The following is a 56,477-nucleotide window of genomic DNA, read 5'->3' on the forward strand; positions in this document are numbered from 1 at the left end:
ATCACCCGCTCGTAGGCCATGCGCGTCGGACCGATCACGCCCAGCGTGCCGACGATCTTGCCGTTGGCCGTGTACGGCGCCGTCACCACGCTCATCTCGTCCATCGGCACCAGGCTCGATTCGCCGCCGATGTAGATCTGCACGCCGCTGGCCTTGCTCGACACGTCGAGCAGCTGCATCAATCCCGTCTTCTGCTCGAACATGTCGAACATCTGCCGCAGCGACGTCATGTTCGACGACAGGTCGCTGACCGACAGCAGGTTGCGCTCGCCCGCGATGACCATGTCGTCCGAGTTGTCCGCCATCGCCTCGCTGCCGGCCTCCACCGCCGCCTGCATCAGCCGGCCCATGTCGTCGCGCAGCTGGCGCACTTCGTTCTGCAGGCGCATATGCACTTCGTCGAACGCCAAGCCGCCGTAGTTCTGGTTGATGTAGTTGGCCGACTGCACCAGCTGCGCCGGGCTGTAGTCCACGTCCGTCAGCAGCAGGCGGTTCTGCACGTCGCCGGTCGGGCCGACGATGACCAGCAGGATGCGCTTCTCGCCCAGCCGCAAAAACTCGATCTGCTGGAACACCGATTCGCGCCGCGGGCTCAGCACCACGCCGGCGAACTGCGACAGCGACGACAGCATCTGCGCCGCGTTGGAAATCATTTTCTGCGGCTGCGGCGCCTGCAGCCGCATGCGCCCTTCGACCGACTGTTCGTCCAGGTGCTGCACGGTCAGCAGCGTGTCGACGAAGATGCGGTAGCCGCGCGGCGTCGGCACCCGGCCGGCCGAGGTGTGGGGACTGGCGACGTAGCCCAGCTCCTCCAGGTCGGCCATGATGTTGCGGATGGTCGCCGGCGACAGGTCCAGGCCGGATATCTTGGACAGGGCGCGCGAGCCCACCGGCTGGCCGTCCGCGATATAGCGTTCGACTAGGGCCTTGAGCAAGGTTTGTGCGCGGGTATCGAGTTGCATGGTCATTTACTAATGGTAGTTGCGCTTATTATGCACGCTCTGCGGGCGCCGGGGGCCGCCGCGTGGCGTCAATGCTGCATTTGGCCGCGTACCCAGGCCAGAAGTTCATCAAATCCGGCACAGATGGCGTCCGGCGCGATGCCCGCCTCCAGGTGCGCGGTGCTGCCGACCCGGTTCATCCACACCGCCCGCAGGCCGGCGTTCTGCGCGCCCTGCACGTCCAGCCGCAGGTCGTCGCCGACGTAGACGGCGTCCGCCGGCGCCACGCCCATCGCTTCGCAGGCGGCCAGGAAGATGGACGGGTCGGGCTTGGCGCGGCCGAAGCGCGACGAGGCCAGCACGGTATCGAAATGGTGGTGCAGGCCGATGACTTCAAGGTCGGCGTTGCCGTTGGTGATTACGCCCAGCCGCAGCATGCCCTGCAGCGCGACCAGCCCGGCCGCCACGTCGTCGAACGGCGTGACGGCGTTGCGGCGCTGGTGGAAGTGCTGCATGGCGCCGTCGATGTGGGCGGCGTCGGCGCCGGCCTCGGCGAAGGCTTGTTCCAGCGCCACGCGGCGCAGCTGGTACAGGTCGACCACCAGTTCCGGCCGCTGCTCCAGCAGCGCCATGCGGCGCGCCCGCAGCTCGGCCACGCTGTAGCGCTGCGTCACCTCGGGCGCGCGCTCGGCCAGCCAGGCGTGCCAGCTGGTTTCCGCCGCCGCGATCACCGGGCCGATCGGCCACAGGGTGTCATCGAGGTCGAACAGCAGGGCTAGCGGGCGGCGTGGGGTCATGGCGGGCAACTCGTAATGGGCAATCCGCGTATTGTCGCACCGATCGCCGCCGGACGAGGGCATGGTAAATTACCGGATTGCCCTGCTGGAGATCCCGTGCCCTTGTCCCTGCCCTTGCGCCGGCCTGCGCGCCGCCGCGCGCCCCTGCCGTTTGCCGCCCTGTTTGCCTCGCTGTCCGCCGCCCTGCTGGCCGGCTGCGCCACCGTCGGCCAGCCGCCGGCCTTTTCCTCGTACGTGGTGCTGAGCGAGCGCGGCGCCGCCGTGGCGCGCGTGCTGATAGACGCCCCCGCCTGCCCCGACATCGTCATCGACCAGCGCCCGCAGCCGATGACGCTGCGCGCGCCGGCCGCCACCGTGGCGCTGCGGCCGACGCCGTCGGCCCCGGCCGATTCCAAGCCGGCCGCCTTCCCGTTGCTGACCTGCGAGGCGCCGCTGCCGGCCGCCGGCAGCTACGCCGGCGCCAGCGTGCTGGGCCGGACACTGCCCGTGCCGGCCGTCGCGCCGCAGCGCATCGTCGTCATCGGCGACACCGGCTGCCGCCTGCAAAAGAGCAGCAACAGCTACCAGGCCTGCAACCGCGAGGCCGACTATCCGTTCGCCGCCATCGCGGCCGCCGCCGCCGCGTGGCGGCCCGAGCTGGTGATCCACGTCGGCGACTACCATTATCGCGAAAACGCCTGCCCCGACGGCAACGCCGGTTGCGCCGGCAGCCCGTGGGGCTATGGCTGGGATGCCTGGAACGCCGACTTCTTCGCGCCCGGCGCAGCGCTGCTGCGGGCGGCGCCGTGGATCATGGCGCGCGGCAACCATGAAAACTGCGCGCGCGGCGGCCAGGGCTACTGGCGCCTGCTCGATCCGCGCCCGCTGCTGCCCGGCCGCGACTGCAACGCCGCCAGCGACGACGCCAGCGGCAACTACAGCGCGCCCTACGCCGTGCCCATCGGCCAGGACACCCAGCTGCTGGTGATGGACACCGCCAACACCACCTGGAAGGGCTTGAAGCCAGGCGACCTCGGCTACGACAAGTACCGCGAGCTGTACCGCCAGCTCGATGCGCTGGCGGCCCAGGCGCCGCGCAACATCGGCATCGACCACCACCCGCTGCTGGGCATGGGCGCCGACCGCAAGGCCGACGGCGCCATCGTGCTGCTGCCGGGCGACGCCGGCCTGCAGCAAGCCTTCGGCTCGCTCAATCCGCAGCTGCTGCCGGCCGGCATACAGGCGATGCTGTCCGGCCACGTGCATCTGTGGGAACAGGTCAGCTTCGCCAGCGGCCACCCCAGCCAGTTCATCGCCGGCTTTTCCGGCACCGCCGAGGACATCGTGCCGCTGCCGGAGCGCCTGCCGGACGGCGTGACGCCGGCCCCGGGCGCGGTGGTCGAGCAGTTCAGTTCCTGGGTCGACGGCTTCGGCTTCATGACCATGGAGCGCCAGGGCGCCGACCGCTGGCTGGTGCAGGTGCACGATCTGCAGGGCCGGGTGCGCAATACCTGCCAGCTCGACGGCAAGCGTTCGCGCTGCGCGGTGGCGCAGGTCAAATAAGCGGCGGCGCCGGCCCGCGGGCGCTGCAAGTGTCACAAGCTGTTACATCGCTTAGCGGGCCCGGTGTTACCAAATGCACTAAAATACGGCCCATTCCGTGTAATATGCTGCACCCGAGTGTTGCCGGCCCCTATTCGTTTTGGAGAGAGATTTTTATGAAAAGTTCGTATCTGCGTCCGGGCCTCGCCCTGCTGTGCGCCGCCCTGCTCACTGCCTGCGGCGGCGGCAACAATGGCAACCTGACCTTGTCGGGTACTATCACCGGCCTGACCAAGCCGGATCTGGTGTTGATCAACAATAAGACCGGCGAAAAACTGCCGGTGCCCGCCAACAGCACCTCCTTCACGTTCACCAGGCTGATCGCGGTCGATGAAGAATTCAACGTGACGGTCGTTGCGCCCGGCCCGACCGGCGCCAAGTGCGATCCCGTCAACGGCAGCAACGTCGGCAAGGCCAATGCCTACACCGCCTATCCGATCACCTTCAAATGCACCACCAATCCCTACACGCTGGGCGGCACCGTGAGCGGTCTGAGCAGCAAAGGCCTGGTGCTGGCCAACGGTTCCGACCTGGTCAACGTGCTGCCGCCGTCCACCGCCGGCGCGCCGGTCAACTTCACCATGTCGAGCCTGGTCGGCGACGGTTCGCCGTACGGCGTCACCGTGCTGAGCCAGCCTAACGACCCGGTCGCCCAGGTCTGCACCGTGGCCAATGGCGTCGGCAACATGCCCGCTGGTAACTTCCTCGGCGTAACCGTCAGCTGCAAATAATTCCCGGGCCGGTCATCGCCGTGGTGGCCGGCCCGCTTCGCCTCTTTTTGGAGTAATAGATGAAATTTTCGACTTTGAGCGCCGTTGCGGCGCTGATGCTGACCGTCGCGCTGTCCGCCTGCGGCGGCAAGGCCCAATTCGCCGTGCAGGGCACGATTTCCGGCCTGGGCAATCCCGGCCTGGTGCTGGCCAACGGCAGCGATACGCTGACCGTGCAGCCCGGCGCGCTGTCGTTCACGATGCCGCGCCAGATTCCTTACGGCACCGAGTACAACATCACCGTCCAGCACGACCCCGACCACCAGACCTGCCAGGTGGTATCGGGCGCCACCGGTTCGGCCGGCCATACGGTGGCGATCACCGCGCAGGTGCTGTGCCAGCAGAAAACTTACCTCGTCAGCGGCCAGTTCGTCGGCCTGTTCCCCAACAATGACGCCACCGCCACCACCGCGGCCACTCCGCGCATCGTCGTGCTGACCAATGGCTCCACCGGCGGCACGGTATCGGTATCGAGCGCCAACGCCCTCGACCTCGCGCAAGGCAAGGGCAATTTCCAGTTTGACACCAAAGTGCCGCACGGTATCGCCTACGGCGTCACCATCCTGTCGCAACCGGCCGATCTGAATTGCACGCTGACCGGCGGCACCGGCGTAATCAACGACGCCGACGCCAGCAATCTGTTGCTGAGCTGCAAACCGAAGTAATCAGGAGCAAGGCGCCGCGCACCATGCGCGGCGCGGCGGAAGTGGGGAGAGTTATACGATATCGTGATGTTCGATATTCGAAAAATAAACTTGCGTTATATGCCGCGACGCAGCATACTTCACTCGTCTCCTCCACTTCTTGCAAAGGAATTGGATTTAGCCCGCTTTCACCAGCGGGCTTTTTTTTTGCTTACTGCGGCTTGAGCAGGTTGGCCAGCGCGACGTACTCGGCCAGGCCCACCGCTTCCGGACGGTCGGTCGGCTTGATGCCGGCGGCGACGATCTGCTCTTCGGTGAACATGCCGGCCAGGCAGTTGCGGATCACCTTGCGGCGCTGCGAGAACGCCTTCAACACCACCGCCTCCAGCGTGGCGCCGTCGCACGGCAGCGGGTTGGCGACCGGGATCATGCGCACGATGGCCGACTCCACCTTCGGCGGCGGGTCGAACGCTTCCGGCGGCACCACGAACAGCAGTTGCATGTCATAGCGCCACTGCAGCATCACCGACAGGCGGCCGTAGGTCTTGCTGCCCGGCTCGGCCACCATGCGCTCCACCACTTCCTTTTGCAGCATGAAATGCTGGTCCTGCACCTGCGGCGCGAAGTCCGCCAGGTGGAACAGCAGCGGGCTGGAGATGTTGTACGGCAGGTTGCCGACGATGCGCAACTTCTGCCCGGCCGGCACCGGGATGCTGCCGAAGTCGAACTTCAGCGCGTCGCCGGCGTGGATGGTCAGCTTGGCCGGGTTGTAAGTCTTTTCCAGGCGCGCCACCAGGTCGCGGTCCAGCTCGACCACGTGCATCATCTTCAGCGTACGCATCAGCTGCTCGGTCATGGCGCCCAGGCCGGGGCCGATTTCAACCATGGCGTCGTCCGGCGCCGGCGAGATGGCTTCGGTGATGCTGGAAAGGACGTATTTATCGTGTAAAAAGTTTTGGCCGAAGCGTTTGCGGGCGACGTGTTTCATGGTTGTTTTTCTGGTGAGAGTGAGGTGGAGGCGGCCACGGCGTCGGCCATGGCCACGGCGGTGGCGATCGCGGCGTCCATGCTGCCGCAGTCGGCCAGGCCCAGGCCAGGGCCCTGCGCCGCCAGGTCCAGCGCGGTGCCGTGGTCGACCGAGGTGCGTATCAGCGGCAGGCCCAGCGTGATGTTGACGCCCTGGCCGAAGGTGGCGTACTTCAGCACCGGCAAGCCCTGGTCGTGGTACATGGCCAGCACGCAGTCGGCGTCCTGCAGATACTTGGGCTGGAACAGCGTGTCGGCCGGATACGGGCCGCGCGCATCGATGCCGCGCGCCTGCGCCGCCGCGATGGCCGGCGCGATGACGTCGATGTCCTCGCGGCCCAGGTAGCCGCCCTCGCCCGCGTGCGGGTTCAGGCCGCACAGCAGGATGCGCGGGGCGGCGATGCCGAACCTGGTTTTCAGGTCATGGTCGATGATGTCGAGCGTGCGCGCCAGGCCTTCCTGGCTGAGCGCGGCGGCGACATCCTTCAGCGCCAGGTGGGTGGTGGCCAGCGCCACCCGCAGCGGCGACGGCAGCGGCTTGCCGGCCGGCGCCAGCGGCTGGCCGGCCAGCAGCATCACCACTTGCGCGGTGCCGGTGCGCTCGGCGAAGTATTCGGTGTGGCCGGAGAACGGCACGCCGGCGTCGTTGATGGTGCTCTTTTGCAGCGGCGCCGTCACCACCGCCTCGAACCAGCCGGCCTGCACGCCTTCGATGGCGGCGTCCAGCGTGGCCAGCACGCTGCGGCCGTTTTCCTTGTCCAGCTTGCCCGGCACGACGTGGGCCGCCAGCGGGATGTCGATCACGCACAGGCGCTCCGGCCCGAACTGCGGCAGGCCGCCGTTGCGCAGCGCCTGCAGCGACAGCGCCGCCACTTTGATGTCGGGATCGATGGTGCTGGCCGTCATGGCCAGGAAGGCGGCGTCGCCCAGCAGCACGCAATTGACGTCGTGGCGGCGGGCCCAGGCGGCGCGCAGGGAAATCTCCGGGCCGATGCCGGCCGGCTCGCCGACGGTGACGGCGATGGCCGGGCGGCCGGCGCGGTGGACGGGACGCAGCGCGCTGCGCCCGGTGTGTAAAGTGGCGCTCACGCGTGGTCCCCTTGATGATTACTTGGCGGCGGCTGCGCCGTCTTCGGTGCGGAACTCGACGTAGGCGCGGTCGCGCACTTCGCGCTGCCAGCTTTCCGCCGCTTCCTCGACCTTGCGCTCGCGGATGGCCTGGCGCGCGTTGGTGCGCTCACGCTCTTTCGAGACGTCGTCGCTCTTGCGCTCCAGCACTTCGATCAGGTGCAGGCCGAAGCTGGTTTCCACCGGCTGGCTCACTTCGCCGATCTTCAGGTTGTTCATCGCCGCCTCGAATTCCGGCGTGACGTCGCCCGGCGCCAGCCAGCCCAGGTCGCCCCCCTTGGAGGCCGAACCATCGTTGGAGACCAGGCGCGCCAGGTCTTCGAACTTGGCGGCGTTGTTGTCCAGGCGTTCCTTCAGCTCGGCCAGTTTGCGCTTGGCGTCGGCCGCGCTCATGGTCGGCGTCACCTTGATCAGGATGTGGCGGGCGTGGGTCTGCTGCACGGCGGCCACGGCTTGCGCCTCGGCCATGCTGCGGCGGTCGACCGCCTTCAGGATGTGGAACGCGCCCACGCTCTTGATGATCGGCGTCACCTGGCCCGGCTTGAGCTTGGTCAGCGCTTCGGCGAACACCGGCGGCAGGCGCTCGGGCTGGCGCCAGCCGACCACGCCGCCCTGCAGGGCGTCGCTGGCGTCCGAATAGGTGGCGGCCATCTTGGCGAAGTCGGCGCCGGTGCGCAGCTGGCGCATCACTTCCTCGGCGCGCGCGCGGCGCTGGGCGATCACTTCGGCGGTGGCGTTGTCGGGGATGCGCACCATGATCTGCGAGATGTTGATCTCGAACTGCTCGGCGGCGGCGGCCTTCTCGGCGGCCAGGAAGCTGTCCACCTCGGCTTCGGAGATCTGGATCTTGGCGTCGACCTCATGCTCGCGCAGGCGCTGCATGATGATCTCGTCGCGGATGTCTTCGCGGAAGGCGGCGTACGGCGTGCCATCCTTTTCCATCTGGTTGCGCAAGTCCTGCACCGACAGCTTCTGCGCTTCGGCGATGCGGCCGATGGCGCGGTCGAGCTGCTGGTCGTCGACCCGCACGCCCATTTCCTTGGCCATCTGCAGCTGGGCGCGGTCGACGATCATGCGCTCCAGCATTTGGCGGCGCAGGTCGGCCGGGTCCGGCATCTGCACGTTCTGCGCCTTCATGCGGGCGGTCACGCTCTTGATGCGGTTGCTCAGCTCGCGCTGGGTGATGACGTCGTCATTGACCACCACCACGATGGAATCGATCGCCACATTGCCCGATTCGCCAGGCGGCAGGAAGCCCTTGCCGTCGGATTTGGCTGCCGCCTTGGCGCTGGCGGTGGTGGCCGGCGTGGTGTTCAGTGCGGCGCCGGCGACCGGCGCGGGCGCGGTAGCAGCGACGGGTGCGGCGGCCGGGGCCGGAGCAGGCTTCTTCGAAAACAGGCTGCAGCCGCCGAGGGCGGTGGTGCACAGCAGGACGGCCAGAATTTTCATTTCGAACTTCATCTTAAGAACGCTCATGAGTCAGGTGTAAAAAATCAAAAAGCGCCCGCTGCCCTGTTACGGCGGCGGCGAACGCCGGTGTGGCTTGCTTTAGCGGCCGTAGCCCTCGTTCAAACGCTGATAACCGGGGATGCTGTTCTTCATCGCCTCCAGCGGGCTGCCCACGCCCAGGTGCGACAGGCCGTTCAACTCCAGCTGGAAGAAGATCGGCGTCGACGCCTTGGTCGAGGTGGTCACGAAACGCTGCGCGCCCATGCGGAACACCCAGCAGTCGCCGTTGTATTCCAGCCCGACCAGGCTTTCCAGGATCTTCTTGTCCTGCATCGAGTAGCTGACCCGGCCGACGCCGTACCAGCGCTGGAAGATCGGCCACTGGCTCGACACTTCCAAGTTCTTGAAGCTGCCGCGCAGATAGCGGTAGCCCAGGTTGAGCACCTTCTTCTGGCCCGGCATCCATTGCGCGGTATAGCTTTCCGACACCACGCGGCGCTGGCTGGGGCTGTACTGCACGGCGCTGTCGAAGCCCCAGGTGTCGGAGATGCGGCCGGTCGCGGCCAGCAGCATGTCCGAGCGCGAGTCGACCACCGGCGTGGCCGAGTTCAGCTGCACGCGCTGGTCGCGGAAATAAAAGCGCTGGCCGAACGCCAGGCGCAGCGTCTCGGCGCCGGCCGCGTCCAGGAAGCGCGACACCAGCGCCGCCGTCAGCTGGTTGGCGTCGCCGATGCGGTCCGAGCCGACGAAGCGGTTTTCGCTGAAGATCTGGCTGAAGTTGAAGGTGGCGGCGTCGGTGTCGAAGGTCGGGAACTGGCTCTGGTCGCGGTACGGCGTGTTGACGTAGAACAGGCGCGGTTCCAGCGTCTGCGTGATGTCCTTGCCGCCGAGCTTGGTGTCGCGCTCGAACACCAGGCCCGAGTCCAGCGAGAAGGTCGGCACCATGCGCGACAGATTGTCGGCCTTTTGCGTGCCGTAGCTGTCGAGCTGGTAGCTGGCCAGGTTGACCATCACCTTGGGCGTGATGAAATAGCTGGAGCCGACGATAGGGTAGCTCACCTGCGGGATCGCCACCAGGCGCGTGCCGTTGATCAGGGTCGGGTGGTAGAAGCGGGTCAGCTCGCTGTCGACGGCCCAGTCGAAGCCGCCGGCCACGTCGTACTGGGCGGCGTGGAAGTTGATCGCCGGCAGGCGGTCGTAGGGGCGCGACACGAACAGCGACGGGTCGACCACCGATTCCGGATCTTGCAGCACCTGGTATTTCTGCACGCGCGCGGTCAGCGTCCAGAAGTCGCCGTGGTAGTCGGTGCGCAGCTCGCGCAGCAGCTGGCGCTCGGTCGAGCTCGACACGGTCTTGGAGAAATCATTCGGATAGTTGTCGTCCGAGGCGGCGCGGATGCTCCAGCCGTACGACCAATCCTTGGACAAGTCCTGCGTGTGGCTGGACTTGATGGTCCAGCGGTCGGTCGAGCCGCCCGGCGTGGTCGGCACGTACTGCTTGTCGTGCGGCAGGTACTCGACATAGGTTTCGCCCTGGTACAACAGGCCGTTGTCGGTCTGGCCCAGGTAGCGGCCGTTGGCGCCCAGCTGGAAGCCGCGCCGCGGGATGATCTTCGGGTACACCGTCAAGTCGCGGTTGGGCGCGATGTTGAAGTAGTAGGGCACGGTCAGCTCGGCCGCGCCCTTGGAGCCGAAGCCCGGCATCGGCGACAGCCAGCCGGAGCGGCGCGCGCCCGACAGCGAGAACGACAGCGCCGGCGTGCCGAGGATGGGCACGTCCTTGAAATAAATGATGGTCTTGCCGGCGGTGCCGACATCGCGGCCGGAATCGAGGTTCAGCGTGTTCGAGCGCAGGTACCAGTCCGGCGTCGGTCCCTGGCAAGTGCTGTAGGTGCCGTTGACCACGACCGCCTCGTCTTCGTTGATGAAGTTGATGCGCTCGGCCTTGCCCTGGGCGTGGTTGGCTTCCAGCCGGTAGGTCGGGTTGAGCATATAGCCCTGGCCCGTGTCCATGTTCAGCTTGAGTTCGTCGCCGGTGAAATAGTCGCCGAAGCGCCAGATCTTGACGTTGCCCTTGGCCTCGACCTCGTCCTCGACCTGGCGGAAGCAGGCGGTATCGGCCTTGACGCGGGTCTTGTCCTTGAGCAGCTCGGCATCCCGCTCCAGCGTGATTTCACGCTCGGGACGGCCGCTGATGTCCTCGGCCTGGATGGTGGTGACGGCGTTCTTGTCCTCCACCCGCGGCGCGCGCGCCTTCGGCGGCAAGCTCTGGGCGTGGGTCGGCACGGCCGTCACGGCGGCGATGGCAGTCAGGGCAAACGCCCAGCGGTGCGACGGGAAAGGGGGGGCCGGAAGCCAGTGCATGCGACTCATGAAAAGAAGGGATGAAACACCATGACAGGCGATTTTTTGATTTGAATCCCTTATTATATGGGAATCTTCACCCAACACCGGTTTCCCGGGCCCGCTTAATGTCTTTATTACAGAATTTAACTTCCGATACATCTTCCAGCAGTGCGCCAGACCTGCGCCTGCAGCAGCTGACCGCCTGGCTGGCCACGCTGGGCGTGGTCGATGTCGCCAGCGCGCGCCCGGCCTCGGCCGACGCCAGCTTCCGCCGCTATTTCCGCGTCGATGTATTGCCCGATCAACAAGCCGCGCTGGGCGCGACGCTGGTCGTCATGGACGCGCCGCCCGAACGCGAAAACGTGCTGGCCTTTGTCAAGCTTGACGAAATGCTCACACATGCCGGCGTCAGCGTGCCGCGCATCGTCGCCACCGACTACGAACGCGGCTTCCTGCTGATGTCCGACCTGGGCGTGACCACCTACCTGCAAGTGCTGGACCACGACAACGCCTCGACCATGTACGCCGAGGCGCTGGAAGCGCTGGTCAAGTTCCAGCTGACCAGCCAGCCCGGCGTGCTGCCCGAGTACGACCGCGCCTTCATGCTGCGCGAAATGAACTTGTTCCCCGAGTGGTACATCGGCCAGCACCTGAAAGCCACGCTGACCGACAAGCAGAGCGCCGAACTGCAAGCCGTATTCGACGCCATCCTGGCCAACGTCACCGCCCAGCAGCAAGTGTATGTGCACCGCGATTTCCACTCGCGCAACCTGATGTGGATGGACGCCGGCAACCCCGGCGTGCTGGACTTCCAGGACGCGCTGTACGGCCCGATGACCTACGACCTGGCCTCGCTGCTGCGCGACGCCTACGTGCAGTGGGACGAGGAACTGGTGCTGGACTGGGCGATCCGCTACTGGCAGCACGCCAAGTCGGTCGGCCTGCCGGTCAACCAGGACATCGACGGCTTCTACCAGGACTTCGAGTACGCCGGCCTGCAGCGCCACCTGAAGATCCTCGGCCTGTTCTGCCGCCTGAACTACCGCGACGGCAAGGCCCAGTACCTGAACGACCTGCCGACCGTGATGGACTACGTGCGCAAGACCGCCAGCCGCTACAAGGACTTGCGTCCGCTGGTGCGCCTGCTCGACCAGCTGGAAGACAAGCAGCCGCAAGTCGGCTACACCTTCTGAGGCGGCGCGCATGAAAGCCATGATCTTCGCCGCCGGACGCGGCGAACGGATGCGCCCGCTGACCGACACCACGCCCAAGCCGCTGCTCAAAGTGCGCGGCCGGCCGCTGATCGTCTGGCACATCCTTAACCTGGTACGGGCCGGCATCACCGAGATCGTCATCAACCACGCCCACCTGGGCGAGCAGATCGAAGCGGCGCTGGGCGATGGCAGCCAGTTCGGCGCCAAACTGATGTACTCGCGCGAGGAGAAAGCGCTGGAGACGGCCGGCGGCATCGCCACCGCCCGCCACCTGCTGGGCGAGGAACCGTTCGTCGCCGTGTCGGGCGACATCTACATGCCCTACTTCGACTTCGAACAGGTCAAGGACGTGTTGCACGACAAGGACATGTGGGGCAATCCCTACCCGGCCGACAAGCGCGACATCTGCTGGCTGTACCTGGTGCCGAATCCGGACTTCCATCCCGAGGGCGACTTCGGCCTGACCATGTACACGCTGACCAACGAAGGCTCGCCCAAATGGACCTTCGGCAACGTCGGCGTCTACCGTCCTGAAATGTTCGACGGCATCGCGCCCGGCGAATACGCCAAGCTCGGCCCGCTGATCCGCGCCTACGCCGACAAGCAGCAGGTCGGCGGCGAGGTCTACCAAGGCGAATGGCACAACCTGGGCACCGTGCAGCAGCTCGACCTGCTGAACGCGCCGCCGGCCTCGCGCCTGGCGGCCGCCAAGGGCGTGCAGTGATGCAGACCTACGCCACCCGCCGCGTGCGCCTGCTGGCGCAGATGCCGCCCGGCGCCGTGGCCGTGCTGCCGACCGCGCCCGAAGTCACGCGCAACAGCGACAGCGAATACCTGTACCGCCACGACAGCTACTTCTACTACCTGACCGGCTTCGCCGAGCCGGAAAGCACGCTGGTGCTGGTGGCCGCGCGCGGCGACGCGCCGGCGCGCGCCATCCTGTTCTGCCGCCAGAAGAACATCGAGCGCGAAATCTGGGAAGGCTTCCGACACGGCCCGGACGGCGCGCGCGCCGCCTTCGGCTTCGACGCCGCCTACGCCATCGAAGACCTCGACACCGAGATCGTCAAGCTGCTGGCCGATGCGCCGGCCCTGTACTACGCCTTGGGCAGCGCGCTCGATGCGCAGGTCAAGCTGTGGCTGGCCAGCGTGCGGCGCATGGCGCGCACCGGCGTGACCGCACCAGCCAGCGCGGTCGACCTGCTGCCGCTGCTCGACGAAATGCGCCTGTTCAAGGACGACGCCGAACAAGCCACCATGCTGCGCGCCGCCACCATCTCGGCGCACGCGCATGCGCGGGCGATGCGGGCGTCCAAGCCCGGCATGTACGAATACGAAATCGAAGCGGAGCTGCTGTACGAGTTCCGCCGCAACGGCGCGCAGGCGCCGGCCTACAACTCCATCGTCGCGGCGGGCGCCAATGCCTGCGTGCTGCACTACAGCGCCAACAACGCGCAAAGCCGCGACGGCGAACTGATACTGATCGACGCCGGCTGCGAACTCGATGGCTACGCCTCCGACATCACGCGCACCTATCCGGTCAACGGCCGCTTCAGCGCGCCGCAAAAGCGTCTGTATGAACTGGTGCTGGCCGCGCAATCGGCGGCATTGAAAGCCATCGCACCCGGCCTGCCGTACTCCGGCGCGCACGAAGCGGCGGTGCAGGTACTGGCGCAAGGCATGCTGGATCTGGGCCTGCTGAATCCGAACACGCATGGCAGCCTCGCCGACATCATCGCCGACAAGCGCTACCTGCAGTTCTACATGCACGGCACCGGCCACTGGATCGGCATGGACGTGCACGACGTCGGCCAGTACCGCGACACGGCGGCCGAAGGCAAGCCTTCGCGCACGCTGCAGCCCGGCATGGCGCTGACGGTGGAACCGGGCATCTACGTACGCCCGGCCGACGGCGTGCCCGAAGAATACTGGAACACCGGCATCCGCATCGAGGACGATGTGCTGGTGACGCCGGACGGCCACACCATACTGAGCGCCGCCGCGCCGAAGACGGTCGCCGACATAGAACAACTGATGCAACAGCAATGACAGATTCCACTTTCGATGTCGCCATCTGCGGCGCAGGGCCGGCCGGCATGGCGCTGGCCGCGCTGCTGGCCAAACGCGGCATGTCCGCACCACGCATCGCCCTGATCGACGCCAAGCCCCTGGAGCAGGCCAGCAAAGACCCGCGCTCGATCGCGCTGTCCTGGGGCAGCCGCCAGATACTGGAAGAAATCGGCGCATGGCCGGTGGCCGCCACGGCGATCCACCAGATACACGTATCGCGCCGTGGCCAGTTCGGCCGCAGCCTGATCGACCGCGACGAGCACAAGCTGCCGGCGCTGGGCTACGTGCTGCGCTACGGCGATCTGGTGACGGCGCTGGGCGCGGTGTGCGCTCGCGCCGGCATCGCCACGCTGCGCCCCGCCCGCGTGGAAGCGATCGGCGAAGGCGCGGATGCGGTCGCGCTGACCATCGCCGGCGCGGATACCGCCACGGCAGCCATCGTCGTGCAGGCCGAAGGCGGTTTGTTCAGCGATCAGGAAAGCAAGGCCCAGCACCGCGACTACCAGCAAACCGCGATCATCGCGCAGGTGCGCAGCAGCCGTCCGCTGGCGCACCGCGCCTACGAACGCTTTACCGAACAAGGCCCGCTGGCCCTGCTGCCGCAAGGCGAAGAATACTCGCTGGTCTGGTGCGTGCGGCCCGATACCGCAGCGCGCCTGCAAGCGCTGGACGACGATGCCTTCCTCGCCGAACTGGGCGCCGCGTTTGGAGAGCGCGTCGGCAGCTTCACGCACGCCACGCCACGACTGGCCTTCCCCTTGGGATTGAACGCCGATCCGCGCAGCACCGCGCGCACGGTCGCCATCGGCAACGCGGCGCAGACGCTGCATCCGGTGGCGGGCCAAGGCCTGAACCTCGGCCTGCGCGACGTCGCCGTGCTGGCGCGCCTGCTGGCACAAGGCGCGACGCCAACCATGCTGGCGCAATTCACCGAACTGCGCCGCCAGGACCGCAACACCACCGTGCGCCTGACCGACACCATGGCCCGCATCTTCGCCAACGACTCGCCGGCGCAAGCGCTGCTGGGCCTGTCGCTGGCCGCCATCGATATGGTCGCCCCGGCCCGCAGCGTGCTGGCCGAGCTGATGATGTACGGCCGCCGTTGATGCTTACGTACGCGTGATCGAAGCGCCGCCATCGACCAGTGATGCGGTGCCGGTGACGAAGGACGAATCGTCCGAAGCCAGGTACAGCACCGAGCGCGCCAGCTCCTCCGGCTGCGCCACGCGTTTCAGCGCATGCAGATTGGTGACGAAGGAAGCCGATTCCGGCGTGTTGTTCATATCGCGATACATCGCCGTATCGACCGCGCCCGGCAGCACCGAGTTCACGCGCACGCCTTGCGGGCCGTACTCCGAAGCCAGCGCCTGGGTCAGGCCGATCAGGCCCGCCTTGCTGGCCGCATAAGCCGCCACGCCCGGGAAGGCAAAGCTGTAGCCGACGAAGGTCGAAGTGAAGATCACCGAACCGCCGCCATGCTTGATCATTTCAGGGATTTGATGCTTGGCGCCGAGGAAGGCGCTGGTCAGGTTGGCGGCGATGGTCTCGTTCCAGCCCTGCTCCGACACACCGGTGGTCTCGCCCATTTCTCCCAGCGTGCCGGCGTTGTTGTAGGCGATATCCAGCCGGCCGAAAGCCTCGACCGCAGCGGCGACCAGTTGCGCATTGAACGATTCGGAAGTGACATCGCCGGCCAGCGCGATAGCCTTACCGCCATCGGCGGCGATTTCCGCCACCAGCGTATCGAGCTCGGCCTGACGGCGCGCCGCGACGACAAGCTTCGCGCCTTCAGCGGCAAACAGTTTAGCGGTGGCACGGCCGATGCCGGAACTTGCGCCAGTAACGATAGCGACTTTGTTTTGTAAGCGGTTCATGGTGAGACTCCTTGAGGTGGGTTGATGTAGCCATCGTAGGCTTCATCAAACACGACATCAATCGACAACAAACTAATGGTAAATTCATCTTTTATGAAATGATTTACCTTTATAACAACATCGCTGTATTATCACAACTTAGTCAGTCCCCACCATCTGGAAACGCCCATGAAATACGCAATCGCCGTCTTGTCCGCAGCCCTGCATCTGCAAGCCGCAGCGATTACGCAGCAGCCGACTAGTCCCGCGCAACGCATGCTGACCAAAGTCCAGTATGAAGAGCTGCTGGACAACGCAAATAGAGGTGACGCGCACGCCGAGGCGCTGCTCGGCGATCTCTACGAAAATGGCGGTTATCTCAACCAGGACTATGAACAGGCGCGGCACTGGTTTTCGCTGGCGGCAGCACAAGGCGACGCGCGCGCGCAGCTGGAACTGGGTTGGCTTCACCAGTACGGCAAAGGCGGGCCGGTGGACCTGAAAGAGGCGGTGAAGTTCTATCGCGCCGCCGCCACGCAAGGCAACGCTACCGCGCTTTACTTTTTCGGCCTCTGCTATAGCAATGGCACAGGGGTCGACACAGACTATCCCCAAGCACTGTCTCTGCTGCGCCAAGCACTGGCGAAAGGCGAACTCCGCGCGCAGACCTCTCTGGCCTACTTGCTGGATGCAGGACTTGGCGCCAAACAGGATCGCCAGGAAGCGCGTCGCTTATATCTGCTGGCAGCCGAGCGCAACGACAGCAGGGCACTGTACAACTTGGGTAACATGTATGAGCAGGGACTAGAAGGCTCGCCGGACTACGTCGCCTCTCGTCGTTTTTTCCAGCGCGCGGCCGCTGCTGGCGACCCGACTGCGAATGCCCGGATAGGAAACCACTTCCTCAACGGCCACGGAATTCCGGCCGACCCAGCGCAAGCCGTCGCACTGTTCCGTCAATCGGCGGAACTCGATGACGACTATGGCGCGAACAAGCTGGCGCGATGCTACGAACAAGGCAAGGGCGTCGCGCAAGACTATGAGCTGGCCAGGCGTTGGTACGGCGTCGCTGCACGGCTGGGCAACAGCGAAGCGCAGTTCAGGCTGGGCGGGCTGTATGCGGACGGCCTCGGCATGACCAAAGACTATGCTGAGGCGGCAAATTGGTATCGGCAATCCGCCGACCAGGGCAACGCAGAAGGCCAGCGCAGACTGGCCTGGTTATACTGGGAAGGCGACGGTGTGCGCCAGGACTGGCACAAGTCCATCGAGCTGCTCCGTGCTGCCATCGACGGCGGCAACACGCTGGCGCTATCTGACTTGGGCATGCTCATTCTGTACGACATCGAGTCGGCGACGCCAGACTACAGCCACGCACTCCCACTGTTCGTCAAAGCGGCGCAGGCTGACGATGCGGTGGGCCAGATGCGCCTGGGTCGGGCCTACAGTCTCGGCCTGGGCGTCGGAAAAAATGACAGCGAGGCGAAGAAATGGCTGGCGCTCGCGGCCCGGCAAGGCAACACTGACGCCAAAATATTTTTAAAGAATCTATACCGCATCGAGGTGGACTGAGCGTCGTTATTGCGCCCCAGTGTTACGCTTCAGCGTACCTTCCGCCCATTGGCTGAAAGTCTGCGCGCCGGCGTTCAGGCAGCGGATATTATCGACTACCCGGCTCCAATGCGTCAGCAACTGATTGCTGGTATCAAGCGCAACGTTGAACACCCACGATTCATCCCAGCAGTCTCCTTGAGACCGATGCATGCCGACGGCAACCGCGTTGAAATTATTCGGATACAGTTTGAATTGACCCGGCGCGATACGCATCCATTTCCCATCACTTTGCAAATTCTGGACTTCGAACTTGCCATCCTCAATATCAAGGCGCACCGCTAAATCATAGCCGGCCGTGGTGCCAACGGCAGCGACCTTGAGCATGCCTTCCCAATGCCCATCCAGATATCCCGCACTCTTCGTGTTTTCGGATTGTGCGGCACCGGACCAGGCACACGATAGTCCCAGCAGCAAGGAAAAGATACGGAAGTGTCGTGTCATATTTCAACTGGAATACGGATAGTGGGAGGCAAATAGTAGCATCCGCTCTCCCACCTAAGCACGAAATTATTCGACCGCTTTGACCATATCCTCAATGACCTTCTTCGCATCGCCAAACACCATCATCGTGTTGGCCTGGTAGAACAGCTCATTGTCCAGACCCGCATAGCCGGAAGCCATCGAACGCTTGTTGACGATGATGCTCTTGGCCTTGTACGCCTCCAGAATCGGCATGCCGGCGATCGGCGATTTCGGATCCTTGGCGGCCGGGTTGACCACGTCGTTGGCGCCCAGGATCAGCACCACGTCGGTCTGGCCGAATTCGCCGTTGATATCCTCCATCTCGAACACCTGGTCGTACGGCACCTCGGCCTCCGCCAGCAGCACGTTCATGTGGCCCGGCATGCGGCCCGCCACCGGGTGGATCGCATACTTCACGGTCACGCCCTTGTGCGTCAGCTTCTCGACCAGCTCCTTCAGCGAGTGCTGCGCGCGCGCCACGGCCAGGCCGTAGCCCGGCACGATAATCACGCTTTCCGCATTGGCCATGATGAACGAGGCATCGTCGGCCGAACCGGATTTGACCGGACGCTGTTCCTTCGAACCGCCGGCACCCGCCTCCGCCGGCGCGCCGCCGAAGCCGCCCAGGATCACGTTGAAGAACGAACGGTTCATCGCCTTGCACATGATGTACGACAGGATCGCGCCGGACGAACCGACCAGCGAACCGGCGATGATCAGCATCGAGTTATTCAGCGAAAAGCCGATGCCCGCCGCCGCCCAACCCGAATACGAGTTCAGCATCGACACCACCACCGGCATGTCGGCGCCGCCGATCGGGATGATGATGAGCACGCCCAGCACGAAGGCGATCGCGGTCATGATGAGGAACGGCGTCCACGCCGGCTCGGTGCCGCCGGCGAAGCAGAACACCAGGCCCAGGCCCACCATGACGATGGCCAGGATCAGGTTCAGCATGTGCTGGCCGGCGAAGCTCACCGGTGCCCCCTGGAACAGGCGGAACTTGTACTTGCCCGACAGCTTGCCGAACGCGATCACCGAACCGGAGAACGTGATGGCGCCAACGAAGGTACCGATGAACAGCTCGATGCGATTACCGAACGGCAGCGCCTCGCCCGCCGCAGCGATGCCGAACGCATGCGGCTCCGACACCGCCGCCACCGCGATACACACGGCGGCCAGACCGATCAGCGAGTGCATCGCCGCGACCAGTTCCGGCATCTTGGTCATCTCGACCTTCTTGGCCAGCACCGCGCCGATGCCGCCGCCGACGATCACGCCCAGCGCCACCAGGCCCAGGCCCATGCCGCCGGAAGTCCCCGCCACTGCGGCCGCCGTGGCTTCCGCCTTCAGCTTCAGGATCAGGGCGATGGTGGTCACGGCGGCAATCGCCATGCCCGACATGCCGAACGCATTGCCGGTGCGCGCCGTGGACGGCGACGACAGGCCTTTCAACGCCTGGATAAAGCACACCGATGCGATCAGGTACATCATCGTCACCAGGTTCATGGAGATGAAATTCATGCGTGATCTCCCTTTTTCGCTTTAGGCTCTTTTTTCTTGAACATTTCCAGCATGCGCTGCGTCACCAGGAATCCGCCGAACACATTGACGGCGGCCAGCGCCACCGCGACGGTGCCGGCGACCTGGCCGATCAAGCCCTCGGTCAGCGAAGCGGCCAGCATGGCGCCGACGATGATGATGGCCGAGACGGCGTTGGTGACGGCCATCAGCGGCGTATGCAGCGCCGGCGTCACGGTCCAGACCACGTGGTAGCCGACGTAGATGGCGAGCACAAAAATGATCAGATTGATGATGGTGTGGCTGACTTCCATTATTCGTTCCCCTGTTATTTTCTAAGCAGCTCGCCGCCGCTGCACAGCAGCGTGGCCTTGATGATTTCATCTTCGCGGTCGATCGCCAGCTGGTCTTCCTTGTCGATAATCAGCTTGAGGAAGTCCAGCACGTTGCGCGCATACAGCGCCGACGCGTCGGCCGCCACCAGCGTCGCCAGGTCCGGCTCGCCGACGATGTGCACGCCATGCCGCACCACGGTCTTGTTGAGCTCCGACAGCGGGCAGTTGCCGCCCTGCGACACGGCCAGGTCGACGATCACCGAACCCGGTTTCATCGCCTTCACCGTCTCTTCGGAAATCAGCACCGGCGCCGGACGGCCCGGGATCAGCGCGGTGGTGATGATGATGTCGGCCAGCTTGGCGCGCTCGTGCACCAGCTCCGCCTGACGGCGCATCCAGTCCGCCGGCATCGGCCGCGCATAGCCGCCCACGCCCTTGGCGATTTCCTTTTCCTCGTCGGTCAGGAAAGGCACGTCGATAAACTTCGCGCCCAGCGACTCCACCTGCTCCTTGACCGGAGGCCGCACGTCGGACGCCTCGATCACCGCGCCCAGCCGCTTGGCCGTCGCAATCGCCTGCAAGCCCGCCACGCCCACGCCCATGATCAGCACTCGCGCCGCCTTGACGGTGCCGGCCGCCGTCATCAGCATCGGCATGAAGCGTTGATAGGTATTGGCCGCCACCATCACCGCCTTGTAGCCGGCGATGTTGGCCTGCGACGACAGCACGTCCATCGACTGCGCGCGCGTGATGCGCGGCACCGCCTCCAGCGCGAAGGCTTGCAAGCCGGCCGCCGCCATCGCCGCGTTGTTGTCGGCATCGAAGGGATTGAGCATGCCGATCACCACCGTGCCGGCCGGGATCAGCGCCCGCTCTTCCGCATTCGGCGCCCGCACCTTCAGCACCACCTGCGCCGCAAAGGCTTCCGCCGCGCCGACGATCTGCGCGCCGGCCGCGGCGTAAGCCTCGTCCGTCACCGATGCCGCCACTCCCGCGCCGGCCTGCACGATCACTTGATGCTTGGCTGCGAGCTTCTTGACTGTCTCGGGCGTTGCCGCTACCCGGGTTTCCCCCGGCCGCGTTTCGGCCGGTATGCCTATCCTCATGGTGCCTCCAAATGATTAATAAACTGACTAGAATCTAACACGGAATGCATGGGCAGCAACGCCCGTCGATGGCTTCATGATACTTAATATCTATTTATCAATAAATAGCGCTTTCATCACATCATTTATTACTATTTGTAATGAATTGCCGTTAAAACAGCTAATTTCGCACACGGCAGCCACTGCAACATGGATTAAGGAGACAAACCTTGCGATATTTCAATACGAACCCATATTTCCGTGCAGGCGGGTTCAAACCAAACGCCCGGAACAGGCTAAAATGTCGGCTCTTTCAAGGATGACTCATGCCGCGTATCTGGAAACCCTCTGTTACTGTTGCCGCCATTGTCGAAAAAGATGGCAAATTTTTGCTGATCGAAGAAGAAACCAGCGATGGCATCCGCATCAACCAGCCGGCCGGTCATCTCGACCCGCACGAATCGCTGGAGCAGGCCGTCATCCGCGAAACGCTGGAGGAAACCGCCTACGACTTCACGCCGACCGCGCTGGTGGGCATGTATATGTCGCGCTACACCTCCAACCGCACCGGCGAGGAAGTGACGTATCTGCGCTTCACCTTCTGCGGCGTGCCGGGCGCCCAGCATGACCGTCCGCTGGACGAAGGCATCCTGCGCACCATGTGGCTGACGCGCGACGAACTGGCCGCCTGCGCCGACCGTCACCGCAGCCCGACGGTGCTGCAATGCGTGGACGAATACCTGGCCGGGCGCCGCGCCCCGCTGGAACTGATACAAACCCACACCTCGGTGTACAAGGAAGCGGTGAGCACCGCGAATGGATAAGGCAGGAAAGTAAGATGAGCAAGAAAAAAGTCGTGATCGGTATGTCAGGCGGGGTCGATTCCTCGGTCGCGGCGTGGATGCTCAAGGAACAGGGCTACGACGTGGTCGGCCTGTTCATGAAGAACTGGGAAGACGACGACGATTCCGAATACTGCTCGACGCGCCAGGACTGGATCGACGCCGCCAGCGTGGCCGACGTCATCGGCGTCGACATCGAAGCCGTCAACTTCGCCAGCGAATACAAGGACCGCGTGTTCGCCGACTTCCTGCGCGAATACCAGGCCGGCCGCACGCCCAACCCGGACGTGCTGTGCAACGCCGAGATCAAGTTCAAGGCGTTTCTGGATCACGCGATGCACCTGGGCGCCGACCTGATCGCCACCGGCCACTACGCGCGCGTGCGCCAGAACGGCGACCGCCACGAGCTGCTCAAGGCCGTCGACCACACCAAGGACCAGAGCTACTTCCTGCACCGCCTGAACCAGGCGCAGTTGTCGAAGACGCTGTTCCCGCTGGGCGAGATCCCGAAAACCGAAGTGCGCCAGATCGCCGAGAAACTGGCGCTGCCCAACGCCGCCAAGAAGGATTCGACCGGCATCTGCTTCATCGGCGAGCGGCCGTTCCGCGAATTCCTCAACCGCTACCTGTCGTACAAGCCGGGCCCGATGAAGACGCCGGACGGCAAGGTGGTCGGCGAGCACGTGGGCCTGAGCTTCTACACGCTGGGCCAGCGCAAGGGCATAGGCGTGGGCGGCATGAAGGCCTACAAGAACCCGGACGGCAGCAGCGACGCCTGGTATGTGGCGCGCAAGGACGTGGCCGAGAACACGCTGTACATCGTGCAGGGCCACGACCATCCATGGCTGCTGTCGTCGACGCTGCGCGCCGACCAGGCCAGCTGGATCGCCGGCGAGGCGCCGTCGCCGCGCGCGATGTCGGCCAAGACCCGCTACCGGCAGGCCGACGTGGCGTGCGAGATCGCCCCGGAAGGCGATTCCGATTTCGCGTTGAAGTTCATGGATGCCCAGTGGGCGGTCACGCCGGGCCAGTCGGCCGTGCTGTACGACGGCGACGTCTGCCTGGGCGGCGGCATCATCGACAGCTCGACCTTCGCCGTCTGATGTTCCCGGCCAGGCCGGCCTGACTACTCGGCGGCGGGCTCGCCGCCGTCGCCTTCCGGCGCATCCGCGCCATCCGGCGTGCCGGCATCCTTGGCCAGCGCCGCGCGCTGGCGCTTGACCATGGCGATCACCGTATTGCGTATCGTATTGAGCACGGTATCGGCCTTGAACGGCTTGACGATGAAGCCGTTCACGCCCATCGCATGCGCGGCCTGGATGGTGGCCGCATCGAATTCGCTGGAGACCATGAAGATCAGCGCCTTCGGCCAGTTGGTCTTGATCTCCCGCACCACATCCTCGCCGTTCTCGATCTGCTCGCGGGCGATGCAGACGATGTGGGGATTGTGCTTGAGCAGCAGCGCCAAGCCGCTGGCGCAGGTGTGGGTCTGGCCCACCACGTCATAGCCGCCATCGAGCAGGACCGTGTTGAGCAGGCCGCGCGCGATCGCGCTGCCGTCGATAATGACCGCTTTTAACATCTTGCAAACCTTGTCTTAGTGGGCGTGCGCTCAGTTCTTATCCCAAGCCAGCATATTCCAGCTTACGCCGACCCGCACGTCCGTTTTTAATTGCACCAATTGTTTCGAAAGATACAGCATTTCGCGTTCTTTTCGTAGAGTTTCGCCCAGCGTATCCTTCAGAATGCCGGCCCCGGCCATGATCGCATCCAGAGTGCCGTAAGTACGCAACAGTTTGGCCGCCTTCTTGACGCCGACCTTGGACACGCCGGGGATGGAATCGGTGGCGTCGCCCATCAGCGCCAGCAGGTCCGGCAGCTGCTCCGGCGGCACGCCCCATTTCTGCTCGACCCAGGCGTGGTCGTGCCATTCGCTCTTGAAGTGGTCCCACACGCGGGCGCCCTGCGCGATCAGGCCGTGCAAGTCCTTGTCGGTGGTGGCGATGGTGGCTTCGCCGCGGCCGTCGGCCAGCCAGCGCAGCACCACGGTGCCGATCACATCGTCGGCCTCCACCTCGGGCAGCGACACCACATGCAGGCCGACGCCGCGCAGTTTGTCGTAGAAGGCCGGCAGCGCATCGCGCAGCGGCGACGGCATCGGCGCGCGGGCCTCGCGGTAGCCGGCGTACAGCTCGTGGCGCCAGGTGGGGCCGCCGAAATCGAAGGCCGGCAGCACGTGGGTCGGCTCATGGTCGTTGAGCAGTTTGCGGAACGAAGACAGCGCGTGGCGCAGCGCGATCTCGGCCTTTTCAGGACTATCGGGTTCGGGGCTGGCTTCGTAGACGCGGCGCACGATATTGAGGCCGTCGATGGCAAGGAGTCTACCCATGTTCAACATCTTCCGGGCTTGTTCAATCCATCATTTTACCCGAGCCACCCGCCGCACCGCAGCTTACTTCAGCAGCTCGTACGGGCCGCCGCGCTCCAGGCCGCGCTGGAAGGCCGGGCGGCTGTGGATGCGTTTGAGGAAGGCGCTCAGGTTGGGACGGCGCTCGTCCAGCCCGCCGCGCGCGGCGGCCGCCTCCAGCGGGAAGCTCATCTGGATATCGGCCGCGCTGAATTCGGCGCCGGCGAACCATGGCGTCTTGTTCAGCTCCGCCTCCAGGTAATCCAGGTGCGCCTCGATCTGCGGCAGGATGTAGCTGTTCTTGACCTTCTGTGCGATGCCGCGCGCGATCGGCTTGACGAAGAACGGCGCCGGGCTGGTCTCGACCCGGTCGAAAATCAGCTTCATCAGCAACGGCGCCATCGCCGAACCTTCCGCATAGTGCAGGAAGTAAGTCCAGCGGCGGCGATCCGCCGTGCCGGCCGGCGGCGCCAGCCGGCCCTGGCCATAAGTCTCGACCAGATACTCGACGATCGCCCCCGACTCCGCCACCACGATATCGCCATCGGAAATCACCGGCGACTTGCCCAGCGGGTGGATCGCCCGCAGCTCCGGCGGCGCCAGCATGGTCTTCTTGTCGCGCTGGTAGCGCACGATCTCGTACTCCAGGCCCAGCTCCTCCAGCAGCCAGAGCACGCGCTGCGAGCGCGAATTATTCAGATGGTGGACTACGATCATGGTGAGCTTCCTGGAAAAGAACGGCCGTGCGCCGCAACGCCGCTAGCTTAGCATTGTTGGCAATCTTGCGCGCCGGCAGTACACTGCCCCATCAGCAGCCGCCAACCGGAGCATCCATGAACCTGTTTTCCCCGCGCTACCTCGTCCTCAATGCCGCCGTCGTCGCGCTGGCCGTGTCGCTGGCTTTGGGGGCGCCGTGGTGGATACCGCTGGTCGCCGCCGCCCTGACCGTGGTCGGCATCACCGACCTGCTGCAAACCAAGCGCGCGCTGCGCCGCAACTACCCCATCCTGGCGCACTTCCGCTTCTTCTTCGAATCGATACGCCCCGAGATCCGCCAGTACTTCCTGGAAGACGACACCGTCGCCGAACCGTTCTCGCGCAACCAGCGCAGCATCGTCTACCAGCGCGCCAAGATGGACACCGACAAGCGCCCCTTCGGCACCCAGCTCGACGTCTACGCCCCCGGCTACGAATGGATCAACCACTCGATCAGCCCCGCGCCCGAACAACACCACGACTTCCGCATCGAGATCGGCAACCACCCGGACTGCCGGCGCGCCCAGCCCTATTCGGCCAGCGTGTTCAACATCTCGGCGATGAGCTTTGGCGCGCTGTCGTCGCACGCCATCCTGGCGCTGAACGGCGGCGCCAAGGCCGGCGGCTTCATGCACGACACCGGCGAAGGCAGCATCAGCCCCTACCACCGCCAGAACGGCGGCGACCTGGTGTGGGAAATCGGCTCCGGCTACTTCGGCTGCCGCAACGCCGACGGCACGTTCTCGGAAACGAACTTCGTCGCCAACGCCACCTCGCCGCAAGTCAAGATGATCGAGCTGAAGATGTCGCAGGGCGCCAAGCCGGGCCACGGCGGCGTGCTGCCCGGCGCCAAGGTGACGATCGAAATCGCCACCACGCGCGGCGTGCCGCAAGGCCAGGACTGCATCTCGCCCTCCTCTCACTCGGCCTTCGGCACGCCGCTGGAGATGCTGGCCTTCATCGACCGTTTGCGCACGCTGTCCGGCGGCAAGCCGACCGGTTTCAAGCTGGCCATCGGCCACCCGTGGGAGTTCTTCGGCATCGTCAAAGCCATGCTGGCCACCGGCATCACGCCCGACTTCATCGTGGTCGACGGCGGCGAGGGCGGCACCGGCGCCGCGCCGGTCGAGTTCACCGACCACGTCGGCACGCCGCTGCAGGAAGCGCTGCTACTGGTGCACAATACGCTGGTGGGCGCCAACCTGCGCGACAAGATCAAGATCGGCGCCTCCGGCAAGATCATCACCGCCTTCGACATCGCCCGCACCCTGGCGCTGGGCGCGGACTGGTGCAACTCCGCGCGCGGCTTCATGTTCGCGCTGGGCTGCATCCAGTCGCAGAGCTGCCACACCGACCGCTGCCCGACCGGCGTTGCCACCCAGGACCCGACCCGCCAGCGCGCGCTGGTGGTGCCGGACAAGACCCGGCGCGTCGCCAACTTCCACGAGAACACATTGAAGGCGCTGGCCCAGCTGATCGCCGCCGCCGGCCTGACGCATCCGTCGCAGCTGAAGGCACACCACCTGGTGCGGCGCATCTCGCCCAACCAGGTCAAGCTGGCGTCGGCGCTGCTGCCCTACCTGGAGCCGGGCGAGCTGCTCGACCCCAGCCAGCTGTCACGCCTGCCGCCGGTGTTCGGCCTGTACTGGCCGATGGCGCAGGCCGAATCGTTCAACCCACTTTGCTGACAGACCATGACACGCTATACCATCGTCCACGCCACGCCCTCCATCGCCACCTACCAGGCGCTGCGCGTCGGCTCCGGCCTCAGTCCCAAATCCACCGAAGCGGCCGCGCGCGGCCTGCCCGCCAGCTTGTTTGCCGTGCAGGTGCTGTGCGACGGTGAGCCGGTCGGCATGGGCCGCGTGATCGGCGACGGCGGTTGTTTTTACCAGGTGGTGGATATCGGCGTGCTGAAGGCGCACCAGGGACAGGGACTGGGCAAGGCGATCATGAAGGAGATCAAGGCCTACCTCGACCGCGAGGTGCCGCCCGGCGGCTACGTCAGCCTGATCGCCGACGGCCGGGCCAACGAACTGTATGCGCAATACGGCTTTGCGCCGACCGCGCCAGCCTCGATAGGCATGGGCTACGTGGCCTGATCAGCGCTGCACGCGCTGCACTGGCCGATGGTGCAGGTCGAATCGCTCAGTCAGGATAAGGCAGATAGCCGCGACGGATCGCCCATTCTCGCAACACAGCGTTGATACCTAACTCCCACCCCTCGCCAGTGCGTTTGAAGACGTCGATCAGATCCACATCGTAATCGATGCTGACCTTCACTTTAGGCGCATCCGCAGGCGGCAGCAGCCGCAGGCGCCACGGACGAAATTGCGCCAACTGCTCTTCTGTCATCGGCAACGCATCAGGATCGGACAAGGCGGCGGCGGTAATTGCCGCATCCTCCTCCGGCGTCGAAAATATGATCTTACTTTTGTCCAACATACAATATCTCCTCGCCTCCGTTCGCCTTGCGCAAACTGATGATTCGACGCTCGCGACCGCGATCAACGAAGGTCACATGAAACAAACGAAGACCGATCAACCCAATCGCACACTCCCGGACTTCTGAGTAATGATAGCGCTGATCTATCCAGATCAGCGCGTTGTCCCAGTCAAACCCCGACGCCGCAGACAGCGATATGCCGTGCTTGCGCTGGTTGAGCTTGTCTTTCTTGGGATCGAAGGTGATCACCATGTTTCATCTTATCCGCAAAGATTGAGAAATCAATCGCTATGCGGACAAGATTAAACAGGCTGTGGCCGGCGCAGAGGGGTGGGAATCAGCGCTGCACGCGCAGCATGATGACGCGCTTGAGCGGCGCGGAGCTGGATGCGTCGGACGATGCGGCCGGCGTGGTCTCGCAGGAACCGCAGCTGGAACAGCCATCGCCGCAGCTCGATTTCGTGTTAAACAGTTTAGCCAGTTTATTCTGGTCGAAGCCGCGCCGCGACAGCAGGTAGACGATCTGCTTGCGCAAAGCCGCCGGCAGATACTTGGTGCAGAAATGCACCAAAGCCGCCACCACGATCAACGCCACGATCACTTGCTGCCACATGCTCAGCCTCCGATAAGGAACAGGGAAATGCGATACGTCAGGAACGACGCCGTGTACGCCAGCGCGAACATATAACCGGCCATCATCAGCGGATAGCGGATGCTGTTGGTCTCGCGACGCACCACACTCAGCGTCGACATGCACTGCGGCGCAAACACATACCACGCCAGCAGCGACAAGGCCGTCGGCAAGGTCCACGAACCGGCAATGATAGGCGTCAGCGACTGCGCCAGCTCCTCGCCGCTCTGCGACAGCGCGTACACCGTACCCAGCGCACCCACCGCCACCTCGCGCGCGGCCAGGCCGGGCACCAGCGCGATGCAGATCTGCCAGTTGAAGCCGATCGGCGCGAACACATACTCCAGGCCACGCCCCAGGATACCGGCCAGGCTGTAATAGATAGGCGGATGCGTCGCCCCCTCAGGCGCGCCCGGGAAGGAACTCAGGAACCACAGCAGCACCATCAAGGTCAGGATGATGGTACCCACGCGCGACAGGAAGATCTTGCAGCGCTCCCACAAGCCCAGCGCCAGGTTCTGCATGTGCGGCCAATGATAGGCCGGCAGCTCCAGCATCAGCGGCTGCTTGCTGTTCGCCCCCATGGTGCGCTTCATGACGTAAGCCACCGCCATCGCCGACGCGATGCCCGCGAAATACAACGCGAACAGCACCAGGCCCTGCAAGCTCATGAAGCCATACACTTCGCGCTCCGGGATGAAGGCCGCGATAATCAGCGCATACACCGGCAAGCGCGCCGAGCACGTCATCAGCGGCGCGATCATGATCGTCACCAGACGGTCGCGCGGATTCTGGATGGTGCGCGCCGCCATCACGCCCGGAATCGCGCACGCAAAGCTCGACAGCAGCGGAATGAAGGCGCGGCCCGACAAGCCCACGCCGCCCATCAGGCGGTCCAGCAGGAAGGCCGCGCGCGGCAGATAGCCGCAGTCCTCCAGGATCAGGATGAAGAAGAACAAAATCAGAATCTGCGGCAGGAACACCAGCACGCTGCCGGCCCCGCCCAGGATGCCTTCGACCAGCAGGCTGCGCAGCAAGCCATCGGCCATCGCGCCCTTGACCATGGTGCCGACGCCGTCGACGCCGGCCTTGATCATATCCATCGGCACATTGGCCCAGCTGAACACCGCCTGGAACACCAGGAACATCAGCACCGCCAGGATCACCGGGCCGAGCACCGGATGCAGCACCACGTTGTCGATCTTCTCGGTCAGGTTGCCGGTATCCCGGGCATCGCTGCTGACCAGCGCCAGGATGCGGCGCACTTCGCGCTGCGTCTCCTCGACGCTGACCGCATCGATCGCCGCCAGCGGCTGCGGCGCGCTCTCGTGCAGCGGCCACATCGCGTCCAGCGCGCGCAGCAGCGACTTCTCGCCGCCGGCCTGCACCGCCACGGTTTCCACCACCGGCATGCCCAGCTCCTGCGCCAGACGATCAGCATCGATCTCGATGCCGCGCTTCTTGGCCACGTCGACCATGTTCAGCGCCAGTATCATCGGCAGGCCGAGACGCTTGATCTCCAGCACCAGCCGCAGGTTCAGGCGCAGATTGGTGGCGTTGACCACGCACACCACCACGTCCGGCGACTGCTCGCCCGCGCGCAGGCCGGCCACCACGTCGCGCGTGATGGCCTCGTCCGGCGTATGGGCCGACAAACTATAAGCGCCCGGCAAGTCCAGCACGCGGAAGCCATGGCCCGCAGGCGAGCTGAACGAGCCCTCCTTGCGTTCGATGGTCACGCCGGCGTAGTTCGCCACCTTCTGGCGCGCGCCGGTCAGGCGGTTGAACAGCGCGGTCTTGCCGCAATTAGGATTGCCCAGCAACGCCACCATCGGCGTCCGGGAAAGCAGCGGCGCCTGCGGCACCGCGATATCGACTGCACCCATGGCTTATTCCGGTTGGATCGAAGGTTGTAGCCAAACCAGCGCCGCCTCGAAGCGGCGCAGGGCGAACGTGGAGTTGCCGACTTTGATCGCCAGCGGCTCGCCACCCGGCATGCCGCGTTTGAGCATGCGGATTTTTTCGCCGGGCACAAAGCCCAGCTCCATCAGGCGGCGCACCAGCGTGGCGCCGTCGTCGGCCGAGTCGCCGGGGCGCACATGGGCCACGGTGGCGCTCTGGCCGACCTGCAAGGTATCGAGGGTGATCAAGGGAACAGCGTGCGTCATGGCTAAGTCCGTTCAAATCGCCGCCCGGCCTGCGCCGCTGCGGCTTGCCGGCGAACTGCAAGATCGCGTTCTCGCCGGAAATAAGATACTAGCATTATAAACGGTAATGCGAATTACTTCTATTTGCGCTTGCATCCCGCTCAAACTTGAGGCAGTATACGATTAATGATAATGATTCGCATTAAGTAGCTAACGAGCAATCATGTCAGTTCATTCTTTTAAGTAATGCCTAGCCAGAAGGTGTATCGATGATTGTATGTGTCTGCAACAACATATCTGATCGTGAAATCCGTCAAGCCATGGAATTGGGATTGACGTCGATGGAAGAACTGCGCCGCGATCTGGGTGTGGCGACGTGCTGCGGCCAATGCTTTTCCTGCGCAGAAGAAATCCTGAACGAGCACCTGGCCGCCACCGCCCGCGCCGGGATCCAGGAAACCGTACTGAAGCGCCCTGCCTTCAGCAACTAAGAATACTCTCATGAATACCATGACCTATGGCCAGACGGCGACGCCGTCGGCAGACGACAGCGGCCTGGCCGCGCAGCTGAAATTGCAATGGCAAGTACGCGGCCGCAAGTTCGCGCCGCTGGCCGCCATCGTCATGGTCCATGCGTTCGGGTTTTATATGTTCCAGTCGGGGATGCTGCGTCAGGTGACGCACGCCATCCTGCCGCAAGTGGTCAACATCACCTTCGTGGCCTCGCCGGAGCCGCTCAAGCCGGCCCCGCCGCCGCCGAAGACCGTGCCGGTCGTGCGCCAGGCGCCGGCCTTCATTCCGCCGATCCCATTGGTGAACGTGGTGCAGACCGAGCCGACCATCACCGTCGCCCCGCCGCAGCCGCGCACCAGCGAGCCGGCCACCGTCTCCGCCCCGGCCGCGCCACCGGCGCCGCCGCATGTGGCCGCACCGGCCCAGCCGAAAACCGTGTCGGGCGTCGAATACGTGCGCGCGCCGCAGCCTGTCTACCCCAACATCTCGCGCCGCATGGGCGAGAGCGGCACCGTGATCCTGCGCGTGCTGATCGGTGAAAAAGGCCAGGCCGAGCAAGTGGTGATCCACAAGTCGTCCGGCTCCAGCAACCTCGACGAAGCCGGCCGCCAGGCCGTGATGCGCGCCCTGTACAAGCCGAACATGGAAGACGGCAAGCCGGTCCCCGTGTACGCGCTGGTGCCGATCAACTTCCAGCTGGGCTGATCACACGTCCAGCCGGCCCTCGATCGAGTCATCGAGGGTCTTGCCGATCACGGCGCCGATCAGCATCTTGACGCTGGCCACCGCCTTGCCGTGCTTGGTATCCCAATAGTAGCCGTAGGTCGGCGCGAACTTGATCAGCGTGATGCGCGGATCGTCTTCGCCGCCGGTGAACCACGTCTTCATCGTAAAGCTCCACAACTCCTTCAGCTTGACCGGATCGCGCAGCACCGTGGCGATGCCTTCCAGGTGCATGAACTCCGCATGGGCCGAACCCTGGAAGTACAGCGTGGCCGACGGCTCGGCCGCCAGCTCCATATTCTTCAGGCTGTCGCTTGCGCTGATGAACCACAGGTTGCCCTGCACATCGACCTGCAGCGCCGTCATCGGCCGCGCATCGCCGGGGCCGCCCGCGACATCGCTGGTGCAAAAGAAGCAGCCGGGTGTGCTGTCGACGAATTCGCGAATCTTCTTGACGGCGTCTTCGCCGATCAAGTCCTGGTGGTTGTTCTCTGGCTGATTGGCATTGATCGTATCCATGGCGGCGTGCTCCGGTAGAGGTAGTGGATCGATACTACCCCTGACAACATCAGCACTCCGTGGGTTGTCTCACACTTCCGCCCACATCCTCAGCAGGTTGTGATAGTGGCCGGCCAGTTCCACCGTGATCTCATTGTCGCCATGCGCGGCGCGCAGCTTCTGGATGTTCTGATCGAGCGCGAACAGCATGCCGCGCTTGGCATCGTCGCGCACCATGCTCTGGCTCCACAGGAACGAGCTGACCCGCTCCCCGCGCGTCACCGGCGCCACGCGATGCACACTGCTGGACGGATAGACGATCACATCCCCCGCCGCCAGCTTGACCTCGTGCGTGCCGTAGGCATCGCTGACGATCAGCTCGCCGCCGTCGTACTCCTCCGGTTCGCTGAGGAACAGGGTCGACGACACGTCGGCCCGCATCGCATTGGCCGTGCCGGGCCGCGTGCGGATGGCGCTGTCGATATGCATGCCGTACTGCTCGCCGCTTGCGTAGCTGTTGAAGTAAGGCGGCAGTATGCGCAGCGGCAGCACCGCCGCGAAGAACAGCGGATGATTCGCCAGCGCCTGCGTGATGACGCCGCCCAGCTCCTGCGCCAGCGGCGACAGCTCCGCCAGCTGGCGGTTGCGCTTGACCTGCGCGCCCTGCGGGCCGGCGGTGGCGCGGCCGTCGATCCATTCAGCCTGCGCCAGGTGGCGCCGGAACTCCTGCACCTGCGGCTTGGTCAGCACAGCGGGGATGTGCAGCATCATGAGCGGTCCTTTCGTATCGACGGTATGCGAATGTTAATTGTTTTCATTTGCTCCAACAATCTCAGTCCGGGGATATTGGTACACTTTCGCACGCGCCACTGTGGGAACCGCGTGGTTCGTGGCAAAATGTCAGTATTCCACCACCATTGTAGAAAGATTCCCATGAAGGGTGATCCAGAAGTTATACGCCTGCTGAACGCTCAGCTGACCAACGAACTCACCGCAATCAACCAGTACTTCCTGCACTCGCGCATGTACCGTCACTGGGGTTTCGAGAAGATCGCGAAAAAGGAATACGAAGAATCGATCGGCGAAATGAAGCACGCCGACAAACTGATCGACCGCATCCTGATGCTGGACGGCCTGCCTAACCTGCAAGCCATGCACAAGATCATGATCGGCGAGAACACCGAAGAAATGATCGGCTGCGATCTGAAGCTGGAAAAAGGCGCACAGATCACCGTCAAGGAAGGCATCGCCGCCGCCGAGAAGGCCGCCGACTACGTGTCGCGCGACCTGCTGCTGATGATTTTGGAAGACACCGAAGAACACATCGACTGGCTCGAAACGCAGCTGGACCTGATCGGCAAGGTCGGCATCCAGAACTACCTGCAAAGCCAGATGAACGACGAGTGATCTAACTCGCCTCGTTCAGTTCACCAAGCCGCAGCTTCGCCTGCGGCTTTTTTATTTTCACCGCCAGCACGGCCACTGCGCCGCACAGCATCAGCGCCCCGGCCAGGCGGATCACATTCTCCGGGTTCCCGCCCAGCAGGCTGCGGTAGTACAGCGGCAGCGTGAAGATCTGGATAATCATCGGTATCACGATGAACATATTGAAGATGCCCATGTAGACGCCGGTGCGCTCCGGCGGTATGCAGCCCGCCAGCATCACATACGGATTGCCCATGATGCTGGCCCACGCCAGGCCTATGCCCACCATCGGCACGAACAGCAGCGCAGGCGAGTGGATCATCGGTATCGACAGCATGCCGATGCCGGCCAGCGCCAGGCAGATGCTGTGCGTGATCTTCGGCCCGTAGCGCCGCGTGAACGGCACCAGCGCCAGCGCGCCGACAAACGCGATGAAGTTGTAGAACGCCCCCACCTGCCCCGCCAGCAGCCCCGCGTCGCGGAAGCCTTGCGAGGCCTGGTCGGTCGTGCCGTAGATGGTGGTCGACAGCGACAGCATGATGTACTGCCAATAGCAGAACATCGCATACCACTGGAACAGCTTGACCCAGGCCAGCTGCTTCATCGTGGCCGGCATCTCGCGCACGGCGCTGGCGACATCGCCCAGCGTATGCCGCCAGCCGGCAGGCCGCGCGCGGATCTGCGCCAGTTCCTCGCTGCTCAACGGGTATTCGGGCGTGGTCTTCAAGGTCCACAGCACGGAGGAAATCGAGAACACCGCGCCGATCAAAAAGGCGACGATGACGATGTGCGGGATATGGCTGCCATTGACCGCATCCTTGTTCATGCCCAGCCAGACCAGCAGCGACGGCGTCAGGTAAGCCAGCGTTTGTCCCAGGCCGGTAAAGGCGCTCTGCGTCAGGAAGCCGAGCGAATGCTGCTGCGGATCGAGCTTGTCGCTGACAAAGGCGCGGTACGGCTCCATCGTCACGTTGTTGGCCGCGTCCAGTATCCACAGCAGGCTGGCCGCCATCCACAGCGTGGGGCTGAAGGGCATCGCCAGCAAGCCAAGGCTGCACAGGATGGCGCCGATCAGGAAGTACGGCGTGCGCCGTCCCCAGCGCGTAACGGTGCGGTCGCTCATGGCGCCGATCAGCGGCTGCACCAGCAGGCCGGTCATCGGCCCGGCCAGCCACAGGTAAGGCAGGCTGGCTTCGTCCGCGCCCAGGTATTTGTAGATCGGGCTCATGCTGCTCTGCTGAAGACCGAAACTGAACTGGATGCCGAAGAAGCCGATGTTCATGTTCACGATCTGCCAGAACGACAGCCGCGGCTTCATGCGACGGCTCCGGGCATGACGCCATCGCCGCGCCATGCATTGATCCACGGCTGGTAGAACGCGATATCGGCCGGCACCGCGCCGGAGATGCCGCAGATGGCGCCGGCGAAGGCATTGGCCCGCGCCAGCGTGAGGCTGACCGGCCAGCCCTTCGCCTGCCCGAACAGGAACACGGCCGAGAAGGCATCGCCCGCACCCACCGTATCGACGATGTGCACCGGCGCATGGCAATCCTGGTTGGCGATGACGCCGCCCTCGGCGCCGAAGTACAGCGCGCCGCGCTCGCCCAGCGTGACGATCAAGCCTTGCAGCGAGAAGATACGCATCAAGGCCTGGCAGGCGTCCACCATCTCGGCGTCGTCGATGGCCTTGGTGCCCGGCTTGGTGTGGGTGTACCAGCTGAACAAATCCTTCAGCTCATCCTCGTTGACCTTGACGATGTCCGCCAGATGCAGGGATTCGAAGGCGCAGCGCTCCGTCACCTGGCCGTCGCGTACATTCAGATCCAGATAGCGCTGCGCATTGGAGGCATCGAGCATCGCCCGCAGCGCCGCGCGCGACTGCTCGTGCCGCTGCGCCATGGTGCCGAAGTAGATCGTGCCGGGGGCCGCCTGAGACAGGGCCTCCAATGCAGGCGCGGTCTCGACGTAGTCGTAAGCCTGGTCGGGCAGGATGATGAAGCGGTGGCCGTCCGCATTGCGCTCGACCACCACACGGCCCGTGGCCTCTTGAGGATCGAGCTGCAAGCCCGCCTCGCTCATGCCGAAGCGGCCGAACTCACTGCGCACCAGCGCGCCGTTCTTGTCCGCGCCGATGCGCGTGACCATCAGCGTCTCCATCCCGAAGGCCGCCAGATTGCGCGCGACGTTGAACGGCGCACCGCCGACGACTTGCTCGGTGATGAAATCGTCAACCAGCGCTTCGCCGAATACGGCGATAGTTTGTTGGGTCATGCTCGTCTCCACGCCCTGCTCGGGCGATTCTATATTATTCGCGTTCCAGCCAGTACATCGCGTACGGCTCCAGCACCAGCGTTCCACTCGTCGCCTGCTCCGCCACGCACTCGCGCCATTCGCCTTGCAGCGTAAAGCGTTGCGGCTGGCCGGAGAAGTTCATCAGCGTCAGGAAGCGTGCGCCGCGTGCCAGCGCCAGCATGCCTTCCGGCGCATCGGCCAGCAGCGCGCGCGGCGCGTTGGCGGCCAGCGCTGCGTGCCGGCTGCGGATACGCACCAGCTTTGCCAGCGCCTGATGCATCGCGCCGGGCACCGTGGACACATCGTAGCGATGCTTCCAGCGCTGCTGATCGAACACCGGGCGTTGCAGCCAGCGGCTGTCCATCGCGTGCTGCGGGCGATGCAGATAGCTGTAATCGTTTTCCATCGCCAGCTCGTCGCCCATGTACAGCACCGGCAGCGCGCCGAAGCTCAGTGCGAGGCCGTGCAGCAGCAGCATGCGGCGCAGCGCCAGTGCGCGCTCCTCTTCGGTGGCCGCAGACTGCAAGCCGGTCAGCGACGCGGCCATGCCGTTGCTGCCATGCGCCGCGTTGGGATCGGTGCTCTGAAAGGCGGCGCCGGTAGCGTAGCTGCCCTCCGCGCCGCTGAAGAACCGAGCCACGCGGGCCAGCCGCGCCGCGCTGTCGCTGCCGTCGGCAGAAGCCTCGGCCCGCAACACGTTCCAGCCAATGTCGTCGTGGCAGCGCACGTAGCTGAGCCACGTCGCGGCGGCAGGCAGCGCGGGCGTATTGCGAATCACCTCACGCAGCATGCCGGTATCCTGCTCCGCCAGCGCCACCCAACCAGCCGCCATCAGGCTGCTGTGATACGCGATGTGGCACTCCGGCGCGGCAGCGCTGCCCAAGTACGCAGGCAACTCACGCGTCGGCACGATGGCCTCGGCCTTCAGCAGCACGCCCGGCGCGACGATATCGACAATCGCCCGCAAGGCTTGCAGCAACTGGTGCGCTTCCGGTTGATTCATGCTGTTCGTGCCTTCGCGCTTCCACAGGAAGGCCGTCGAATCGAGCCGGAACACTTCGATGCCGCGATTGGCCAGGCGCAGCAGCGCGGCGGCCATCTCCGCGAACACCGCCGGATTCGCGTAGTTCAGATCCCACTGGTACGGATAAAACGTCGTCCAAGCCCAGCCATCCAGCGCTTCGACAAAACTGAAATTCCCAGGTGCGACCTGCGGGAACACCTGCCCCAGCGTGCGCTCGTAACGATCCGGCATGGCGCGGTCCGGGAACACATGGAACATCGCCCGCGCCCCAGCATCGCCCGCCTTGGCTGCCAGCGCCCACGCGTGATCGTCCGCCACATGGTTCAGGATGAAGTCCGAACACAGGCTGATACCCGCCGTCCGCAACTGCGCCGTCAACGCATCCAGATCCGCATTGGAGCCAAGCGCCGGATCGACTTCATCGAAACTGGAGACGGCAAAGCCGCCATCGTTCTCTCCCTCGCGCGGCCGCAGGAACGGCAGCAGATGCAGATAGCTGACGCCCAGTTCCCGCAGATACGGAATGCGCGCCGCCACGCCATTCAAATCTCCGCCGAAGTTCTGCACGTAGGCGCAGTAGCCCAGCATGCGCTGGCTGAGGAACCACTCCGGCTGCGCCGCCCGCTTCGCATCGAGCGCCCGCAGCTCCGCCGGCCGCGCCGCGTACAGCGCGCCGAGCGATTCCATCAGATCGCCCAGCCACGCATCGAAATCGGCGCGCTCGCCATACAGGCCGGCCAGCAGCCGGCGCAGCACCGGCTCCGCTGCCGCCAGCCGCTGCGCAGCCTGCGGCCGCAGATCATCGGAAAGGACCGCCAGCAGACGGTCCGAAAAAACTTTAGAAGGCATAAGACAGGCTGACTTTCGCGGCACGGCCGGAGATCGAGCGCGCGGCATGGCCGTCGCCTTCGACTTCGGTGTAGCCGATTTTGTTAAGCAGGTTGTTCACGCTCAGCGACAAGGTGGCCTTCTCCGTCACGCGATAGTTGACGAAGGCGTTCACCACCTGATACGCCGGCAGCACGATGGTGTGGGCATCGTCGCCCCACGACTTGCCGGTGCCGATCAAGCTGGCGCCGACCGTGGCCTGGCCGAAGGTATAAGTCGGCGCGATCTGGTACACCACCTTGGCCTGACGGCGCGGCGTGTTGCCGATCACCGCCACGTCGCCGGGCGCGGTGCCGGTGATCTTGGCGTCCGTGTAGGTCATGCCGCCAGTGACGCGGAAATCGTTCAACGCGTAGGCGCCTTCCAGCTCCACACCCTTGGCGTCGTACTTGTTGGAGGTGCTGCGCTGCGTGGTCGCTTCGTAGTTGCTCTCATCGGTCTTGGCCTGGAACAGCGTCACAAAGGTGCTGATGCCGCCGCTGCGCCACTTCACGCCGCCCTCGATCTGCTTGACGGTGTTGATGTTGATCGGCGCGCTGCCATCGAGCGGTGTGCCGAACAGAATACGGTCCGCATTGAAGGCCACGCCATCGCTGACGCGTGCGAACGCCGCCAGGTTGCTGGTGATGCGGTAGTTGCCGCCGATCGAATACGAGTTGTGGTTGATCTTGTAGTCCACCAGCTGCTGCGTGGCCGGATCGTAGCGCAAGGCGCCGCCGCTCATGGTGGCGATGTTGGCCGTGCCGCTGGCGCGCTGGCGATCCTGGCGCACACTGGCATCCAGGTTCAGCGGGCCGGTTTCATAGCCCACGTTCAGGTAAGGCGATGTCAGTTTGTATTCCATGTCGACCGCGCGCGAGCAGCAGCCGCCGAAGGCCGGGCCCACCAGGCCAGGCGTGGCGCTGGCCGTTTGCAGCAAGGCCGGCTTGTCGCCGCTGGCCTGCATCAGATACTCGTTGAAGTTCCAGGTCAGCGCCAGCTTCTGCGTCGACAGGTACAAGCCTGCGGTGGTGGTCAGCCTGGAGCCGTCGGCCAGCTTGAAGGTCTTGGCCAGCTTGGTGTCGTTGAGCGTATTGCCCGCATCGTCGATCGACGTGTTGAACACCACGGCGGAGAAGGCGCGGCCGTTGTAAGCCTTGCCCTTGTTCGGTCCCGTCGCGAACACGTAATTGCCGACCGTGCCGTTGTTCCCGGCGAAGACGCCGGTGAAGCGCCCGCTGTTGCTGGAGATGCGGAACTTGTCGCTCAGGTTCCAGCCGTCGCCCAGGTCGAACGAACCTTCCAGGCCGACGGTATCGCTCTTCACTTTCAGGCCGTCGTTGACGTTGGTCGACACCGGCGTATTGTTCTTGCCCAGCGTGACATCGCGCACCCAGTACGGCGAGTAGAACGTCACCTTGCGCGGATCGATGCCGGGGATTTCGGTGATCTGCTGGTTCACTACCTGCACCGGCACCGGCAGCACCGTCGGCGACTTGTCGTCCACATGCTTGAACGACAGGCGGATAAAGCCGTTGTCCAGGTCATGCGTGATATTGCCGCGAATCTGGCCGCCGTCCTCGGTGCTCATGCCCGTGTTGCGCGCACCCTCGCCGGTGCGGTAGTTCCCGCCGATGAAGAAGCGCGTCTTGTCCGAGATCGGCGCGCCGTAGTCGAAGTCCAGCCGCGTCTCGTCGTAGCCCAGGCCGTGGCTGATGCCGATATGGCCGCCCTTTTCCTCGCCGGTCTTGGTGATGAAGTTGATGATGCCGCCCGGCGCGTTGGTCGCCAGCGTGGAGGCCGAACCGCCGCGCACCACTTCCAGATGATCCAGCGTGCCGTCGATCTTGACGTAGCTGTCCGGCGTGATGAAATTGAAGTCGCCCGATTGCAGCACCGGCAGGCCGTCTTCCTGGATCTGCACATAGCGCGCGCCGCCGGCGGAAATCGGCACGCCGCGCACCGTGATGTTGGCGTTGCCCTCGCCGCCCGACGACTCCGAACGCACGCCCGGCACCGAACGCAGCACCTCGGCGGCGCTCAGCGGCGCGCCGTTCTTGATGGTGTCGCCTTCCAGGGTACTGATCGACACGCTCGATTTCATCTTGGTGGAACCGCCGGAGCTGCCGGTGACAACCACGCGCTCCATGTTCAGTCCATCGGCGGCGGGTGCGGCTTCTTGCGCCGAGGCGCCGCCCATGTGCAGGACAGCCGTTGCAACAGCGGCAGCGATGCCACCCAGTTTGAATGTGCGTTGTTCCATTGTCGTCTCCAGATATTGTCGTTTTGGCCTGCTCTTTTATTGAGCAGGTACGGCATTATTCAACGGATTCCGATTTAATGCAATCGATTGCATAACTCTGCAAAAATATATCTACAGCGCTAACTGACAACTTTATGCAATCGGTTGCATAAATCAGACAGAACTGCTGCGGACGATCAATTGGGTAGGGATTTTCAGCGAAGGCGCCGGGCGGCCGTCGACCAGCTCCAGCAGCTGGGCCACCAGCGCCCGGCCGGCCTCGCGTATCGGTTGCTGCACGGTGGTCAGCGGCGGATGGAAGTAGCCGGCCAGCTCGATATCGTCGTAGCCGACCACGGCGACCTGGCCCGGCACGTCCAGGCTGTGCTGGCGCAGCGTGTTAATCGCGGTCATGGCCATCAGGTCGCTGCCGGCGAACACGGCGTCGAACGGCAGGCCGCGGCGCAGCAGTTCCTGCACCGCCTCCTTGCCGCCGTCCGGCAGGAAGGACACCGACACCTGCAACGCCGGATCGACCGCCATGCCGGCCTGCCGCAGCGCGCGGCACAGGCCTTCGTAACGCTGGCCCACTTCGGGCAGATTGATATCGCCGAAGAAGGCGATGTGCTTGCGGCCCTGCGCGATCAGATGCGCGCCGGCCAGCTCGCCGCCGGCCACGTTGTCGCCGCCGACGGTGCAGTACAGCTGCTGCGGCAATTGCGCGCCCCACACCACGATGGGCACATGGCGCGCGGCCAGCTGGTTCAGTTGTTCATGGTGGCGCCACTGGCCGATCAGGATGATGCCGATCACGCGGCCCGTATCGAAGGGCGCGGCGGCCGCGTCCAGCTCCTCGGCGTCCACGCGCGAGACCAGCATGTCGAAACCCAGCTCGGTCAGCGCGTCGGCCAGGCTGCCCAGCATCGACAGGAAGAAGGGATCGGACAAATGCTGGCGCGTGGCCGAGTCGTAGGGGATCACCACGCCGACGGTGCGGTTCTGCTTCATGCGCAGGTTCTGCGCGCCGATGTTGATGGTGTACTTGAGCGAGCGGGCCAGCTCCATGATGCGCACCCGCGTCTCTTCGCTGACCAGCTTGCTGCCCGCCAGCGCGCGCGACACCGTCGAGGTCGACACGCCGGCCAGCCGGGCGATGTCGGCCATTTGCAGGCGCCGCTGTTGGGCGGAACTGTCCGCGTCGGGCGGCGTGGTCTTGGGCATGGCTTACTGAGGAACCGTGTCCTTGAACGACTGGCGCTCGGACAATTTGTCGAACAGGCGCGCCAGGTTCGGATGGTCGTCGCGCCAGGTGATTTCCGGGAAGCGGAACGACAGCCAGCCCAGCGTGCAACCCACCGCCACGTCGGCCAGCGAGTAGTGGATGCCGGCGCAATAGGCCGACTCGCCCAGCTTCTCCGACAAGGAGGCCAGGCCCAGCTGCACCTTGCGCATCTGGCGCGCGATCCAGTCTTCGCTCTGCAATTCAGGCGGACGCTGGGTGCGCTCCAGGCGCACGATGATGGCGGCGTCCAGCATGCCGTCGGCCAGCGCTTCCCAGCACTTGATATCGGCGCGGTCGCGGCCGTTTGGCGGCAGCAGCTTGCATACCGGCGTCAGCGTATCGAGGTACTCGACCATGACGCGCGAATCGATCATGACGTTGCCGTCTTCCATGACCAGGCTAGGCACTTTGCCCAGCGGGTTCAGCTTGTCGATGGTGGTGTCCGGCGCCCACACATTTTCCAGTTCAAACTGGTAATCAAGCTTCTTTTCCGCCAGAACAACACGAACTTTGCGTACATAAGGACTGGCGAGGGAACCGATGAGTTTCATAGAGGCTTAGAGTGGAAGATCAGACAACAGTATAACATCGGAGGCCTCGCGCCCGGCCAATGGTAAAATCTACCTTTGCGCAATTTTAACCCTGCCTTCCTTCCCATCATGACCACTACTCCTTACTCCACGCTGTCGGCGCTGTCGCCGCTGGACGGCCGCTACGCCGGTAAAACCGACCTGCTGCGTCCCATCCTGTCCGAATCGGGCTTCATGCACCACCGCGTCAAAGTAGAAATCTCCTGGCTGCAAGCGCTGTCGCTGGCCGGTTTCGCTGAAATCAAGCCGTTCTCGGCCGCAGGCACCGCCCTGCTGGACAAGATCGCCAACGAGTTCACCGAGCAGGATGCCGCCCGCATCAAGGAAATCGAAGCCGTCACCAACCACGACGTCAAGGCCGTGGAGTACTGGCTCAAGGAGCAAGTCAAGGATGTGCCGGAACTGGTGGCCGCGTCGGAGTTCATCCACTTCGCCTGCACCTCGGAAGACATCAACAACACCTCGCACGGCATGATGCTGAAAGCGGCCCGCGACAGCGTCATGCTGCCGTCGCTGACCAATGTGATCGCCAAGCTGAAAGAGATCGCCATCGCCAACGCCGACGTGCCGATGCTGTCGCGCACCCACGGCCAGACCGCCAGCCCGACCACGCTGGGCAAGGAAATGGCCAACGTCGTCGCCCGCCTGCAGCGCGCCATCAAGCGCATCGAGCAGGTCGAGATCCTCGGCAAGATGAACGGCGCGGTCGGCAACTACAACGCCCACCTGTCGGCCTACCCGTCGTTCGACTGGGCCAACTTCTCCAAGGACGTGATCGAGCGGCGCCTGGGCCTGGTGTTCAACCCGTACACCATCCAGATCGAACCGCACGACTACATGGCCGAACTGTTCGACGCCTTCGCCCGCGTCAACACCATCCTGCTGGACCTGAACCGCGACATCTGGAGCTACGTCTCGCTGGGCTACTTCAAGCAGAAGACCAAGGCCGGCGAAATCGGTTCGTCGACCATGCCGCACAAGGTCAACCCGATCGACTTCGAAAACTCGGAAGGCAACCTGGGCCTGGCCAACGCCGTGCTGAAGCACCTGTCCGAAAAACTGCCGGTCTCGCGCATGCAGCGCGACCTGACCGATTCGACCGTGCTGCGCAACATCGGCGTCGGCCTCGGCTACACGCTGCTGGCCTACGACAGCTGCCTGCGCGGCCTGAACAAGCTGGAAGTGAACCACGCCCGCCTGGCCGCCGACCTCGACGCCAACTGGGAAGTGCTGGCCGAGCCGGTGCAAACCGTGATGCGCCGCTACGGCATCGAGAATCCGTACGAGCAGCTGAAAGAGCTGACCCGTGGCAAAGGCATCTCGAAAGACGCGCTGCGCGACTTCATCACCGGCCTGGCGATCCCGCAGGAAGCCAAAGACCTGCTGCTGGCCATGACCCCGGCCAACTACATCGGTATCGCGACGGATCTGGCTAAAGCCATCTAAGCAAACCGTTAAAACTGTTTTACACTAGCCCCCGCCGACATTTGTCCCGGGGGCTTTTTTTTGCCCGTCCAGCGCGCATCGCATTTCTTTGGTATATTAGTCCTAACACGTACTATTTCTGGAGTTCAAGCTTATGCAACGCTATACCAAAACGGCAATGCTGCTGCACTGGCTGACCGCCCTGCTGATCATCGCCGCCTTCTTCCTCGGCCTGACCATGGTGGACATACACGGCATCACGCCCACCAAGCTCAAATACTATTCCTGGCACAAATGGCTGGGCGTGACGGTGCTGGGCGTGGCCGCCATCCGCCTGCTGTGGCGCAAGGCCAATAAACCACCGCCGCCGCTGGCTAGCATTCCGGCCTGGCAGCACAAGGTGGCCGACGGCATGCACTACCTGCTGTACTTCTTCATCTTCGCGGTGCCGATCTCCGGCTACCTGTATTCGTACGCGGCCGGCGTGCCGGTGGTGTACCTGGGCCTGGTCCAGCTGCCGGCCATCATCGAGCCGAACGCCGAACTTAAGCCGATCTTAAAAACCGTTCACTATGTTCTGACCATGACGATGGCCGCCGCCGTAGTGGCCCACGCCCTCGCCGCACTCAAGCATCACTTTGTCGACCGCGACATCACGCTCAAACGCATGCTGCCGTAATCCCCACTCATCACCGGAGCCACTATGAAAACCATGAAAAAACTCGCCCTCGTCTCGCTGATGGGTGTTGCCCTGGCCGCCAGCGCCGCCGCCCTGAAGACCGATCCGGCCAAGTCCACCGTGTCGGCCGTGTTCAAGCAGATGAACGTGCCGGTCGAATCCAAGTTCAAGAAATACACCGTCGCCATCGACTACGATGCGGCCAAGCCGGACGCCTCCAAGGCCACCGTTGAAGTCGAGACCGCCAGCCTGGACGTGGGCGACGCCGACATGAACAAGGAAGTGGCGAAGAAGGAATGGTTCAACTCGGCCCAGTTCCCGAAAGCCACCTTCGTCTCGTCGTCGATCAAGAGCGCCGGCGCCGGCAAGCTCAACGTCACCGGCAAGCTGACCATCAAGGGCAAGACCGCCGACATCACCTTCCCGCTGACGGTCAAGGCCGACGGCGGCAAGCAAGTGTTTGAAGGCGCGCTGCCGATCAAACGCCTGGCCTACAACATCGGCGAAGGCGAATGGAAAGACACCGGCATGGTCGCCGATGAAGTGACGATCAAGTTCCACGTCGTCGCAGGCCAATAATTTAACCAAGGAGACACAAGCGCATGAAATTCCAGATCCTGATCGCCACGCTGCTGGCCGCCTCGGCCTCGTCGGCCATCGCCGCCACCTACAACATCGACCCGACCCACACCTACCCGAGCTTCGAGGCCGACCACATGGGCCTGTCGGTATGGCGCGGCAAGTTCGACAAGACCAGCGGCACCGTGACCATGGACCGCAGCGCCAAGACCGGCGCGCTGGACATCGCCATCGCCGCCGACTCGATCGACTTCGGCATGGACAAGATGAACAGCCACGCCAAGACGGCCGACATGTTCAACGTCGAGAAATTCCCGACCATCACCTACAAGAGCAAGTCGTTCAAGTTCGACGGCGACAAGCTGGTCGGCGTCGACGGCGAGCTGACCCTGCTGGGCGTGACCAAGCCGGTGGCGCTGAAGGTGGACAAGTTCAACTGCATCATGCACCCGCGCTACAAGCGTGAAGTGTGCGGCGCCAACGCCGTGGCCGAGTTCAAGCGCACCGATTTCGGCCTGAACTACGGCACCCCGGCCTTCGCACCGGAAGTCAAACTGGCGATCCAGATCGAAGCCATCAAAGCCGACTAAGCCAGCCAAGCTGCCTGCCAGCCCCTGCCCATCCAATGGATGCGCAGGGGTTTTTTATTGTTATACTCCCGCCGTTGTTCCCTTTCCCACCACTTCAACAACGACAAAAATGCATAAGACACTGATCGCGCTCGCCATCCTGAGCACCGCAGCCCAAGCCGATGAAGGCATGTGGATGCCGCAACAGCTGCCACAAGTAGCCAAGCAACTGAAAGCCGCCGGCCTGAAGCTGGACCCAGCCAACCTGACCAAACTGACCGAGTTCCCGATGGGCGCCATCGTCAGCCTGGGCGGTTGCTCGGCCTCGTTCGTCTCGCCGCAAGGCCTGGTCGCCACCAACCACCACTGCGTCTACGGCAGCGTGGCGCACAATTCCACGCCGGAGCGCGACCTGCTGGCCAACGGCTTCCTGGCCCATAACTTCGGCGAAGAACTGCCGGCCGCCCCGGGCAGCCGCATCTTCGTGACCAAGGCCGTCACCAACGTCAGCAAGCAAGTCGTCACCGCCGATGTCGCCAAACTGAGCGGCAAGAAACGCAGCGACGCCATCGAGAAGAACCAGAAAACCATCCAGGCCGAGTGCGAAAAAGACGAAGGCCACCGCTGCACCGTGTCGTCCTACTACGGCGGCCTGGAGTACTACCTGATCAAGCAACTGGAAATCCGCGACGTGCGCCTGGTGCACGCGCCACCGGCCGGCGTCGGCAAGTTCGGCGGCGACACCGACAACTGGATGTGGCCGCGCCACACCGGCGACTACGGCTTCTACCGCGCCTACGTCAGCAAGGACGGCAAGGCCGCCGACTTCAGCAAGGACAACGTCCCTTACCTGCCGCAGCACTTCCTGAAACTGGCCAAGGAAGGCAGCAAGGAAGGCGACTTCGTCATGGTGCTCGGCTACCCAGGCCGCACCAACCGCCACCGCCTGCCGTCGGAAGTGTCGTACACCTTCGACTGGAGCTACCCAACGTTCGTGAAGACCTCGGCCGAGAGCCTGGCGACCATCGCCGACACCACCAAGGACAACAAGGACACCGCGCTGAAATACGCGTCGCAAGTGGCCAGCATCAACAACTACTACAAGAACCGCCAGGGCATGCTGGACTCCTACGCCGGCAGCGACATGCTCAAGCGTAAAACCGCCGAGCACGAAGCGCTGAAGACCTGGATCAACGCCAACCCGGCCCGCAAGGCCGAGTACGCCGGCGACATCGAACTGGTGGAAAAGCTGATCGCCCAGCGCGACGCCGAAACCAAGCGCGACTACTTCCTGTCCTCGTCCAAGCCACGCCTGCTGAACACCGCGCGCACCTTGTACCGCCTGGCCAACGAAAACACCAAGCCTGACGCCGAACGCAAGGCCGGCTTCCAGGTCCGCGACGTGCCGCGCATCAAATCGTCGGTCGCCGCCCTGGTGCGCAACTACGATGAAAAGGTCGACAAGGCGCTGGTGATGAACAGCCTGTCCAAGTACGCCGCCCTGCCGGCAGCCCAGCGCAACGCCGAGTTCGACGCCGTCATCGGCATCAAGGACGGCATGAGCAAGGCCGACCTGCAAGCCGCGCTGGACGTGATGTACGCCGGCAGCAAGCTGGGCGACGCCGCCGAGCGCAGCAGCTGGATCGGCAAGACCCCGGCCGAGTTCAAGGCCAGCAACGACGCCTTCATCAAAGCGGCCGTGGCCCTGTACGAGCCGGGCATGAAGGAAGAAGCGGAAGAGGAAGAGCTGGGCGGCAAGCTGCAACAGGCTTACGCCAACTACATGAAAGCCAAGATCGCCTTCATGCAGAGCAAAGGCCAGGCCGTCTACCCTGACGCCAACGGCACGCTGCGCGTGACCTTCGGCCAGATCGCCGGCCGCGACCACGGCGCCGACGGCACCACCTGGAAAGCCTTCACCACCGTGGAAGGCGTGGTTGCCAAAGCCACCGGCGAAGGCGAGTTCAACGCACCGAAAGCCCAGCTGGCCGCGATCAAGGCCAAGGACTTCGGCAAGTACTTCGATCCGAAACTGAAATCGGTGCCGCTGGCCTACCTGGCCACGCTGGACATCACCGGCGGCAACTCCGGCTCGGCCGCGCTGAACGCCAAGGGCGAGTGGATCGGCCTGGCCTTCGACGGCACGCTCGATTCGATCATCTCGGACTGGGACTTCAACAAAGCCAACACCCGCGACATCCAGGTCGACCTGCGCTACATCCTGTGGAACATGAAACACGTGGACCACGCCGACAACCTGCTGAAAGAAATGAACGCGGAATAAGCCGTCTCCGCCTCACCCTCGAAACCACGCCCCGGCAACGCGGCGTGGTTTTTTTATGGATCGGTTACATTAAGGGTTCCTCAACCTTCTTCAGGAGATGTCATGGCCGCGAAAAAAGTCGCTGTAGTGATCGGCAGTCTGCGCAAGGATTCGCTGAACCGCAAGTTCGCCCACGAGTTGATCGCGCTGGCGCCGCCGTCCTTGCAATTGGAGATCGTCGAGATCGGCGAACTGCCGCTGTACAACCAGGACCTGGAAGAAAACGGCGCCACCGCGCCGCAAACCTGGACCCACTTCCGCCAGCGCATGCAGGACGCGCAAGCGGTGCTGTTCGTCACGCCGGAATACAACCGCTCGGTGCCGGCGCCGCTGAAGAACGCCATCGACATCGGCTCCCGCCCCTACGGCAGCAGCATCTGGAGCGGCAAGCCGGCCGCCATCGTCAGCGTGTCGCCGGGCGCCACCGGCGGCTTCGGCTCCAACCACCATTTGCGCCAGTCGATGGTGTTCCTCGACATGCCGCTGCTGCAGCAACCGGAAGCCTACATCGGCGGCGCCGCCAAGCTGCTCGGCGACGACGGCAAGCTGAACAACGACAGCACCCGCGAGTTCCTGCAAAAGTTCATGAACACCTTCGGCGCCTGGGTCGAAACCAACGCCAAGAAATAATCAGCGCGCGATCAGCGTTTGATCGCCTTGAAGGCGTGGCCGGCCTCGGTCAGCGCGGCCGGCTTGGCGGCCGCATTGCCGGCTACATTGCCGGCCGCCGGCCGCGCCGCGCGTTGCAGCGCCAGCAGCAGCGGCGCTTTGCGCTCCGGATCCGGCAGCAGCGCCAGGTCGGCGCCCGGCAGACGCTGGGCCAGCGCGCCCGCCTCATCCGCCCCCAGCTGCTCGCAGCTGACGTAAAGCCGGTACGACGCCCAGCTGTTGCCCACCTCCAGCATGAAGCCGGCCACGTTCGCCGTGCCCGGCTGGCCCGGCAGCGCCGTCACGCGCAGCCTGGTCTTGCCTTTGCGCAGATGCAGCGTATCCCAGGTCTGCATCGGATAGAAGCGCGGCGCATCGGCCCCCTCCATCGGCGACGATGCGGCGGCCGGCTCCGCCACGATCACCGGCAGCTTGCCCAGCGACGCCAGCGGCGCCACCCCGCCGTAGCGGCCGCTGCCGGCCGGCGTCACCAGCAGCAGATCGGCCGCCGGCCACTGGCGCACCGCCTCGGCGCTGTAGGCATCGGCGTCGGCGCCCACGGTGAGGATGCTCAAGCCCTGGAAGTGAATCAACGCCAGCCCCCTGCCCGCCAGTTGCACCCGCCCCGGCGCCGCAGGCGCCACCGGTGCAGCGCCCTCCAGCTCGATCACATAGCGCGGCCCGATCTGCGCCAGCCCCACCTTGCAGCCCAGCGCCAGCAAGGCCACCACGATCAACGCCCGCCATCCATAGCTGTTGCCCATCGCATTCTCCCGCTCATGCCCGCCGTTCTCCAGTAGAGCACCGGCGCCGCAGGGTTTTCTTGAAGCAACTCAAAAGGCGGGTCTGCTTCGGCTGGCGGCGCTCAAAAATCGGGCACGAATGATACAATTCCGCCCTCGGCAGCGCGTTGCAATGCTTACCAGGCGCGACGTGCCTTTCCACCCAACTCCCTCTGAGATCCAGACTGCCATGCACCCAGACATGCCTACGCCTTACGAAAAAGGTAATCAAAACCAGACCACCCTGTGGACCGAATGCATTGCGTTCTACCAGGAACTGGCGCAGCGCTTCCCGCAAGTGCTGCGTTTTGAACAGATCGGCACTTCCGACGGCGGCATCCCGGTGCATGCGGGCGTAGTCAGCGCGGACGGCGTGTTCGACCGCGCGCAAATCAAGGCTGAAGGCCGCACCGTCTTCTTCAACAACAATGGCATCCACCCCGGCGAACCCGAAGGCGTGGACGCCTGCATGGCCATCGTGCGCGACCTGTGCTTCGATCCGGCCCGCCTGGCCGCGCTGGGCAAGACCGTGCTGCTGTTCGTCCCGCTCTACAACGTCGACGGCGCGCTCAACCGCGCCAACACTTCGCGCGTCAACCAGGACGGCCCGGAGCAGTTCGGCTTCCGCGGCAACAGCCGCCACCTGGACCTGAACCGCGACTTCATCAAGTGCGACACGCTCAACGCGCAGCTGTTCAACCAGCTCGTCACCAGCTGGGATCCGGACGTGATGGTGGACACCCACACCTCCAACGGCGCCGACTATCCATACACGATGACGCTGATCCACACGCAGGCGGACAAGCTGGGCTACGGCCTCGGCCCCTTCCTGCGCGAGACCATGCTGCCGCACATCTACGCCGAGATGGAAGCCAAGGGCTGGCCGACCTGCCCCTACGTCAATCCGGTGCAGGACACGCCGGACGACGGCATCGCCGAATTCCTGGAAGTGCCGCGCTTCTCGACCGGTTTCGCAGCGCTGCACCACGTCATCGGCTTCATGCCGGAGACGCACATGCTCAAGCCCTTCAAGGACCGCTACGATTCGATGCGCGCACTGCTGGACGTGACCATGGCCTTCACCGTCACCCACGGCGAGCAAATCCAGAAGCTGCGCGCCGACGCGCGCGAGCAAGCCGCCAACGCCAAGGAGTGGACCGTCAGCTGGAAGATGGATGAAGCGAATCCGTCGACCTTCCGCTTCAAAGGCTACGCCGCCAAGCGCAGCCCTAGCCTGCTGGGCAACTACACCCGCCTGTCCTACAACCGCAGCCAGCCGTGGGAAAAGGACATCGCCTACTACAACAGCTTCGTGCCGTCGGCCACCGTGCGCGCGCCGAAAGGCTATGTGATCCCGCAAGCCTGGCGCGAAGCGATCGAGCGCCTGCAATGGAACGGCGTGGAGATGGCACGCTTCGACGAAGCCTCCACCATCGAAGCGCAGTACTACCACATCGCCTCCGTCACCTCGCGCCCGCACGCCTACGAAGGCCATATGTACCACGACGTGGTGGAACTGGAAGCGCGCACCGGCAGCTTCACCGTGCAGCCGGGCGACTACTTCATTCCGCTCAAGCAGGCCAACGCCCGCTACGCCGTCGAAACGCTGGAACCGCAAGGCCACGACTCCTTCTTCCGCTGGGGTTTCTTCAACAGCGTGCTGGAGAAAAAAGAAGCCTTCTCCGACTACGTGTTCGAAGACCTGGCGATGGAGATGCTGGAAACCGAGCCTGAACTGAAAGCCAAATTCGAACAATGGAAGGCCGACCATCCGGCGCTGCTGTCCGACCAAGAGAAGGTACTGGGCTTCATCTTCGAAAACGGCAAACGCCACGCCGAGCCGGAATGGCGCCGTTACCCGGTGCTGTCCGTCTTCTAAGTCCCCGCAAGTATCAACTAGCGTTACCCCATGCGCGCAGCGGCGATCCCGCGGCGCGCATGCAAGCTGCCCACAAGGCCATAGCCATGCATTACGCACTCAACCTGCGCACGTTTTTTTACAGCCATTACTTTTACCTGGGGCTGCGCTTCGCCGCAGGCCTGGTCGGCGTCACGCTGATTACCCTCCAATTCGCCGACATGGCCACCGCCATGACGGTGTGCATCGGCGCGCTCTGCACCGCGCTGATGGACATGCCCAGTCCCCTGCGCCACAAGTTCAACGAGATGAGCGCCTCGGTGCTGCTGTGCAGCGCCGTCACGCTGTTAATCAGCCTGTGCGCGCCGGTGCACTGGCTGCTGATGTCCATGCTGGTGGCGATCAGCTTCCTGGCCTGCATGATGGTCGTCTACGGCAAGAAGTCGATGCCGCTGCAACTGGCCACGCTGTTCATCATGACCATGTCGATGGAACACGACATGACGGTGCGCGAATCCTTCATCCATACCGGCCTGTTCACGCTGGGCGCCGTGGCCTACCTGGCCTACGCGATGGGCATCTCGTGGATACTGCGCCACCGCATCAAGCAGCAGGTGCTGGCCGAGGCGCTGTTCGAACTGGCCGCCTACATCGACATCAAGGCCGACTTCTACGACACCCGCTACAACCTCACCGAACAATTCAACAAACTGGTACGCCACCAAAGCCTGCTGGCCGACCGCCAGCAAGCCTCGCGCGACCTGATACTGCGCAGCCACCAGAACAGCAAGGACGCCATCGTCGTGCAGACCCACGTCTGCATGCTCGACCTGTATGAGCTGATCCTGTCGACCCACACCGACTACGCCCAGCTGCGCGTGCACCTGGCCGATTCGCCGGTACTGAAAACGCTGCACGACCTGGCCTACAAGGCTGCGCGCGACATCGAGTCGGTGGCCTACGACGTCACCCGCAAGAAGGCTTCCTACCCCGAGATCAGCTACGAGCCGGAACTGGACGCCATCGAAGCGGAGCTGGCATCCCTGCAGCGCCGCGTGGACGAAGGCAAGCCGGCGCAGGAAGCGCTGGCCGTGCTGCGCGCGCAGCGCAACAAGGTACGCGGCATCATCAAGATGATCGTCGAGCTGCACCGCGCCAGCCAGAAGGTCTACGACAGCACGCCGTTCTGGGTCGACGCCGACATGGGCCCCTTCCTGTCGCAGCAGAAGTACGAGCTGCGCATGATCCTGTCGCACCTGCGCCTGGACTCGCCGATCTTCCGCTTCTCGCTGCGGGTGGCGATGGCGATCTCGGTCGGCCTGGCGGTGGCCGCATGGCTGCCGTATGCGGCGCACAGCTACTGGATCGTGCTGACCATCGTCATCATCCTCAAGCCCAGCTTCAGCATGACCAAGCAGCGCCGCAGCGACCGCATCGTCGGCACCATCGTCGGCTGCGTCATCACGGCGCTAATCATCAAGTACCTGAACTATCCGGCGGCGATACTGGGCTTCCTGATTCTGTCGACGGTGGCCACACCCACCTTCATCTACCTGCGCTACCGCTACGCGGCGATCGCGGTCAGCATCATGATCCTGCTGCAGATGCACCTGATCGCGCCGGGCAACCATGACCTGATCATGGAACGCCTGATCGACACCTTCATCGGCGCGGCCGTGGCGACAGCCTTCAGCTTCGTGCTGGCCAGCTGGGAATATCAAACCCTGCCGCGCCTGATCCGCGAAGTGCTGGGCGTGAACCTGCGCTACATGCAGGCCAGCTTCGATCTGCTGCAAGGCAAAGGCAAGGACGATTTCGCCTACCGCATCGAGCGCAAGCGCCTGATGGACAGCCTGGCCGCGCTCAGCTCCGCGCTGGTGCGCATGCTCGACGAACCGGCCCGCAAGCAGCGCGCGGTGGAGGACATCAACCTGTTCATCGTGCAGAACTACCTGCTGGTGGCGCACGTGGCCGCACTGCGCTCCATCCTGCGCCGCCACCAGAAGGAGCTGCCGACCGCGCCCGTCAACGCGATGCTGAACGAAAGCCACGAGCAGGTCGTGCGCACGCTGGCGCAGGCGCTGGCGCCGCAATCGGCCACGCCGGCGACGGAGCCGGCAACTGCGACGGCCGCCGTGGACACCGCCAGCGTGCCATGGTCCGGCTGGCCGCTGGTGCAGCGCCGCATCCGCCTGCTGCAAGCGGACGCGGTCAAGATCATCGTCCACAGCGAAGCCATCGTCCGCAACGTCGCCTGATCCGGCGCAGGCCTGCTACTATGGACGGATGAGCGCTTCCTCCTCCCCATCCGCCTTCAGCACCCGCGACCTTGTATCCGCCCTGTTCGTCGTCCTGATCTGGGGCACCAACTTCGTCGCGATGAAGGTTGGCCTGCGCGACCTGACGCCGTTCCAGATGGGCGCCGCGCGCTACATCTTCGCCGTGCTGCCGCTGATCCTGTTCATCCGCCCGCCCAAGCTGCCGGTCAAATGGATCGTGGCTTACGGCTTGTGCCAGGGCGTCGGCCAATTCGGCCTGCTGTTCCTGTCGCTGAAGGTCGGCATGTCGGCCGCGCTGGCGTCCGTGATCCTGCAAACGCAAGTCTTCTTCACCGCCTTCTTCGGTTTCGCGCTGCTGCACGAACGCGCCAGCCGCGCACTGCAAGCGGGCCTGCTGCTGGCCGCCGTGGGCCTGGTCTGCTTCGGCATGAACTACGTGCAGCCCGGCCACGCGGGCGGCACCACCGCCGGCGGCTTTGCACTGTGCCTGGCTGCCGCCGCGATGTGGGCGGCGTCGAACATCGTCGTGCGCCGCGCGCAGCAGGCCACGCCGCAATTCGATGTGGTGGGTTTCATGGTCTGGTGCAGCCTGGTGCCGATAGTGCCGTTCATCGGCCTGTCGCTGGCCTTCGACGACCCGGCCACGCGCTGGAGCTGGACCAGCGCACCGCTGGCCACCTGGATCTCGGCCGCCTACCTGGGCTGGATGGCGACCATCCTCGGCTACGCCATGTGGACGCGTTTATTGAAGCGCCACCCGGTCAACCGCGTGGCGCCGTTCAGCCTTGGGGTGCCGGTGGTCGGCATCAGCGCCGGCATGATCGCGCTGGGCGATGTCATCACCGGCTGGCAGTGGGCCGGCATCGCGCTGATCGTCGCCTCGCTGATCTGCACCATGTTCGGCGGGCGCTGGCTGGGCCAGCGTTAAGCGAAGCAGACCCGGTTGCGGCCCGTCTGCTTGGCGCGGTACAGCAGCGCGTCGGCCTTTTGCAGCATGGCCTCGGCCGTGCCGGCGGCCAGGTCGGCGTAGACGCCCATGCTCATCGTCACCTTCAGGTCCGGGTGCACCTCGTGCCACGGGAAGCCTTCGATGATGTTGCGCAGCTTGTCGCACAGGGCGGCCGCTTGCGGCAGCTCGGTCTCCGGGAAGGCGATGACAAATTCCTCGCCGCCGTAACGCGCCACCAGATCGCTCAGGCGCATATGGCTGCGCAGGATCTCGCCGACCTGGCGCAGCACCGCGTCGCCGGTGGCGTGCGAGAACTGGTCGTTGATACGCTTGAAGAAATCAATATCCCCTATCACCACGCTCAATGGCCGCTTGTGGCGCACCGCGTGGCTGAACAGCGTAGTCGCCTGCTCGTCGAAGTGGCGGCGGTTGTGCAGCTTGGTCAGGGCGTCGCGGACACTGAGCTCGCGCATCTGCTCGGCCTGCGCCAGGATGGTCTGGTGCGACTCCTTCAGTTCCTCGTGCGAGCGCGCCAGCTGTTCGCTCATGTCGTTGAAGGCGCTGGCCAGCGCCGCCACTTCGTCCTTGCCCTCCACCGGCACCCGCTGCAGCAGCGAGCCGCCGTGCATGGCGCGCACCGCACCGGTCAGGTGACTGAGCTTGCGGCTCAGGCCACGGCTCAGCAGAACGCCCAGCACCAGCGCCAGCGCGGCCGCGCCGGTCACGCCGGCCACCAGCGCCTCGCGCATGGCGTCGATATATTGCTGCTCCTGTTTGCTGGGCGTGAACACGCCCTCCGGCGAAATATAGGCCGCCACGTGCTCGCCCACCTTGATGGCGCGCGCATCCTTGCGGGCCGACTCGGGCAGCACCTCGCCCGGCCGGTACACGCCGGCGCCCAGCAGCACGCGGAACTGGCCGTCGGCCACGATGAAGTGGAACGGCGGCTCGCCGTTCGCGCGCGGCGGCGGGCGTCCGCCCTCCGGACGCGGCGGCGGTCCTTCGCCCGGCGGCGGTCCGCGATGCTCACCGCCTTCCTCATCCGGCGGCGGCGGCCGGTTGCCCTGCCCATCCAGGCTGTGCATGAAATTGTCGAAAGGCTCGGCGGCGGTGGCGGCTTGCCAGCTGCCGTACTTTTGCAGATAACCGTTCATCCCCTCGTAGAAATGATCGGCGGCCCGCTGGCGGCGGATCACGTCGACCTTCTTGGTCATGCCCACGTAGGCCAGGCCGCCCACCATCGCCACGGCCGCCAATCCGGTCAGCAGCAAGGCAAGCATGAATTTCGTGCGCAAGGACATCGGAGCTCCGTCAAATTATTGCCAATTGGACAGTAATCATACCCGATGGCAGTCTGTACGTAAAAAAATCCGGCCTTAAAAAATTACTCTTGAGAACGCTTTTCTCATAGGGAAAATCGCCAGTTATACAGAATTCTTATGGCGAGTATCACAAATCAAAAGTTTATTTATTACTGAAAGGCGCGCATACTGCACTGCAACAAACGAACATTTAAGGAGCTTCTGATGAGCGCAACTAACAACCTGATTTACATCGACCTGACCTCGACCCGCTATGCAAGCAACGTTGCCGCCGCAGCGCGCCAGCTGATTGCCGCACTGTTCGCAGTCAAGCCACGTCCAGCTGTCGTCGCTGAAGAAGTTGTTACGCAGCGCCAGCAAGAGTCCGCCGCATCCTGGCTGAACAGCATGGCCAATGACTGCGAACGTCATTCGCCCAACCTGTCTGCCGAGCTGCGCTACATGGCGTCGCGCGGTTAATCGTACCGAATTTAACTTCCTGGAGATCACCATGCTGACCATCATCGAAAACCTGCCTGCCGCCATCGCCCTGTCGGGCCTCGTACTGCGCCTCTACCTGGGCGCCAATCCGGGTAAAGACGAAGCGTAAGCCGTCCGTCATGCACGTAAAAAAGCCCCGGTAACGCGCAAGCGGCCGGGGCTTTCTAACGTCCAGGGTTTTACTTGGCCGTATTCAGTCGCGAGTTGCGCATGCCGTACAGGAAGTACGTCAGGATCGCCGCGCTCATCCAGATGATGAAGATGGTGTAGGTGGTCAGCGACAGGCCGAACATCAGATACAGGCAGGCGGCAATGCTCAGGCCCGGCACCACATACGGACCGAACGGCACGCGGAAGCCTTTGGTGCCCGTGCCATTTTCCTTGCGGCGCATCACCGGCACCGCCAGCGACACCACGATGAAGGCCGTCAGCGTACCCATGCTGACCATATCCCACAGGAAGGTCGCGTCAACGAAACCGGCCACCAGGCCGACCACGATGCAGACGATCAGCGTGTTCTGCACCGGCGAGGCCGTGCGCGCATTGACCTTCTGGAAGGACTTGGAAATCAGGCCATCCTTCGAGATCGCGTACAGGATGCGAGTCTGGCCGTAGATCGTCACCAGCGTCACGCTGAACACCGAGATCACGGCGCCGGCCGACAGCACCAGCGCAGGCCAGGTCTTGCCCGTCACGTTCTGCAGGATCACGGCCAGGCCGGCTTCCTGCCCGGCGAACTTGTACGCAGGCTGCGCGCCCATCGCGGCCACGGCCACCAGCAGGTAGAACAAGGTGACGATGCCCAGCGCCGCCAGGATGCCGATCGGCACGTTGCGCTTGGGATCGCGCACCTCTTCGCCGGCCGTGGCGACCGTGTCCAGCCCGATGAACGAGAAGAACACCGTGGCCGCGGCGGCCGTCACGCCGGTCATGCCGGTGATGTGGACGCCGTTGTCCGGGCTGAAGAATGGATGGAAATTGTTTATATCAAAGCCGGAGAAAGCGATCACCACGAAGAAGATCAGGATCGCCAGCTTAATCATCACCATGATGGCGTTGGTGG

The 56,477-nt window shown here is 64.3% G+C and carries 55 protein-coding genes (2 of these 55 only partly in view); 25 read left to right on the plus strand and 30 right to left on the minus strand.

Features of this window, described 5'->3' with window-relative positions; translation table 11 throughout:
- On the minus strand, positions 1-962 hold the 5' portion of the coding sequence (hrcA, locus tag GEV02_RS24235) for a heat-inducible transcriptional repressor HrcA (RefSeq protein ID WP_174999320.1). It extends 55 nt beyond the left edge of the window; 962 of the gene's 1,017 nt are visible here — the first part of the coding sequence; its start codon is at positions 960-962; its stop codon lies beyond the left edge, outside the window.
- Positions 963-1,030: 68 nt separating this feature from the next.
- Complete coding sequence (locus tag GEV02_RS24240; RefSeq protein WP_152840519.1) at positions 1,031-1,738, minus strand: HAD family hydrolase; 708 nt, start codon at positions 1,736-1,738, stop codon at positions 1,031-1,033.
- Between the two features lie 96 nt (positions 1,739-1,834).
- Here GEV02_RS24240 and GEV02_RS24245 point away from each other — a divergent pair, with 96 nt between their 5' ends.
- The 3 genes from GEV02_RS24245 (at position 1,835) to GEV02_RS24255 (ending at position 4,754) form a co-directional block, all read left to right on the plus strand.
- The gene (locus GEV02_RS24245; RefSeq protein ID WP_328595908.1) at positions 1,835-3,280 is read left to right on the plus strand and encodes a metallophosphoesterase family protein; all 1,446 of its coding nucleotides are present in this window, start codon (positions 1,835-1,837) and stop codon (positions 3,278-3,280) included.
- 155 nt (positions 3,281-3,435) lie between these two features.
- Entirely contained in the window at positions 3,436-4,050 is a 615-nt protein-coding gene (locus GEV02_RS24250; RefSeq protein ID WP_152840520.1) for a hypothetical protein, read from the plus strand.
- 59 nt (positions 4,051-4,109) lie between these two features.
- Entirely contained in the window at positions 4,110-4,754 is a 645-nt protein-coding gene (locus GEV02_RS24255; RefSeq protein ID WP_152840521.1) for a hypothetical protein, read from the plus strand.
- Between the two features lie 190 nt (positions 4,755-4,944).
- Here GEV02_RS24255 and rsmA read toward each other — a convergent pair whose 3' ends face one another.
- The 4 genes from rsmA to GEV02_RS24275 form a co-directional block, all read right to left on the minus strand.
- On the minus strand, positions 4,945-5,721 hold the full coding sequence (gene rsmA, locus GEV02_RS24260) for a 16S rRNA (adenine(1518)-N(6)/adenine(1519)-N(6))-dimethyltransferase RsmA (RefSeq protein ID WP_152808529.1): 777 nt from the start codon (positions 5,719-5,721) through the stop codon (positions 4,945-4,947).
- Positions 5,718-6,848, minus strand: a complete 1,131-nt coding sequence (gene pdxA, locus GEV02_RS24265) for a 4-hydroxythreonine-4-phosphate dehydrogenase PdxA (protein WP_328595909.1) — start codon at positions 6,846-6,848, stop codon at positions 5,718-5,720. Before pdxA ends, rsmA begins: the two co-directional genes overlap by 4 nt.
- Before the next feature lie 18 nt (positions 6,849-6,866).
- Positions 6,867-8,336: a peptidylprolyl isomerase gene (locus GEV02_RS24270; RefSeq protein ID WP_235922914.1), complete on the minus strand. Its 1,470-nt coding sequence runs from the start codon at positions 8,334-8,336 to the stop codon at positions 6,867-6,869.
- Between the two features lie 99 nt (positions 8,337-8,435).
- Positions 8,436-10,700, minus strand: a complete 2,265-nt coding sequence (locus GEV02_RS24275) for an LPS-assembly protein LptD (protein WP_152840523.1) — start codon at positions 10,698-10,700, stop codon at positions 8,436-8,438.
- Positions 10,701-10,807: 107 nt separating this feature from the next.
- On the opposite strand from GEV02_RS24275, the gene GEV02_RS24280 reads away from it, so the two are divergent.
- From GEV02_RS24280 to GEV02_RS24295, 4 genes are read left to right on the plus strand one after another with little or no spacing between them, the layout of a single operon-like run.
- Complete coding sequence (locus GEV02_RS24280; protein WP_152840524.1) at positions 10,808-11,875, plus strand: aminoglycoside phosphotransferase family protein; 1,068 nt, start codon at positions 10,808-10,810, stop codon at positions 11,873-11,875.
- Positions 11,876-11,885: 10 nt separating this feature from the next.
- Positions 11,886-12,620 (plus strand): N-acetylmuramate alpha-1-phosphate uridylyltransferase MurU, encoded by a 735-nt coding sequence (gene murU / locus GEV02_RS24285; RefSeq protein ID WP_152840525.1) that lies wholly within the window; start codon positions 11,886-11,888, stop codon positions 12,618-12,620.
- The gene (gene pepP / locus GEV02_RS24290; protein ID WP_152840526.1) at positions 12,620-13,945 is read left to right on the plus strand and encodes a Xaa-Pro aminopeptidase; all 1,326 of its coding nucleotides are present in this window, start codon (positions 12,620-12,622) and stop codon (positions 13,943-13,945) included. Before murU ends, pepP begins: the two co-directional genes overlap by 1 nt.
- Entirely contained in the window at positions 13,942-15,072 is a 1,131-nt protein-coding gene (locus tag GEV02_RS24295) for a UbiH/UbiF/VisC/COQ6 family ubiquinone biosynthesis hydroxylase (RefSeq protein WP_152840527.1), read from the plus strand. Before pepP ends, GEV02_RS24295 begins: the two co-directional genes overlap by 4 nt.
- A gap of 3 nt (positions 15,073-15,075) precedes the next feature.
- Here GEV02_RS24295 and GEV02_RS24300 read toward each other — a convergent pair whose 3' ends face one another.
- Positions 15,076-15,840, minus strand: a complete 765-nt coding sequence (locus GEV02_RS24300; protein ID WP_152840528.1) for an SDR family oxidoreductase — start codon at positions 15,838-15,840, stop codon at positions 15,076-15,078.
- Positions 15,841-16,008: 168 nt separating this feature from the next.
- Here GEV02_RS24300 and GEV02_RS24305 point away from each other — a divergent pair, with 168 nt between their 5' ends.
- Positions 16,009-17,391, plus strand: a complete 1,383-nt coding sequence (locus GEV02_RS24305) for an SEL1-like repeat protein (protein ID WP_152840529.1) — start codon at positions 16,009-16,011, stop codon at positions 17,389-17,391.
- Positions 17,392-17,397: 6 nt separating this feature from the next.
- Here GEV02_RS24305 and GEV02_RS24310 read toward each other — a convergent pair whose 3' ends face one another.
- From GEV02_RS24310 to GEV02_RS24325, 4 genes are all read right to left on the minus strand, one after another.
- Positions 17,398-17,874 (minus strand): hypothetical protein, encoded by a 477-nt coding sequence (locus GEV02_RS24310; RefSeq protein ID WP_152840530.1) that lies wholly within the window; start codon positions 17,872-17,874, stop codon positions 17,398-17,400.
- A 66-nt stretch (positions 17,875-17,940) separates the two neighbouring features.
- Complete coding sequence (locus tag GEV02_RS24315) at positions 17,941-19,419, minus strand: NAD(P)(+) transhydrogenase (Re/Si-specific) subunit beta (RefSeq protein ID WP_152808513.1); 1,479 nt, start codon at positions 19,417-19,419, stop codon at positions 17,941-17,943.
- Entirely contained in the window at positions 19,416-19,730 is a 315-nt protein-coding gene (locus GEV02_RS24320) for a proton-translocating transhydrogenase family protein (protein WP_008452859.1), read from the minus strand. Before GEV02_RS24320 ends, GEV02_RS24315 begins: the two co-directional genes overlap by 4 nt.
- Positions 19,731-19,744: 14 nt before the next feature.
- Positions 19,745-20,857 carry a Re/Si-specific NAD(P)(+) transhydrogenase subunit alpha gene (locus GEV02_RS24325; RefSeq protein WP_070272322.1) on the minus strand — a complete coding sequence of 371 codons (1,113 nt, stop codon included), beginning with the start codon at positions 20,855-20,857 and terminating at the stop codon, positions 19,745-19,747.
- Between the two features lie 305 nt (positions 20,858-21,162).
- On the opposite strand from GEV02_RS24325, the gene GEV02_RS24330 reads away from it, so the two are divergent.
- Positions 21,163-21,660 carry an NUDIX hydrolase gene (locus GEV02_RS24330; RefSeq protein ID WP_008452862.1) on the plus strand — a complete coding sequence of 166 codons (498 nt, stop codon included), beginning with the start codon at positions 21,163-21,165 and terminating at the stop codon, positions 21,658-21,660.
- A gap of 14 nt (positions 21,661-21,674) precedes the next feature.
- The gene (mnmA, locus tag GEV02_RS24335) at positions 21,675-22,781 is read left to right on the plus strand and encodes a tRNA 2-thiouridine(34) synthase MnmA (protein WP_152840531.1); all 1,107 of its coding nucleotides are present in this window, start codon (positions 21,675-21,677) and stop codon (positions 22,779-22,781) included.
- Positions 22,782-22,804: 23 nt separating this feature from the next.
- On the opposite strand, the gene GEV02_RS24340 is transcribed toward mnmA, so the two are convergent.
- From GEV02_RS24340 to GEV02_RS24350, 3 genes are all read right to left on the minus strand, one after another.
- Positions 22,805-23,260, minus strand: coding sequence for a response regulator (locus GEV02_RS24340; protein ID WP_152840532.1), 456 nt, complete (start codon positions 23,258-23,260; stop codon positions 22,805-22,807).
- A 30-nt stretch (positions 23,261-23,290) separates the two neighbouring features.
- Positions 23,291-24,067 (minus strand): 5'-3' exonuclease, encoded by a 777-nt coding sequence (locus tag GEV02_RS24345; RefSeq protein ID WP_152840533.1) that lies wholly within the window; start codon positions 24,065-24,067, stop codon positions 23,291-23,293.
- Positions 24,068-24,130: 63 nt separating this feature from the next.
- Positions 24,131-24,802, minus strand: coding sequence for a glutathione S-transferase (locus GEV02_RS24350; protein WP_152840534.1), 672 nt, complete (start codon positions 24,800-24,802; stop codon positions 24,131-24,133).
- Between the two features lie 116 nt (positions 24,803-24,918).
- Between GEV02_RS24350 and GEV02_RS24355 the strand changes: the two genes are divergently transcribed.
- Together GEV02_RS24355 and GEV02_RS24360 are read left to right on the plus strand one after the other, a co-directional pair.
- The gene (locus GEV02_RS24355) at positions 24,919-26,529 is read left to right on the plus strand and encodes an FMN-binding glutamate synthase family protein (RefSeq protein ID WP_152840535.1); all 1,611 of its coding nucleotides are present in this window, start codon (positions 24,919-24,921) and stop codon (positions 26,527-26,529) included.
- 6 nt (positions 26,530-26,535) lie between these two features.
- Complete coding sequence (locus GEV02_RS24360; protein WP_152840536.1) at positions 26,536-26,943, plus strand: GNAT family N-acetyltransferase; 408 nt, start codon at positions 26,536-26,538, stop codon at positions 26,941-26,943.
- Positions 26,944-26,989: 46 nt separating this feature from the next.
- Here the strand turns inward: GEV02_RS24360 and GEV02_RS24365 are convergent, their stop codons facing one another.
- The 5 genes from GEV02_RS24365 to GEV02_RS24385 all read right to left on the minus strand — a co-directional run bounded on the left by GEV02_RS24365 (position 26,990) and on the right by GEV02_RS24385 (position 30,086).
- Positions 26,990-27,286 (minus strand): BrnA antitoxin family protein, encoded by a 297-nt coding sequence (locus GEV02_RS24365; protein WP_152840537.1) that lies wholly within the window; start codon positions 27,284-27,286, stop codon positions 26,990-26,992.
- Complete coding sequence (locus GEV02_RS24370; protein ID WP_008452881.1) at positions 27,270-27,539, minus strand: BrnT family toxin; 270 nt, start codon at positions 27,537-27,539, stop codon at positions 27,270-27,272. The genes GEV02_RS24365 and GEV02_RS24370 overlap by 17 nt, the downstream gene beginning before the upstream one ends.
- Positions 27,540-27,624: 85 nt before the next feature.
- On the minus strand, positions 27,625-27,900 hold the full coding sequence (locus tag GEV02_RS24375; protein ID WP_152840538.1) for a DUF6587 family protein: 276 nt from the start codon (positions 27,898-27,900) through the stop codon (positions 27,625-27,627).
- A 2-nt stretch (positions 27,901-27,902) separates the two neighbouring features.
- The gene (gene feoB / locus GEV02_RS24380; RefSeq protein ID WP_152840539.1) at positions 27,903-29,804 is read right to left on the minus strand and encodes a ferrous iron transporter B; all 1,902 of its coding nucleotides are present in this window, start codon (positions 29,802-29,804) and stop codon (positions 27,903-27,905) included.
- A gap of 3 nt (positions 29,805-29,807) precedes the next feature.
- Entirely contained in the window at positions 29,808-30,086 is a 279-nt protein-coding gene (locus tag GEV02_RS24385) for a FeoA family protein (protein WP_070272314.1), read from the minus strand.
- A gap of 248 nt (positions 30,087-30,334) precedes the next feature.
- Here GEV02_RS24385 and GEV02_RS24390 point away from each other — a divergent pair, with 248 nt between their 5' ends.
- Positions 30,335-30,556: a (2Fe-2S)-binding protein gene (locus tag GEV02_RS24390; protein ID WP_152840540.1), complete on the plus strand. Its 222-nt coding sequence runs from the start codon at positions 30,335-30,337 to the stop codon at positions 30,554-30,556.
- Between the two features lie 10 nt (positions 30,557-30,566).
- Positions 30,567-31,283 carry an energy transducer TonB gene (locus GEV02_RS24395; protein ID WP_152840541.1) on the plus strand — a complete coding sequence of 239 codons (717 nt, stop codon included), beginning with the start codon at positions 30,567-30,569 and terminating at the stop codon, positions 31,281-31,283.
- On the opposite strand, the gene GEV02_RS24400 is transcribed toward GEV02_RS24395, so the two are convergent.
- Positions 31,284-31,820, minus strand: coding sequence for a pyridoxamine 5'-phosphate oxidase family protein (locus tag GEV02_RS24400; RefSeq protein ID WP_152840542.1), 537 nt, complete (start codon positions 31,818-31,820; stop codon positions 31,284-31,286).
- Between the two features lie 69 nt (positions 31,821-31,889).
- On the minus strand, positions 31,890-32,570 hold the full coding sequence (locus GEV02_RS24405) for a Fe2+-dependent dioxygenase (RefSeq protein WP_152840543.1): 681 nt from the start codon (positions 32,568-32,570) through the stop codon (positions 31,890-31,892).
- Positions 32,571-32,732: 162 nt separating this feature from the next.
- Here GEV02_RS24405 and bfr point away from each other — a divergent pair, with 162 nt between their 5' ends.
- Positions 32,733-33,206, plus strand: coding sequence for a bacterioferritin (gene bfr, locus GEV02_RS24410; RefSeq protein ID WP_008452894.1), 474 nt, complete (start codon positions 32,733-32,735; stop codon positions 33,204-33,206).
- A 1-nt stretch (position 33,207) separates the two neighbouring features.
- Here bfr and GEV02_RS24415 read toward each other — a convergent pair whose 3' ends face one another.
- The 6 genes from GEV02_RS24415 to GEV02_RS24440 form a co-directional block, all read right to left on the minus strand.
- Positions 33,208-34,542 (minus strand): MFS transporter, encoded by a 1,335-nt coding sequence (locus tag GEV02_RS24415; RefSeq protein WP_152840544.1) that lies wholly within the window; start codon positions 34,540-34,542, stop codon positions 33,208-33,210.
- Positions 34,539-35,495 carry a PfkB family carbohydrate kinase gene (locus tag GEV02_RS24420; protein ID WP_152840545.1) on the minus strand — a complete coding sequence of 319 codons (957 nt, stop codon included), beginning with the start codon at positions 35,493-35,495 and terminating at the stop codon, positions 34,539-34,541. The genes GEV02_RS24415 and GEV02_RS24420 overlap by 4 nt, the downstream gene beginning before the upstream one ends.
- Positions 35,496-35,529: 34 nt before the next feature.
- A complete protein-coding gene (locus tag GEV02_RS24425; RefSeq protein WP_152840546.1) occupies positions 35,530-37,389 on the minus strand; it encodes an alpha-amylase family glycosyl hydrolase in 1,860 nt (619 codons plus the stop codon).
- Positions 37,379-39,670: a TonB-dependent receptor gene (locus GEV02_RS24430; RefSeq protein WP_152840547.1), complete on the minus strand. Its 2,292-nt coding sequence runs from the start codon at positions 39,668-39,670 to the stop codon at positions 37,379-37,381. The genes GEV02_RS24425 and GEV02_RS24430 overlap by 11 nt, the downstream gene beginning before the upstream one ends.
- Before the next feature lie 153 nt (positions 39,671-39,823).
- Positions 39,824-40,870 carry a LacI family DNA-binding transcriptional regulator gene (locus GEV02_RS24435; RefSeq protein WP_152840548.1) on the minus strand — a complete coding sequence of 349 codons (1,047 nt, stop codon included), beginning with the start codon at positions 40,868-40,870 and terminating at the stop codon, positions 39,824-39,826.
- Between the two features lie 3 nt (positions 40,871-40,873).
- Positions 40,874-41,482 carry a glutathione S-transferase N-terminal domain-containing protein gene (locus GEV02_RS24440; protein ID WP_008452900.1) on the minus strand — a complete coding sequence of 203 codons (609 nt, stop codon included), beginning with the start codon at positions 41,480-41,482 and terminating at the stop codon, positions 40,874-40,876.
- Between the two features lie 108 nt (positions 41,483-41,590).
- On the opposite strand from GEV02_RS24440, the gene purB reads away from it, so the two are divergent.
- The 6 genes from purB (at position 41,591) to GEV02_RS24470 (ending at position 47,726) form a co-directional block, all read left to right on the plus strand.
- Positions 41,591-42,967, plus strand: coding sequence for an adenylosuccinate lyase (gene purB, locus GEV02_RS24445; protein ID WP_152840549.1), 1,377 nt, complete (start codon positions 41,591-41,593; stop codon positions 42,965-42,967).
- A 133-nt stretch (positions 42,968-43,100) separates the two neighbouring features.
- Positions 43,101-43,625, plus strand: coding sequence for a cytochrome b (locus GEV02_RS24450; RefSeq protein WP_152840550.1), 525 nt, complete (start codon positions 43,101-43,103; stop codon positions 43,623-43,625).
- Positions 43,626-43,649: 24 nt separating this feature from the next.
- On the plus strand, positions 43,650-44,204 hold the full coding sequence (locus tag GEV02_RS24455) for a YceI family protein (protein WP_152840551.1): 555 nt from the start codon (positions 43,650-43,652) through the stop codon (positions 44,202-44,204).
- A 23-nt stretch (positions 44,205-44,227) separates the two neighbouring features.
- Complete coding sequence (locus GEV02_RS24460) at positions 44,228-44,794, plus strand: YceI family protein (protein ID WP_152840552.1); 567 nt, start codon at positions 44,228-44,230, stop codon at positions 44,792-44,794.
- A gap of 109 nt (positions 44,795-44,903) precedes the next feature.
- Complete coding sequence (locus GEV02_RS24465) at positions 44,904-47,057, plus strand: S46 family peptidase (protein WP_152840553.1); 2,154 nt, start codon at positions 44,904-44,906, stop codon at positions 47,055-47,057.
- A 102-nt stretch (positions 47,058-47,159) separates the two neighbouring features.
- Positions 47,160-47,726, plus strand: a complete 567-nt coding sequence (locus GEV02_RS24470) for an NADPH-dependent FMN reductase (protein WP_008452906.1) — start codon at positions 47,160-47,162, stop codon at positions 47,724-47,726.
- A gap of 11 nt (positions 47,727-47,737) precedes the next feature.
- Here GEV02_RS24470 and GEV02_RS24475 read toward each other — a convergent pair whose 3' ends face one another.
- Entirely contained in the window at positions 47,738-48,508 is a 771-nt protein-coding gene (locus GEV02_RS24475; protein WP_152840554.1) for a hypothetical protein, read from the minus strand.
- A 208-nt stretch (positions 48,509-48,716) separates the two neighbouring features.
- Here GEV02_RS24475 and GEV02_RS24480 point away from each other — a divergent pair, with 208 nt between their 5' ends.
- From GEV02_RS24480 to GEV02_RS24490, 3 genes are all read left to right on the plus strand, one after another.
- The gene (locus GEV02_RS24480; protein ID WP_152840555.1) at positions 48,717-50,405 is read left to right on the plus strand and encodes a M14 family zinc carboxypeptidase; all 1,689 of its coding nucleotides are present in this window, start codon (positions 48,717-48,719) and stop codon (positions 50,403-50,405) included.
- A gap of 86 nt (positions 50,406-50,491) precedes the next feature.
- Complete coding sequence (locus GEV02_RS24485) at positions 50,492-52,642, plus strand: FUSC family protein (protein ID WP_152840556.1); 2,151 nt, start codon at positions 50,492-50,494, stop codon at positions 52,640-52,642.
- A gap of 28 nt (positions 52,643-52,670) precedes the next feature.
- On the plus strand, positions 52,671-53,591 hold the full coding sequence (locus tag GEV02_RS24490; protein WP_152840557.1) for an EamA family transporter: 921 nt from the start codon (positions 52,671-52,673) through the stop codon (positions 53,589-53,591).
- Here the strand turns inward: GEV02_RS24490 and GEV02_RS24495 are convergent.
- Positions 53,588-54,913 carry a diguanylate cyclase gene (locus GEV02_RS24495; protein WP_152840558.1) on the minus strand — a complete coding sequence of 442 codons (1,326 nt, stop codon included), beginning with the start codon at positions 54,911-54,913 and terminating at the stop codon, positions 53,588-53,590. The two genes, GEV02_RS24490 and GEV02_RS24495, sit on opposite strands and share 4 nt — an antisense overlap.
- Positions 54,914-55,138: 225 nt before the next feature.
- On the opposite strand from GEV02_RS24495, the gene GEV02_RS24500 reads away from it, so the two are divergent.
- On the plus strand, positions 55,139-55,393 hold the full coding sequence (locus GEV02_RS24500) for a hypothetical protein (protein WP_070272294.1): 255 nt from the start codon (positions 55,139-55,141) through the stop codon (positions 55,391-55,393).
- Positions 55,394-55,593: 200 nt separating this feature from the next.
- Here GEV02_RS24500 and GEV02_RS24505 read toward each other — a convergent pair whose 3' ends face one another.
- On the minus strand, positions 55,594-56,477 hold the 3' portion of the coding sequence (locus GEV02_RS24505) for an APC family permease (protein ID WP_328595910.1). Its footprint extends 583 nt past the window's final position; the window shows 884 of its 1,467 coding nt (coding positions 584-1,467); the start codon falls outside the window, past its right edge; the stop codon is at positions 55,594-55,596.

This window comes from Rugamonas aquatica (genome assembly GCF_009380215.1).
Classification (GTDB): Bacteria; Pseudomonadota; Gammaproteobacteria; order Burkholderiales; family Burkholderiaceae_D; genus Rugamonas; species Rugamonas aquatica_B.

Coding starts and splice junctions, on each gene's coding strand:
- GEV02_RS24240 (WP_152840519.1), bottom strand. CDS start 1,738: ATGACCCCACGCCGCCCGCTAGCCCTGCTGTTCGACCTCGATGACACC.
- GEV02_RS24250 (WP_152840520.1), top strand. CDS start 3,436: ATGAAAAGTTCGTATCTGCGTCCGGGCCTCGCCCTGCTGTGCGCCGCC.
- GEV02_RS24255 (WP_152840521.1), top strand. CDS start 4,110: ATGAAATTTTCGACTTTGAGCGCCGTTGCGGCGCTGATGCTGACCGTC.
- rsmA (WP_152808529.1), bottom strand. CDS start 5,721: ATGAAACACGTCGCCCGCAAACGCTTCGGCCAAAACTTTTTACACGAT.
- GEV02_RS24270 (WP_235922914.1), bottom strand. CDS start 8,336: ATGAAAATTCTGGCCGTCCTGCTGTGCACCACCGCCCTCGGCGGCTGC.
- GEV02_RS24275 (WP_152840523.1), bottom strand. CDS start 10,700: ATGCACTGGCTTCCGGCCCCCCCTTTCCCGTCGCACCGCTGGGCGTTT.
- GEV02_RS24280 (WP_152840524.1), top strand. CDS start 10,808: ATGTCTTTATTACAGAATTTAACTTCCGATACATCTTCCAGCAGTGCG.
- murU (WP_152840525.1), top strand. CDS start 11,886: ATGAAAGCCATGATCTTCGCCGCCGGACGCGGCGAACGGATGCGCCCG.
- pepP (WP_152840526.1), top strand. CDS start 12,620: ATGCAGACCTACGCCACCCGCCGCGTGCGCCTGCTGGCGCAGATGCCG.
- GEV02_RS24295 (WP_152840527.1), top strand. CDS start 13,942: ATGACAGATTCCACTTTCGATGTCGCCATCTGCGGCGCAGGGCCGGCC.
- GEV02_RS24300 (WP_152840528.1), bottom strand. CDS start 15,840: ATGAACCGCTTACAAAACAAAGTCGCTATCGTTACTGGCGCAAGTTCC.
- GEV02_RS24305 (WP_152840529.1), top strand. CDS start 16,009: ATGAAATACGCAATCGCCGTCTTGTCCGCAGCCCTGCATCTGCAAGCC.
- GEV02_RS24310 (WP_152840530.1), bottom strand. CDS start 17,874: ATGACACGACACTTCCGTATCTTTTCCTTGCTGCTGGGACTATCGTGT.
- GEV02_RS24315 (WP_152808513.1), bottom strand. CDS start 19,419: ATGAATTTCATCTCCATGAACCTGGTGACGATGATGTACCTGATCGCA.
- GEV02_RS24320 (WP_008452859.1), bottom strand. CDS start 19,730: ATGGAAGTCAGCCACACCATCATCAATCTGATCATTTTTGTGCTCGCC.
- GEV02_RS24325 (WP_070272322.1), bottom strand. CDS start 20,857: ATGAGGATAGGCATACCGGCCGAAACGCGGCCGGGGGAAACCCGGGTA.
- GEV02_RS24330 (WP_008452862.1), top strand. CDS start 21,163: ATGCCGCGTATCTGGAAACCCTCTGTTACTGTTGCCGCCATTGTCGAA.
- mnmA (WP_152840531.1), top strand. CDS start 21,675: ATGAGCAAGAAAAAAGTCGTGATCGGTATGTCAGGCGGGGTCGATTCC.
- GEV02_RS24340 (WP_152840532.1), bottom strand. CDS start 23,260: ATGTTAAAAGCGGTCATTATCGACGGCAGCGCGATCGCGCGCGGCCTG.
- GEV02_RS24345 (WP_152840533.1), bottom strand. CDS start 24,067: ATGGGTAGACTCCTTGCCATCGACGGCCTCAATATCGTGCGCCGCGTC.
- GEV02_RS24350 (WP_152840534.1), bottom strand. CDS start 24,802: ATGATCGTAGTCCACCATCTGAATAATTCGCGCTCGCAGCGCGTGCTC.
- GEV02_RS24355 (WP_152840535.1), top strand. CDS start 24,919: ATGAACCTGTTTTCCCCGCGCTACCTCGTCCTCAATGCCGCCGTCGTC.
- GEV02_RS24360 (WP_152840536.1), top strand. CDS start 26,536: ATGACACGCTATACCATCGTCCACGCCACGCCCTCCATCGCCACCTAC.
- GEV02_RS24365 (WP_152840537.1), bottom strand. CDS start 27,286: ATGTTGGACAAAAGTAAGATCATATTTTCGACGCCGGAGGAGGATGCG.
- GEV02_RS24370 (WP_008452881.1), bottom strand. CDS start 27,539: ATGGTGATCACCTTCGATCCCAAGAAAGACAAGCTCAACCAGCGCAAG.
- GEV02_RS24375 (WP_152840538.1), bottom strand. CDS start 27,900: ATGTGGCAGCAAGTGATCGTGGCGTTGATCGTGGTGGCGGCTTTGGTG.
- feoB (WP_152840539.1), bottom strand. CDS start 29,804: ATGGGTGCAGTCGATATCGCGGTGCCGCAGGCGCCGCTGCTTTCCCGG.
- GEV02_RS24385 (WP_070272314.1), bottom strand. CDS start 30,086: ATGACGCACGCTGTTCCCTTGATCACCCTCGATACCTTGCAGGTCGGC.
- GEV02_RS24390 (WP_152840540.1), top strand. CDS start 30,335: ATGATTGTATGTGTCTGCAACAACATATCTGATCGTGAAATCCGTCAA.
- GEV02_RS24395 (WP_152840541.1), top strand. CDS start 30,567: ATGAATACCATGACCTATGGCCAGACGGCGACGCCGTCGGCAGACGAC.
- GEV02_RS24400 (WP_152840542.1), bottom strand. CDS start 31,820: ATGGATACGATCAATGCCAATCAGCCAGAGAACAACCACCAGGACTTG.
- GEV02_RS24405 (WP_152840543.1), bottom strand. CDS start 32,570: ATGATGCTGCACATCCCCGCTGTGCTGACCAAGCCGCAGGTGCAGGAG.
- bfr (WP_008452894.1), top strand. CDS start 32,733: ATGAAGGGTGATCCAGAAGTTATACGCCTGCTGAACGCTCAGCTGACC.
- GEV02_RS24415 (WP_152840544.1), bottom strand. CDS start 34,542: ATGAAGCCGCGGCTGTCGTTCTGGCAGATCGTGAACATGAACATCGGC.
- GEV02_RS24420 (WP_152840545.1), bottom strand. CDS start 35,495: ATGACCCAACAAACTATCGCCGTATTCGGCGAAGCGCTGGTTGACGAT.
- GEV02_RS24425 (WP_152840546.1), bottom strand. CDS start 37,389: ATGCCTTCTAAAGTTTTTTCGGACCGTCTGCTGGCGGTCCTTTCCGAT.
- GEV02_RS24430 (WP_152840547.1), bottom strand. CDS start 39,670: ATGGAACAACGCACATTCAAACTGGGTGGCATCGCTGCCGCTGTTGCA.
- GEV02_RS24435 (WP_152840548.1), bottom strand. CDS start 40,870: ATGCCCAAGACCACGCCGCCCGACGCGGACAGTTCCGCCCAACAGCGG.
- GEV02_RS24440 (WP_008452900.1), bottom strand. CDS start 41,482: ATGAAACTCATCGGTTCCCTCGCCAGTCCTTATGTACGCAAAGTTCGT.
- purB (WP_152840549.1), top strand. CDS start 41,591: ATGACCACTACTCCTTACTCCACGCTGTCGGCGCTGTCGCCGCTGGAC.
- GEV02_RS24450 (WP_152840550.1), top strand. CDS start 43,101: ATGCAACGCTATACCAAAACGGCAATGCTGCTGCACTGGCTGACCGCC.
- GEV02_RS24455 (WP_152840551.1), top strand. CDS start 43,650: ATGAAAACCATGAAAAAACTCGCCCTCGTCTCGCTGATGGGTGTTGCC.
- GEV02_RS24460 (WP_152840552.1), top strand. CDS start 44,228: ATGAAATTCCAGATCCTGATCGCCACGCTGCTGGCCGCCTCGGCCTCG.
- GEV02_RS24465 (WP_152840553.1), top strand. CDS start 44,904: ATGCATAAGACACTGATCGCGCTCGCCATCCTGAGCACCGCAGCCCAA.
- GEV02_RS24470 (WP_008452906.1), top strand. CDS start 47,160: ATGGCCGCGAAAAAAGTCGCTGTAGTGATCGGCAGTCTGCGCAAGGAT.
- GEV02_RS24475 (WP_152840554.1), bottom strand. CDS start 48,508: ATGGGCAACAGCTATGGATGGCGGGCGTTGATCGTGGTGGCCTTGCTG.
- GEV02_RS24480 (WP_152840555.1), top strand. CDS start 48,717: ATGCACCCAGACATGCCTACGCCTTACGAAAAAGGTAATCAAAACCAG.
- GEV02_RS24485 (WP_152840556.1), top strand. CDS start 50,492: ATGCATTACGCACTCAACCTGCGCACGTTTTTTTACAGCCATTACTTT.
- GEV02_RS24490 (WP_152840557.1), top strand. CDS start 52,671: ATGAGCGCTTCCTCCTCCCCATCCGCCTTCAGCACCCGCGACCTTGTA.
- GEV02_RS24495 (WP_152840558.1), bottom strand. CDS start 54,913: ATGTCCTTGCGCACGAAATTCATGCTTGCCTTGCTGCTGACCGGATTG.
- GEV02_RS24500 (WP_070272294.1), top strand. CDS start 55,139: ATGAGCGCAACTAACAACCTGATTTACATCGACCTGACCTCGACCCGC.